Origin of the sequence: Rhizobium johnstonii 3841, assembly GCF_000009265.1 — a bacterium.
In the GTDB taxonomy this organism is placed as follows: Bacteria; Pseudomonadota; Alphaproteobacteria; order Rhizobiales; family Rhizobiaceae; genus Rhizobium; species Rhizobium acaciae.
The window spans coordinates 4,092,501-4,149,816 of sequence record NC_008380.1 but is presented as its reverse complement, the minus strand read 5'-3'; the positions used below and the strand labels follow the sequence as shown (position 1 = coordinate 4,149,816).

Sequence of the window (57,316 nt, the reverse complement as noted above, 5' to 3'; positions counted from 1 at the left end):
TCTTCATCGTCCTTGAGCCGATCTACACCTTCGTGGCCGCCACCTGGGTAGCGAAGAACATCTACATCCAGCTCGGCATGTCGATCGTCACAGGACTTCTCGCCGTCGCGGCAATCATCGCCCGCATCTTCGTCCAGCAAAAAGTTTCAGGAGATCTGAATGGCAAACCGCCTGCAGAAGGGTAGCGCCGCGGCTGCAATGGCTGTTGCGCTCGTCGGATCGTTCGAAGGGCTGAGGCAGAACGCCTATCCCGATCCGGCCACGCAAGGCCAGCCGTGGACCATCTGCTACGGCAGCACCAATGGCGTGAAGCCCGGCGACCGAAAGACGGTCGAGCAGTGCAAGGCGCTTCTCTCGCTCGAGCTGCAAACCTATGCGGCCGGCATTGAGCGCTGCGTGCGCGTTACCCTGCCGGATGCGCGGTTCGTCGCTCTGACCTCATTTGCCTACAATGTGGGCATCAAGGCGGCCTGCGGTTCGAGCGCGGTCAGACTCATCAACCAGGGCAGGACGGCTGAGGGTTGCGAGGCCCTGTTGAAGTGGAACCGGGCCGCGGGGATTGTCTTCCCCGGCCTAACCCGCCGGCGGCAGAAGGAACGCCAGTTCTGCTTGGAGGGCGTGTGATGCTCTCCCTAATCCCCGACATCATAAAGCTGCCCGCCGCTATCGCCCTTGGCGCAGTCCTCGCCTTCTACCCGGCCCGCTGGCTTGGGCAGTCTGAAGGCAAGCAGATGGCCGCAACGGCCGCCCTCACGAAATCCGTCCAGGTCCTGCGGGAAAGAAACACCATCGATGACGAAGTTTCCACTTCTGATGCTGCCGCTTTGTGCGCTGATCTCGGGCTGCCAGACGACCAGCAAGCAGAATGTGTGCGACGGGTTCTCTCGCCTGACGCCGAGCCTGCAAACGTCGGTAACGATCCTGAAAACGGATCGGCCGTTCGCGAACCAGATTGCCAGCCACAATAAGTTCGGCGCCGCTCAAGGCTGCTGGGAGTAGACGCCGATGATGAACGCAATTTCGCTCGCCTTGACGAACCCGATGTTGAATGCCGGGGGCGGAAGCGGCGGAGATCCCGACCGCTTCATGTTCTTTGCCACGCGTAACCGCATGCCCTCGGGCAACATCGTCACTGCCGCGGCCGGCACCGAATATGTCTGCGCCAAGATGGTCATCCACACGCCGTCCTACAAAACGCGGACGTTCAGGTTTCATCTGTCCGGCTTCGCCTCGACGGAAGGTGGAAACTCGCCCCAGGAAACCATCGTCACCGGCACGATTGGCGCGCCCGGCAATTCCGTTGTTGTCGATGCGATGTTCGCCCGGGTCGCAGGCGTCTTCTACCAGTTGCAGGTCGCGGCCTCGAATACGGTGACCATCGCTGACCAGACAAATGGCGCATGGACGGATGAGCTCACGACGCCGGACGTCGCGGCGGAAAGTGAAATAGAGCTATGGCTGTTCTATCACACGGCCGTCGCAGAGAAGATCTGGCCCGTCTTCCGCATCCAGAAGCATCGCGGGGAACGCGTCTGGGGCGCGGTCGATCACGCGACCCTGCAAGCGTTCATGTCTACGCCGGATGCCGACAGCACTGTCGCGCTCGATACCGGCTATGGCACGCAGGCGCAGCCGCAATATTACGGGTTCGACTTCATGGTCGCCAAGGGCGACTGGGATGGTCGCCCGATCGCCCTTGGCTTCGTCGACAGCCTGGGTGAAAGCCGGCAGGAATTCAGCGCCGCGGCCGATGCGCGCGGCAATCTCGGCTGGTTTCGCCGCTGGCTGGACAAGAATGGTGGTATCGGCCGCATACCGCATCTGCTGATCGGCATGCCGGGGGCGGGGTCCGTGCGAGAATACACCGGGACTGGCTCTGCCATTGCGACCAGGCGTCGGGATATCATCCGCGAAATCTATGCTTTCAACGGCAGCCGCTGGCCTTTCACCGTCATCGCAAACCAGATGGGGCAGAACGATACTTCCACGTCGTACAACACGTGGTTCAACACCAACTATCGCTCACTGATTACCCGCATCCGTGCTGAATACCCTGGCGTTCGCATTGTCGCATTCCCGCCGCTGGGACGCACTGATATTCAGAAAACCGTTACTCTCACTTCGGTGGGGACTGTTGCCACGGCGACTATCGCGGCTGGAACTACCGGCCTTGTCAGCGGGCAAACTGTCAGCATTACCGGAGCCACGCCGACCGCTTACAACGGCAACTACGTGATTACCGTCACCGGCGCGAATGAGTTCACCTACAACTTTGCAGGCGGGACTTCGCCGGCAACCGGAACCATCCGAATAGGCGATCTGGGTCTTCGTACGGACTTTCAAGTCTATTCTGCAAACAATGTCTGGCCATCTGACGGAACAGATGCTTCCGGCAAATGGCGGCTGCGCGACGACATTCTTGCCAAGACGTCGTCTTGCTGTGACGCGGCGATCGATACCTATGCAGGTTGGGTGTCGCCGTCCAAAGGCGGTGCCTGGCCGAGCATGCTGGAGCTTCCCAGCACCACGCTCACGGTCCAGGCAGGCACGGATGGTATTGCGACCTACAACTCTATCACCGTGGCGGACGCGAACTTCCTTCGACCAGAGCAGACGATAAACCTCTATTCCGGTCCTGACGGCGTTGCGCGCCTAAGCACCCAGATCATTGCCAGCATTGTTGGAAACGTGATCACTTACCAGGGCACAAGCGCGGTTGTTATGCCGATCGGGACGGTCGTGCGTCCGGCTGCGGCGATAGGCGAGAGCACTCCGGCCTCAATGGTGCACCCGCAGCCGGTCATGATCGACCGCATCGCCAACGGCGTACCTCAATCCGAAAAGCTGAAGTTCAATCCATAGACAGGCAGGCGTCGATATAATGGCATCGAATGACGACATTCTTCGCGCGCTCGGCCGTGTCGAAGGCAGATTGACCGGCATCGAGGACAGCGTTTCCCACCTTCGCGAGGAGGTGAGCGATGAGAAGGATAATGCTCACGAAAGCCGTTCGGTGATTCACAGGCGGCTGGACGAGCAGGCAAAGCAAATCGCTCATCTCGACACCACGATGGCGATAAGTGGCGGCGTTGACGCGACCCTTCGTGAGGAGATCAAGAGCCTGACGAAGACAGTCGAGAAGAACCACGAGGCGGTCGCACCCACTCTCGAGGAGTGGAAAAAAATGAAGACCCTCGGCTACGGGATCTCAGGGCTGATCGCTTTCGCCGGTCTGACGATCGGCGGCATGATTGCCTACGCCAGCGACGGCGCAGTTGCCGCCCTTCGGCACTGGCTGAAGATAAATTAAGCGGTCAGGCCACGCAGTGCGCGAGTAGGCGTGGAAAGTGGACCAAGGATCTTGCCTGTTTAATGCGGCTGTTATTGGCTTTTTCTGGCAATAGCTTCTTCTAATTGCTGCGCGACAATCAAAGCTGACCTTGCGTCCAAATGGCCACCGTCCGGTTCCCATCGGATTTCGTCATTCCAATCAATGCTGAGCAGTCGGCTCCTAAATTTTGGATCCGCCGCGGTCATTGCGCGCCTGCTTCGCTCTTCATAGTCGGTCGCGGCGAGCAGGGGGTGCATCGGCATATACAGATAATAGGCTCTACCGCCTTTGGCTTCCACCTGATCTGCAATCGCACGCAGTTCTTGTGCGGATTGACTGATGGCGCCGGTAACTGGCCGAGCATCGAACGCTTTAGCGGCCGAGGAGACCGTTTCCGTGTACCTCAAGGGTTCCGGTGATTGACCGAGAAGGTTTCGTGCCGCATTGGCTGAGGCCACGGCTCGTTTAGCCGCTTTTGCGTCGAGACGGTATAGGCTGGATACAGTTGCACGAGCAGGGGTATTAGCGAAACTCAACGCCTCAAGACCAAGCGGCGGGGAAATTGCTCGTTGGGCAAATTGCTCAATCGCAAGGTCGCGCGACCGATCGAGGATATTGACTTCAATGACCAATGTCCTGGGCTGTTTTTGCAAGGCGATGTTGGCACTGGACACAGGCGATTGCCCAGGAAGAGCTATATTGGCTATTTCCTCATTGAATAGGGAAGGCGCCAATCTGTAAATGAGGGAGGTGCCGGCGAGCGTCAACGAAGACGTTTTGTCTCGTGCGAAGTCTAAAATGATATGCCGGTTGTCTTCGGACTGATTGAGAGTTGGAAGGTGTCTCGGGAGATGGGGTATCGCCACGTTCCACAGCCCGAAGAGAGCCAAGGCGGTTGCGCCGATTGCAGTGAGGAATTTCCAATCACGTGGGCTGCGCTCCATCGAGATTAGACGCTCATCGTATTGCCGGCGGCGCGCGGCGGCCGCCTCAGAACTGGAAGTAGATGAAGGCATCCGTTGGGCCTTTGTCGAAGATCGATAACGTCAGCATGGCGGCGTAGCAAGTTGCCATGAGCATGCTGTTCTTCTCGCTTATCCGCTTTGGTATGAGATGGGCGAACATGACGGGCGCGGCATAAATCGCAATTAGAGCATATTGATCCCCGTCGAACGTGAGGTCTCTTGACGCATTGATTATTGTGTCGATGTAGAGCCAGGCATGATCGAAGTTCTGCAGCTTAAAAAAAAGCCACAGCCAAGAGACCAATGCGAAAATCAGCCCCGAGTACCCTATCTGCAACGCAACGGCCGCGACACCCTTCGACGGAAGATTCCGAGCGAGCGGGGCAAAGGCCCGCTCGACGCACAACGCCAAACCATGAGCTACGCCCCAGAGAAGGAATGAGATTGCTGCGCCATGCCAGAGGCCGCCAAGTGCCATCGTGACAAACAGGTTGACGTATGTTCGGATCGGGCCGTGTCTATTTCCGCCAAGCGGAATATAGAGGTATTCGCGCAAGAAACTCGACAGGCTGATGTGCCACCTTCGCCAGAAGTCGGAAAAAGAACGCGCTGTGTACGGCCGATTGAAGTTTATCGGCAGCCTATAGCCTAACAATGCCGCAGATCCGATCGCGATAGCGGAATAGCCGGCGAAGTCCGCGAAGATTTGATAACTGTAGCAGAAGAGCAGCGCAAGAAGGTCGTACCGGCCAAGCCCTTGGAACGTTGCTGGTTGATCCATCCAAACGGTGAATTGGGCAAGATTGTCGGCTACGAATGATTTGAAAAAGAGGCCCCAAATAATCCACTTTACCGCCTCTGCGAATGGCACATCCCGGATCGCCTTTTTGCCAATCTGAGGCATGAACTGATGCGCTTTCACGATAGGCCCCGCGACGATCTGCGGAAAAAAGATCAGATAAAGCAGGCCGTTGCGGAGGAAGCGCGAAAAGTTCAAACCTCCGGAGAGGTCGTCTTTTGTGAATTGCTGCCTGTAGGCATCCCCAATCAAGCTTATGCAATGGAACGTATAGAAGGAGATCCCGATCGGGAGCGGGACGTAAAGCAAGTTCTCCATCAAGCCGGCCGGAGCGCGGGTGGTTAGTGGTTCGATGAACAGGAACTTGTATTTGAAGAAGCCCAACACGAGAAGGTTTAGGGCAATGCCATAGGCCATCAGGCGTTGCGGCTCGAATCTATCTTTGAGAATGAGATATGTGACCGTGCTTGACGCCATTGAAACGAGCAGCAACAGAGGCAACTCAAACGGTTGTGACCAGCCGTAAAAGAAGAGGCTAGCGGAGAGAAGTATCGTGATCTGCAGCCGCGGGAATAGGTAGTAGAGCACGAATACGACGCAAAATAGCGTCGCGTATTCAAGCGAAATGAAATTCATCGCGGGTCCAGAGAGCTAGCTGTTCGCGACGTGCGTACACGATTGCCGGACAACCCACAATCCGCACAGCTCCACTATGAGATTCTATACAGCTGCCATCGGTTGGAAGGGCACATTGTTCGTGTAAATTCGCCGTGGAAACCGATGATTCACACTCAACGGCTTGTAGTGGACCATGCCTCTAGTTTGGCGGAGAAGTACGAGATGAATTGCAAAATCCTCGCACCCCTTCAGGAATAGTGCGGCTCAGGCACTTCCATCAACATCGCCGTCCTCATCCAGCGCGTGCACCGGCAGATAGGTGTTCTTCTCCATCCACTCCCGGACGATAAACCTGATCATGTCGTTGCGCGTCTTGCCGAGCTCGCCGGATAGGTCGCGCAAGGCGTCCTCGACATCATCCTCCATAGAGACGGCGCCGGCATTGCGCAGCCGCAGCGCCGCCCGCCGGAGCATGATCTGGAGATCCGCCCGCGAGATATCGGCGATCCGATCGGCGGCATCTTCGAGGAGGGTGGCGGTGTCGGAAGAGGCCATGGCTTTCCTTCCAGGCGGTCCAGTTCATTGTGCCTTCAGCGCTTGCCGCATCCATCGCGCTTCATCTTGCAAGCGCGACAGAGCGTCTTGAAATTCCCCGAGCACATGATCCGACATGGCAGGGTCAGCTGTTCCGATGGGTTGCCCGTCCATGCGTCGAACACCGGTTTTCTCAGCGTGAGTGATATCTTCTTCTGACACGCCAATCATCTTCAGCACCATGTTGTAGACGTGGCACACTTGATATTCGATTGCCATCAGACGTGCTTCAGCTTCGATTTCTTCGCGCTTCATGTTCGCTTCCTCCAAGCCAGCAATGCCAGCGTCTGGACCAGACAGCCCGCGAGAAGAATTGTTGTCAATCCCATGGGGTGGTGAACTGATCCAATTTAGAGCGAGCGCCTGTGGATGTTAGCCCTTCTGAAAGGTTCTCCAGACGAAGCGTTGGCAAGCTGCTCGGGTCTCTCCGTAGTAAACAGCGGCCGGCTGCCGCTGGCGAACCGCCAGAGGAAGCACAATGCAAGACAATGTCAGGCCTATTGCCCCGGTCAGCATCGCAGGGCTTATTCCGCAGGTGCCGCCCAGTGGCATACCTATCTTTGAACTCGTCAAACCAGTCGATCTTTTCGTTGACCCCGCCTATCAACGGAACATCAGCGAGAAGGGCGCGCGCCAGATCAGGCGCATCATCGAAGGTTTCGATTGGGTCAAATTCAAACCTCCAATTTGCGCATACTCGCAATGCGACGGGCAAACGATCCTCAAGGTTCTGGACGGGCAACACACAGCAATCGCCGCGGCATCGAACCCGCACATCGACAAGATCCCGGTCATGATCGTCGAGGCAGAGAGCACCATCGCTCAGGCGAAGGCTTTTATAGGCCAGAACACAGACCGGCTCGGTGTGACGACACTGCAGCTACACCAGGCAGCGCTGGCGGCTGCAGACGAGGACGCCCAGACGTTGGAACTCGTCTGCACCAGAGCTGGCGTGAAGGTTTTGAAGACCACCAACGCGTATACTGGGACTGGTAGCCGTCAGACGATCGCGATCAAGCAGATTGAGGCGCTGGTCAGCCGGCGCGGCCCGAAGCTCGCGCGTGAAATCTTGGAGGTCTTGGCGAACGCAGAACGTGGTCCGTTAACTGCTCCGCAGATCAAGGCTGTGGAGATGCTCCTTACGGATGAGGAATATTGCGACAAGATCACGCCCGAGGATCTGACGGACGCTATCGTCGACTTGCTATTCACGGCCGAAGATGAGGCGAAGCTTTTTGCCGCTACGCACAAGGTGCCATTTTGGAGGGCTCTCGGGATCACGTGGTTCAGAAAGTGCAAAAAGCGAAGGGCGATCGTCAAGCAGGCTGCCTAACTACCGCTTCGTTCACCCTTGCTTGCCGCGGCGGCGTGGTTGTCTGCCGCGGCAGCTTTCCTAGTTTTTTCAAGATATTGCTTGATGGCCCGTTTCAATTCGATCTGCCACGTTCCCAGGCTGATCTCTCTCCGTTCATGCTGTCGGCTGTTGTGACCAGAACGGACCTCCGCTACCATCTCCTGATTACAGAATTAGCGATTTTTGCGGCTCGATTTTGAGCCGGTTCCGGCGGCCTTGGCAGCACCTTGGTCGCATCGCCAACGTGGCGGCGAGGGGACAAAACCAGTCCGGCCCTGATCTGCAGGATTCGCGCTAACGCTGAGGACAGGCCTAGCTGTAGAGCGTCAAAAGCAATGCAGGCATCTTCGTCGCCCAAAAATGGGATGCGGCAGCGATAATAATAGCCCATACGGCGAGCGAGAACATGACCGCCGCTAACCTGATCCCGACTGGCTGCATCATTTCCTCCATCCCAGCATAACCGTGCCTCCTCGCACGATCCAATGCTAGCAAGACGCAGGCCCGTCAGCTATCGCAAGATATTGGTATCAGATAGCTGCAGCAGAGCGCGCCCTTTCCCCCTTCGTCAAACGATGAAATGAAAGTTGTCGTATTGCGCGCCGTAATAATCCGGGCCGCTCGTTTCGTTGATGACGGGTTCGGTGTCGAGCACGAGTTGGTCGATTTCGCCGTAGGCGCTGAGATCGATCACTTGCGGGTCATGAATGCTGTCGGCGGTGACGTTGACCGTGACCAAGAATACGGTATCGCCGTCCAGTTTACCTTCGATCGTCAGAACGTTGTCATATTCCGACGTGCCGTTTGCGACACTGAATTGCTCGATCTGAAAGTTGCCGCCATCGGCGGCTTGGATGGGTGTCCAGAACACGCCTCCTCCCAGATAGTGGTTGCCATCCGCTTCCTCCCGCACAGTCGCGTCGTCACCATCGTGCCAGGCGCCCCAATCGAAGCCTTTGTAGCCCGTCGGGAAGTCGTGGTTGCCGACATCCTCGAAATTGACGAAGACGTCGCCACGTTCCGGCAGGTCGACCGCGATGTTGAGCAAGCCGAAGTCGGTGGCGCCTTTGCCATCCGAGATCTTGAAATTGAACTGGTCGACGAGTTGGTCTCCCGGGCCGAGCGCTGATACCACCGGGTTGGTGTGATCGAGCTCATAGGTGTAGTTACCGTTGGAATAGACGGTCAGAGTGCCGTATTTTCCCTCGACTGTGGTGGTCGTGGCAGGCCCGTTCGGATCGGCCGGTTGCGGAATTCGCTGTCCGTTGACGAAGTTGAGACGCACCTGATCTCCGTCGGCATCCACCGAACTGGTATTGTCCAGGATGTTGCCGTCGATCGGGTTGTCGATGTTGAAAATAGGCTGGTATACATCACCTGCGACCGGCTTGTGGTTTGCCATTTCTACCTCCCGTGTGATTTTCTGTTCGACTATGCAACCCTATCGGGTATCTGGCAACCGAAATTGAGGGAGCGTCAGAGCGATTCCGCCCGTCAACGCGACACATTCCGGTCGATTACAGCTCAACTGTTCAAGTAAAGGGAGCGGCATAAACGTCGATCCTGGATATGAACCAGGATTTACGTCTGGTCTTACGTTGCTGCCGCTTCATCGATCATGGTGTTTCTCGCCTTTTCAGGCGATCCATCAATTCGGCCAGCGGAAAACTTTCAGGCATGATAATAATGACAGGTCAATCATGACGTCGTCATGACGATATACTGCATGAATTGCTCGGCGCGCCAAGAGCAATCTTGAAGGCGAAAGGGAGCAATCAGCAGAGCCTGAGCTTCTGCCGATCATCAATCAATGCAGGCCGCCGACCCCGAGCAGGCTCTCGACAGCCTCGTGATCCCTGGTGAGATTTTCCGGCGTTCCGGTCCAGGCCAGTCTGCCGCGTTCGAGAATGACCACCTGATCGGCGAAATCGAGCGCGCTCTGGATGCGCTGCTCGACCAGCAGGATGGTCATGTCTCCCGTCTTGGCGAGGTCGGTGAAGGCGGCCATCAGTTCCTCGCAGATAACGGGCGCGAGGCCCTCCAGCGGTTCGTCGAGCAGCAGGACGGAGGGGCGGCCGAGAATGGTGCGGGCCGTGGAGAGCATCTGCTGCTCGCCGCCGGAAAGCTGGCTGCCGAGGTTGCGGCGGCGCTCCTTCAGGCGCGGGAACATCGCATAGGCTTCCTCCAGCGCCGTTTTCGGGCGCGCCTTCAAGCCGACGAAGAGATTTTCTTCGACCGTCAGCGTCGGGAAGACGCAGCGTGCCTGCGGCACATATCCGAGGCCCTTGTGCGCGCGTGCAGCGCTCGGTGCCGTCGTGACATCCGAATCGCCGAGGCGGATGCTGCCCTCGTATCGCCTGGTCTGCCCGGCAAGCGTTGCCAGCAGCGTGGTCTTGCCCATGCCGTTGCGGCCGAGCACGGCAAGCCGGGCACCTGCCGGCACGGAGAAGGAAATGCCTTCGAGCACTCTCGTCGGCCCATATCCGGCCGACAGGTTCTCGACCTCAAGCGATATGGCTGGCATTGGCATAGCTCCCAAGATAGGCCTCGCGCACGCGCGCATCCTTGGTGACGTCATCAGGCAGGCCATCGAAGATGATCGCGCCGGCGGCAAGCACGATGACGCGTCTGGCGAAACGGAAGACGAGGTCCATGTCGTGTTCGATCATCAGCACGGCGAGATCGGCGGGCAGATCGGCCAGCGCCTGTTCGATGCGGCCGGTATCGCTCTGCGGCACGCCGGCTGCCGGCTCGTCGAGCAACAGCACTTTCGGCTTCAACGCCAGCGCCACGGCGATCTCGAGAAGCCGCTGCTGGCCATAGGCGATCTCGCTGACCTTGCGATGCATCAGGAAAGTCAGTCCGAGCTTTCCAAGGAGATCGTCGACCTCTGCCATGACATCGGGCATACGCAAGAAATTGCCGAACATGCGCCCGGTCTTTCCGTCGCGTTGAAGGACGGCAAGTCCCACATGTTCGGCCGGCGTCATGTCCTGGAAGAGCCGCGTCACCTGAAAGGAGCGGACAAGGCCACGTCTGACCCTGCCGATCGCGTCGACCTTCGTCACCACCTCGCCGCCGAGGCGAACCTCGCCGGAATCAGGAGAGAGATTGCCGGTCACGAGGTTGACGAAGGTGGTCTTGCCGGCGCCGTTCGGGCCGATCAGCGCGATGCGATCGCCTGGCGACATCGTGAGCGAGACATTATTGGTGACGGCAAGGCCGCCGAAGGCTTTCTTGAGATTGGCGACTTCGAAGACCGGGCTCATGAGCGCTGTTCCCTGCGGCGGCCAACGAAGGCTGCGGCCGTGCCATAGAGACCTTTCGGCGCAAAGAGCACGACGGCGATCAGCAGCGCACCGACCATGGTCAGCCAATGGAAGGGATTGGCTGCGGAGACATAGTCCTCGAAGAGCATGAAGATGACAGTGCCGGAGAGCGCACCGAAGAGAGAACCGGTGCCGCCGAGCACTAGCATCACAAGCGCTTCTGCCGACTGCGTGAAAGACAGGCTGTCGAGGCCGACGACCTGTGTCGAAATCGCGTTCAAGGCGCCACCGACACCGGCAACGGCGCCGGAGATCGCGTACATCCTGATCAGAGCTGCCTTCGGCGAGGCGCCCATGGCGCGGATGCGCAGCGGGTCCTGCTTGATGGCGCGGCAGAGCATGCCGAAGGGCGAGCGAACCAGAACCCTCAGCAGCACGAAGACGATCAGCAGCAGCGCCATTCCGAAGAAGAAGGCGGTGTGACCATAGAGATCGAATTCGAAGAGGCCGAAGACCGGGTCCGGCGCAATGCCGGAAAGTCCGTCGCTGCCGCCTGTCCAAGACGAGGCCTTGTTGGCGAATTCATGGAAGAGGTGGATCAGCGCAATCGACAGCACCAGCTGCGGCAGTCCATGCGCACGCAGGATGATGGCGCCACAGAGCAGCCCGGCAACCGCGCCGCCGACAATGCCGGCCAGCATCATCAGCAGCGGATCATTGATGCCGTAATGCGCCGACAGGATCCCGGCGGCATAGGCGCCGGAGCCGAAAAGCGCTGCATGGCCGAGCGTTGCGACGCCGCAATAACCGGTCACGAGATCGAGCGACAGGACGAGCAGCGCGATGGTGATCATTCGGGTCAGAAGGGCGAGATTATCGGGGAAGGCGAAATAGCCGATCGTGGCAATGGCTATGATGACCGCTATTCCGATAAGATCGCGGCCGATAAAGCCGCGACGATGCTGTAGACCTTCATTTTCGTTGTTCATGACAAGCGCCATCTTATTTCGCCCTTCCGGCAAGGCCGCGCGGGAAGACGCAGATGATTGCGATCACGGCGAGATAGAAGAAGAATTCGCCGAATTCCGGCATCAGATACCGTCCTGTGGTATCGATCGCGCCCAGCAGCAGACAGGCGATCAGTGCACCTGGAATGGAGCCCGCGCCGCCGACGGAGACGACGACCAGGAAGGTCACCATGTAGCGCAGCGCGTAATAGGGTTCGACGGGCAGGAGTTCGGCCCCGACCACGCCGCCGAAGGCGGCAAGCCCGACGGCAACGGCAAAGCTCACTGCATAGATGATCTCGGTGCGCACGCCGAGTGCCGCAGCCATTGCTGCATCATCGACGGAGGCGCGCAGCTTGACGCCGAAGCTCGTCCTGTCGATCGCAAACCAGAGAGCGAGCGCCACGGCCAAGCCGCAGAGGATGACGAAAAGCCGGTGAACGGGAATGGTGCGGAAGCCGAGATCGGCTGACCCCTGCAGCGCACCGGCAAGAGGTATGGTCTTCAGCGTTGGCCCCATGACATAATTGGCGATGCCGATGACGCAGAAGGTGATGCCGATGGTCATCAGCACCTGGGTCAGTTCCGGCGCGCCATAGATCCGGCGGTAGAGAAAACGCTCGATCGGAATGGCGACGATGATGGTGATGACAACGGCGGCGATGACCGCCGCGGCATAACCGAGGCCAAGATCGCGGGCGACATAGGAGGCGATATAGCCGCCGATCATTGCGAAGGCGCCATGGGCTAGGTTGACGACACGCATCAGCCCCATGGTCACCGAAAGGCCGATCGAGATCACGAAGAGCACCATGCCATAGGCAAGGGCGTCGACGGCTATGCTGAAGACTGTCTGCATGGAAATACCTTGCTTCCAAGCGACGGGCTCGGCCTGCTCGCAGGCCAAGCCCGTCGCCTGTCTTGACGCTCGATGTTACTTGACGGCGGCCAGACCCGGATCGCCCTGCTTCTCGAAAGTCTGGACCTCCTTGTTGATGTAGGTCCCGTCATCGGCCTTGACGACTTCGCGCAGATAGATGTTCTGCGTGATGTGACGGCTTTCCGGATCGATCGAAACCGGGCCGCGCGGGCTCGTCCAGGCAAGGCCCTTGACCGCATCGACGGCCTTCTCAGCATCCTGCTTGCCGCCCGTCGCCTCGATCATCTTGTAGATGACATGCATGCCGTCATAGGCGCTGACTGAGGGGAAGGAGAGTTCGGCCCTGTTGCCGATCGCTTTGGTTGCCGCCTCGACAAAAGCCTTGTTCTCGGGAGAATCGTGCGACACGGCGTAGTGGAAGGTCGTCTGAATGCCGAGTGCTGCATCGCCGAGCGCCGGCAGATCGGATTCCTGCGTCAGGTCACCCGGCGCGAAGAACTTGATGCCGGCAGCCTTCAGGCCATTGTCGTTGTAAGCCTTGACGAAGCCGAGCGTCGTCGGACCGGACGGCAGGAAGGCGAACACGCCCTCAGCGCCGGAATCCTTGATGCGCTGCATGATCGGGCTGAAATCGTTGGTCGCAAGCGGCATGCGGATCGCCTCTACCACCTGGCCGCCGGCCTTTTCGAAGCCGGCCTTGAAAGCGTTCTCGGCATCGATGCCGGGGCCGTAATCGCTGACAACGGAAATCACCTTCTTGACGCCGGCGTCGAAGGCGACCTTGGCGATCGGCGTCGAGGTCTGCCAGGTGGTAAACGAGGTGCGGACGACGAGCGGGCTCTTGGTGACGATCGCCGAGGTGGCGGCGTTCATGATGACCATCGGCACATTGCCCTGCTTCAGGATCGGCGTCACCGCCATGGCATCGGGCGTAAAGTAGAAGCCGGCCAGATACTGGACCTTCTCCTTGACGATCAGTTCCTGCGCCAGCGCCTTGGATTGGGCGGGATCGGCCTGCGGCACGTCGCGATAGACGATTTCAACCGTATCGCTGCCGACCGTGTTGCCGTTGACCGCCATATAGGCGTCGATGCCGGCCTTGAAGTTCTTGCCCTGCAGCGCGAACGGACCGGAGAACGGACCGATGACCCCGACTTTGATGGTGTCGGCATAGGCGCTCGTGCCCATGGCGACTGCCGCAATGGCGGCCAGAAATAGTTTCTTCATTCTCTCTCTCCCTTTTTGGCGCACTCCGGCGCCGTATTCGCTAGCCGCTAGAAATTTAGCGCTAACCTGTCATGCGAAATGGTGATGTAAAATGAAATAAGTACCGTAATCCATAACTGTACAATTATGATTGTGTGTCGAAGAGCGGAACTACCGGCGACCGGTTCTACGGTCGAATTCTGGTCCATGGCCCACCTCAGACAACCCTATCAGAATGGCAGTCCCACATAATTCTCCGCAAGCGCCGTCGAGGCGGCGCGGGAATGGGTGAGATAGTCGAGTTCTGCTTCCTGGATCTTCTGGTCGAAATCCCCGGTATCCGGAAAACGATGCATCATCGTCGTCATCCACCAGGAAAACCGCACGGCTTTCCACACGCGGGCGAGCGCCTTCTGCGAATAGGCGTCGATGCCGCCATCCGATCCCTCGCGGTAATGCTCGATCAGCCCGGAGAAAAGATAATGAACGTCGCTGGCGGCAAGGTTCAGTCCCTTGGCGCCGGTCGGCGGGACGATATGGGCGGCGTCGCCGACCAGGAAAAGCCGGCCGAAACGCATCGGTTCGGCGACGAAGGAGCGCAGCGGCGCGATCGATTTCTCGAAGGACGGCGCGGTCGGCAAGGCCTCGGCGTGATGCACCGGCAGACGCCGTCTCAACTCGTCCCAGAAGCGATCGTCGCTCCAGTTCTCGATCTTCTCGTCGAGCGCGCATTGGATGTAGTAGCGGCTGCGGGTCGCCGAGCGCATCGAACAGAGCGCAAAGCCCCTTGGATGGTTGGCGTAGATCAGTTCATGACTGACAGGCGCCACGTCGGCAAGGACCCCCAGCCAGCCGAAGGGATAGACCTTCTCGAAACTCCTGATCGCCCGTTCCGGGACGGCCTTGCGGCTGACGCCGTGAAACCCGTCGCAGCCGGCGATGAAGTCGCAATCGATGCGCTTGGCAACACCATCTTTCACATAGGTGACGAAGGGAGAGTGGCCGTCGAAATCATGCGGCGCGACATCGACGGCATCGTAGATCGACAGGGAGCCGCTCGCTTCACGCCGCTCCATGAGATCGCGCGTCACTTCGGTCTGTCCATAAACCGTCACGCGTCTGCCGCCGGTCAATTCGTGGAGGTCAATGCGATGGTCGCGTCCGTCGAAGGCCAATGAGAAACCGTCATGCGGCAGGCCCTCGGCATGTAGCCGCGTCCCGGCTTTTGCCTGATCCAGCAGCCCAACGGTGCCTTCCTCCAGAACGCCGGCACGAACCCGGCCGAGGATGTAATCCTTGTTCACACGATCGATAATGACATTGTCGATGCCGGCTTCGGTCAGAAGCTGGCCGAGCAGCAGGCCGGAGGGTCCCGAACCGATGATGGCGATCTGAGTTCGCAAATGCTTCCTCCCTGCATTTTTGCGTTTTGCCAGATTCTGCCGTGTCGCGCTTGCCGCAGCAATGGACATCCCAGCCTAAAAATTGCACTAATCGAACATTGATGCCGAAGAAACCCCACGGAACCCCATGAGCAGACAGGTCCCTACCTATGAACTCTACGGCGAAAAGACCGGGCGAGAACCGGATTTTTGGGTGCATTGCGAAACAATTCGCTCTCGCAGCAGCTTGCATCAATGGGAGATTCGTCCGCACCGTCACGAGAGTTTCTTTCAGATATTGTACATTGAAGGCGGTTCGGGTGATGCGATCTTCGGCGAAAAAAGTCACGCCATCCGTCCGCCGGCCATCATCACTGTGCCGCCCGGTCTCAATCACGGCTTTCGTTTTTCACGCGATATCGACGGCCTGGTGATCACCCTGTTGAGATCCCATCTCAGCCATCCGCCCGGCGAGCGAAGCCATCTCGGCGAATGGTTTGCTACGCCGCATCTGACGCCGCTCGATCGCGATAATGCCGAGGCAGCCTATGTCATGCAGACGTTGAAGCGGCTGGGCGACGAATTCGAAAGCCGCCGCAGCGGCCGCAACGAGGCCTTGGCCGCCTATGTCGCCTTGGCGCTGCGGCTGACGGCGAGGATTTCCCATGAGGGGAATGCGCACGAGCTTGCGGCAAACGAGAACGAGCGGCGGATGGAAATGCTGAGCGAGCTTATCCAGCAACATTTCCGATCACACAAACCCGCGTCCTTCTACGCCAGGGAGCTTGGGCTTTCCCCGACACATCTCACCCGTATCGTCCGGTCGATGACCGGCAACACGCCGCATGAATTGATCGCCGGCAAACTCGTCGAAGAGGCGAAACGCCAACTGGTTTTTACGCTGGGCAGCGCTCAGGAGATCGGATTTCGGCTCGGCTTTGCCGATCCCGCCTATTTCTCGCGCTTCTTCGTTAAATACACCGGAGAAACGCCGCGGGTCTGGCGCATGAACGAGAAGGTTCGACTTGAAGGTGTATAGGTCATCCGCAAGGTTGCCCGGTTTACCAGGCTTCGACGCCCTCTTCCGTGTTGCGGGCGCGTTCGCCGGCGCGGGTCTCGTATGCATCTCGTTGCTCAGCTGACTTGACGGCATCGTCTGAGCTATCGCGCTGGGCTTCGGGCGTCATGTAGAAGGCGAGCGCCTTTTCCAGCCGGGGGGCGGTAAGCGTGGCAGCGAAACTTTTCATGTCGTTTCCTCGGTCGACGGCCTTGAAGCTTGCTTGAGACACATAGCCTACGATGCGGTCTTCCAGGAACAGTGCGCCGATGGTTTTCACCAACTTTAGACTTTGCTTGACGATTGTTTCCACCGGATGATCTCCGCCGACCAGTTCCGTGCGATTCCGTTTGGTTTTCGCTTCACGCCGTCGGCCATTTCCAGTTTCGCACCTCCGGCATGTCCTCACCATATTCGCGGACATAGTCGTGATGCTCCGCAAGCTTGCCGCGGAAGGCGGCGAGCGCTTCGCCAGCTTTTTCCTTCAGGCCCGGCACACGCTCGATGGCTTCGATGGCGAGGTGGTAGCGGTCGAGTTCGTTGAGGACGGCCATGTCGAAGGGCGTCGTCGTCGTGCCTTCCTCGATGAAGCCGCGGACATGGATGTTGCGGTGGTTGGTGCGCCTATAGGTCAGACGGTGGATGAGGTAGGGATAGCCGTGATAGGCGAAAATGACAGGTTTGTCGGCGGTGAAGATCGCGTCGAAAGCCTCGTCGGTCAGTCCATGCGGATGCTGATCGCTGGATTGCAGCGCCAGGAGATCGACGACGTTGACGGTGCGGATCTTCAGCTCCGGAATGGCCTTGCGCAGCAGGTCGACGGCGGCGAGCGTCTCCATCGTCGGCACATCGCCGGCGCAGGCCATGACGAGATCGGGCAGGATGGTGTCGTCCTCATTGCTCGCCCAGTGCCAGATGCCGATGCCGGCCTCGCAATGTTTCACCGCCTCGTCCATCGAAAGCCATTGCGGCTCCGGCTGCTTGCCGGCGACGATGACATTGATGCGGTCGTAGGTGCGCAGGCAATGATCGCCGACCCAGAGCAGGGTATTGGCATCCGGCGGCAGATAGATGCGGACGATATCGGCCTTCTTGTTGGCGACGAGATCGACGAAGCCGGGATCCTGATGGCTGAAGCCGTTGTGGTCCTGGCGCCAGACATGCGAGGTCAGCAGGTAATTCAGCGACGAGATCGGCTTTCTCCACTCGAGTTCCCGCGTCACCTTCAGCCATTTGGCGTGCTGGTTGAACATGGAATCGATGATGTGGATGAAGGCCTCGTAGCAGGAGAACAGGCCGTGCCGGCCGGTCAGCAAATAGCCTTCCAGCCAGCCCTGGCAGAGATGTTCGCTCAGCACCTCCATGACACGTCCATCCCGGGACAAGTGGACGTCGTAGGGTTCGATACGCTCCATCCAGACACGGTCGGTGACTTCGAAGACGCTGCCGAGGCGGTTCGATTCCGTCTCGTCGGGGCCGAAGATACGGAAATTGGCGGCCTCCGAGTTGCGCTTCATCGTGTCGCGCAAGTAGTGGCCGAGGATCTCCGTCGACTGCACCATGGCGTTGCCGCGCTTGCCGATATCGACCGCATAGTCGCGAATATCGGGAACATTGAGCTCCTTGCGCAGCAAGCCGCCATTGGCATGCGGATTGGCGCCCATGCGGCGCTTGCCGACGGGGGCGAGCGCCCGCAGTTCGGGTTTCAGCCGGCCGTCGGTACCGAACAGGTCTTCCGGATCATAGCCGCGCATCCAGTCCTCGAGGATCTTGCGGTGGCTGTCATCCTCGCGGCAATTGGAGACCGGCACCTGATGGGCGCGCCAGAAGCCCTCCACCCTCTTGCCGTCGACCTCCTTGGGTCCGGTCCAGCCTTTCGGGCTGCGCAGCACGATCATCGGCCAGCGCGGGCAGAGATCAGGCGCCTTGCCGTTGCGGGCCTCGTTCTGGATCTCACGGATGCGGTCGAAGACCTGGTCGAAGGTCGCGGCCATCTGCTGGTGCATGTCGCGCGGTTCATGACCGTCGACGAAGAAGGGTTCGTAACCATAGCCTTCGAAGAGGTGATACAGGTCCTCGTCACTGGTGCGCCCGAGAATGGTCGGGTTGGCGATTTTGTAGCCGTTCAGATGCAGGATCGGCAGCACGGCGCCGTCGCGTGCGGGGTTCAGGAACTTGTTGGAATGCCAGCTTGCGGCGAGCGGCCCGGTTTCGGCCTCGCCATCGCCGATGACGCAGGCAACGATCAGATCGGGATTATCGAAGGCGGCGCCATAGGCATGGACGAGGGCGTAACCGAGTTCGCCGCCCTCGTGGATCGAGCCCGGCGTTTCCGGTGCCGCGTGGCTCGGAATGCCACCGGGAAAGGAGAATTGCCGGAAGAGCTTGCGCAAGCCCTCGGCGTCTTCGGAAATATCGGGATAGATTTCGCTGTAGATGCCTTCGAGATAGGTATTGGCGACCATGCCCGGCCCGCCGTGGCCGGGGCCGCACATGTAGATAATGTCGAGGTCGCGGGCGCGGATGAGCCGGTTCAGATGCGCATAGATGAAGTTGAGGCCGGGCGTCGTGCCCCAGTGGCCGAGCAGACGGGGCTTGATGTGCTCCGGTTGCAGCGGTTCGCGCAGCAGCGGATTGGCAAGAAGGTAGATCTGGCCGACGGAGAGATAGTTGGCGGCGCGCCAGTAGCGGTCAATCAGGATGAGTTCGGCGTCAGTCAAGGCGGCGGGCGAGACATGCTTTTCCATGGGTTTCTCTCGTTCGAGACTTGTTCAACGTCAATTCTACCGGCTGGCGCCGGCGTGTTGTTGATCTGGATCAGCCACCGCGAAGAATAGACAGCGCCTCGTCGGCGATGACCTGCTCCTCGTCGGTGGCAATGACGTGAGCGGCGATGCGACTTTTCCTTGTGCTGATCGTGAAATCATTGGCGGCATTGGCTTTCTCGTCGATGGCAAGGCCGAGCCAGGACGATCGCTTGGCTACGCCGGCACGGATCTCCGACTGATGCTCGCCGATGCCGGCGGTGAAGACGAGCGTGTCGAGACCGTTCAGCGTCGCTGCCATGCGACCGATCTCGCCGGCAATGCGCAGCGTGAAGAGGTCGATCGCCTGGCGGGCCTGCGGCCGATCGTCCTTCAAGAGGTCGCGCGTATCGGCGCTGATGCCTGAGACGCCGAGCAGGCCGGAGCGATGATAGAGCAGGTCCTCGATCTCCTCGAAGGACTGTTTCCTTTGATCGGCCAGATGAAGGATGACGCCGGGATCGAGCCAGCCGGTGCGCGTCGCCATCGGGATGCCGTCGAGCGTCGAAAAACCCATGCTGCAATCGCGGCTGACGCCTTCATCCAGCGCGCAGAGGCTGGCGCCGCTGCCGAGATGGGCGACGACCACCTTTGCCGCGTGCGGCGCCTTGCGGCGAAGCTCGCCGGCGATGAACTTGTAGGAAAGTCCGTGGAAGCCATAGCGCTTGATGCCTTCGTCATGCAGCGCGCGGGGAATTGCGAAGCGGCGAATGAGATCGTCCTGCGTGGCATGGAAGGCGGTGTCGAAGGAGGCCGTCTGGACAAGATGCGGCTTCAGATGTTTGAGCGCGCGGATGAAACGCAACGCCTGCGGCTGGTGCAGGGGTGCAAGCGGGGTCAGCGCATCGACGGCATCGGTAGCGGCGGCGTCGAGGGCGATCGCTCTCGTGAAGCGGTCGCCGCCATGGACGACACGGTGGCCGGCAGCGCGCGTGGCGGTCATGTCGAAATGATCGGCAAGAAGCGCTAAGGTCTCATCGATGACGCCGTGCAGATCTTCCGTCACCTCGGCCTTCAACGGCATCTCAATTATCTGCGGTCCTTTCGTCAGGCTGAGCGACAGTGGTTCGGCGCGGAAATCGATGACGCCCTTGCCGATGCGCGTCGCCTCGGTTCCCTCAGTCGCGAAGATGCCGATCTTGACCGTGGAGGAGCCGGCATTGAAGGTCAGCAGCAGATCGGTCGATGCCATGTTTTCTAAGACTCCGCGCGCGCGTGACGATAGCCGAACTTAGTGTCGCGGCTCCTGACGGAAAGGTATTTATTCACCCGCCCGTGCGTTTTGTCGCTGCCCAGCCTATCATCTTGTGCGGCCGGGATTGTGACACAGCGTCCTTCATCAGGCGTTGCCGGCACCATGGCGGCGAGCGGCTCCGGCCTGCAATGGTCGGCCGTGCGTAACATGCTGATGGCCTGAGTGCTGACGCTGCCGGCCTGGATTGCGATCGCCTTCATGCTGTTCGTGATCATGCGCCAGGTTTTTTAGAGAAATTCCCGGCAAAGCGCGAAGCGGTTGTGCCGGGAATTGCGTCAAACCAAAAAGGTCAGAGCATACCGTCAGGCCGTGGAGGCCAGACTGGCATTGCGATCGCTGATGAAGATGCCCGCCTCGGCGGCGGGCATCGCCTTGCCGAAGAGATAGCCCTGGCCGATGTCGCAGCCAAGCTGCAGCAGGGAGGCGAGCTGGCCGTGCTCCTCGATGCCTTCGGCCGTCGTCTTGATGTGGAGGCTCCTGCCGAGGCCGAGCATGGCGCGGACGATCTTTTCCTGGCGCTCGTCGTCGCGATAGGTGGCGATGAAGCTTTTGTCGATCTTGATCTTGTCGAAACGATAGCGGGCGAGCTGGGCGAGGCTCGAATAGCCCGTGCCGAAATCATCGAGCGCGATCTGGATGCCGGCGGCGTGCAACTCGTCGAGAATGGCTGCTGCGACGGCAGGATCCTGGATCAGCGCGTTTTCGGTGATCTCCACTTCCAGGCGCTGCGGCGGCAACCGGCTTGCCGAAAGGACCTTGAGAATGCGCGACGTCAACAATTTGTCTTCCATTTGCACCGGCGAAACGTTGAAGGACAACATCACATGCTCCGGCCAGGTGAGGGCGTCGCTGCAGGCCTGGGTGAGAAGGTCCTCGAACAATGCGGTGATCATGCCGGTTTCCTCGGCAATATCGATGAAGACTGGCGGCGGAATGTTGACGCCGTCGTCGCCGATCCAACGCGCTAGGGCCTCGAAGCCGCAGAGCTGGCCGGTCTTCAGGTCGATCAGCGGCTGATAGAAGGGCTTGATCGCCTTGTTGGAGATCGCGGCGCGCAGCCTGGTTTCCAGCGCGGCGCGTTCCGTTACCTTGTCCTGCATCGAAGGTTCGAAGACGAAATAGTGGTTGGGTCCGCGTGATTTCGCCTCGTACATGGCGAGATCGGCACGGTGGGCGGCATCTTCCAGCGGCTCGGCTCCCTCCGCCCAGCGGTCATAGCCGACGCTGGCACCGACTTCGACGGCAAAGCCATCGATATGGATCGGTCGGGTGACGGCCTGGATCAGCAGCTTGGCAAAACGCTCCTCGCGCTGCGCCGTCAGGGCGAAGGCGACGATGATGAATTCGTCGCCGCCGAAGCGATAGACGCAATCGGCATTGCCGAGCGCGCAGATGCGTCTGGCAACCTCGATCAACAGGACATCGCCGCCCTTGTGGCCGACGAGATCGTTGACCTTCTTGAAGCCGTCGAGGTCGACGGAGAAGATGGTGACGTTGCGGTCCCATTCCTCGATCTCGGCCTCGTCGTCCTCGATCGGCCGTGAGAGGATCTTGCGTTCGAAGGCGTATCGGTTCGGCAGCTTGGTCAGATGGTCGTGGGTTGCGGTCCAATCGGCCTTTGCCTGGGCGGCGGCGCGCAGTTCCATTTCCTTGCGCAGGTCGGCGATGCGCAGCACCGAATAGACGAAGCTCATGGCGCCGGCGATGCCGAGCCCCAGAACGAGCTTGTCGGCGCCGTACTCGCCGAAACCGGTCATGAAGGCGACCAGGCTGTCGTCGAGCTGTAGAAGCGTGCCGAGAAGCCAGAGGGTCACTCCAGACACCACGATCGACACGCATTGCCTTCCGGCCCTGCTTTGGAAAAACACCGGCATTATGCCTTCTCCATCTCCACCTTCGCGGAAATATCACGAAAGTCTGAAATGTTTGTTGAAACCAGAAGGCGAATTATCGGAGGCGGCAGCCTGTTGCTGTGCCGCAGAGAGACCCGACAGGGCTTGTGGGGAACCAGGCGTCGTCGTCAGCGCGATCCCTTCGTGGTTCGGGAGGCCGGCTGATGCGGGAAAAGACGAAGGCGAGCGTGCTAGTGCATCGCTCGCCCTTTCTCGTGCTTCAGGCGGTGACGATCAGCAGCGGAACGCTGACGATGAGACCGACCAGAACCGTGACTGTGGCGACACGCATGAAACGCAGGCGTCGCGTGCGCTCGCCACTCCAATCATATGTCATTCTTCCATCTCCTTGGGACAAGGAAGTAGTCCCCGCAAAGGCGGGTTCAACAGAGATGACGCGATTTGCTTGTGCAAAGCTGGATAAGATCAGCAGTCTCTAATGCTGGAAGCGCAGAGACCAGCGCTGTCCGTTGCTGGTCATGCGGATGACGGAAAGCGGCTCGACGTCGCTCAGCCAGAAGGAGGAGGGCGGCGCCTGCAGCACATGCACAATCGACGCCCGGATGACGGCCGGATGGCTGATTGCAATGACGTGGCCGCCGAGGACGGCCTGGCCATCCATCCAGCCGGCGACGCGCGTGCGCAGATCACGAAGGCTCTCGCCGCCATGCGGGGCCGCTTCCGGATCGCTCATCCAGCCCATGAGGTTCTCCGGCTCTTCGGTCCCGATCGCCGCGATCGACCTGCCGGCCCAGCGGCCATGGTCGCAGTCGCAAAGCGCCTGATCTATTTGGGCTTCGAGGCGGAGCGCGTCAGCAGTCTGACGGGCGCGCAAGGCGGGGCTCGTGGCAATACGGTCGGCGCGGGGCGGGGCGATCATCCTGCCGGCTTCCTCCACTGCCTTGTCCTCCAGCGGTTCGTCGAGCGGGAACAGGGCCTTGCGGCTTGCTGCCGTCGCGCCATGGCAGATCCAGGTGAGGCGCGTGTTCACGGTCGTTCTTGTCTCCCGGAATGCAGCGACAGCGTCCTTCGCCGGCTTGTGAAGTTTCGTTGACAGTCTCTTCGGCGTGCAGATATAACCGTGCTGTTGCGGGTTTGGAAGCCGGTGTAAGTCCGGCGCGGTCGCGCCACTGTGACCAGCGTGTCGAAAACTCTTCGCGCTGGAAGTCAGACCCTACTGCACAAGCACTCTTTCGACTGAACGCGTCATTCCCGGAGGAATACATGTCTGACACCACTTTCGCGCCCGTTGCTGTACCGGCGCCGATCCCTGTGGGCGAGATCCTGCCCTGGGCGATCTTCGGCGGCCTGCTGATGCTCATCGTCCTCTATTTCGTCGGCACCGAGGAAGGCGCGATGGCGCTGTTCAACGGCATGTATGTGCATGAATTCGTGCATGACGGCCGCCATCTCCTCGGCTTTCCCTGCCACTAAAGCGCTTCGCGATCGGAGTTCCTGACATGGTTGGAAACCTTCTGCTTCGCGGCATGCTCGCGGGCCTGATTGCTGGCATCCTCGTTTTCGCTTTCGCCCATACCTTCGGCGAGCCGCTGGTCGATGCGGCGATCGCCTTCGAGGAGGCAAGCGCCCAGGCGGCCGGCGAAGCTGCCGAACCTGAAATCGTCAGCCGCGCCACGCAAGCCGGTCTCGGCCTTTTCACCGGCGTCATGGCCTACAGCGTCGCCGTCGGCGGGCTCTTCGCGCTCGCTTTCGCTTTCGTGCATGGTCGTTTCAGCCGCCTTTCAGCGCGCGGCACCTCGGCCGTCATCGCCATTGCCGCCTTCGTGGCGGTCGTGCTTGTTCCCAGCATCAAATATCCCGCCACTCCGCCGGCGGTCGGCAATCCCGACACAATCGGCGTCAGGACCGAACTGTTCTTCCTGATGATCGTCGTTTCGCTTGCCGCACTCATTGCCGCGGTGGCGCTGTCACGTCGTCTCTCCGAGCGCTTCGGTCCCTGGAACGGCGCGACCATCGCCGGCATCGCCTATCTCGTCTTCATCGGCCTCGTGCTCTATCTGCTGCCGCCGATCAACGAGGTGCCGGAAAACTTTTCCGCGATGGTGCTCTGGGGCTTCCGCACGACCTCGCTCGGCATGCATGCGATCCTCTGGGCAACGCTCGGCCTCGCCTTCGGGGCGCTGGCGGAAAAGCGGCTTGCCGTTAAGGGCGGGCAACGCGGCCGACCGGCAACGGCATTTCACTGAACGCACCTGAACTTTTCGGGCGATTATGAAAAACGACAGAGCCAGACCACTGCTGCTGACGGCGCTTTCTGCCGCCGCGTTTTTTTGTGTGGTCGCCGGAAGCGCTTTTGCCCATAGCCGCGGCGACGGCGGCAGCCATGCCGGGCTGAATATCCCGCAAATCTCCCATGGCGAGATGGCTGTCATATCTGACTATCGCGGTCGGATCATCGATCTTGCATCCCGCGCCGTCGATACGAACGAGCCGTTCCGGCGCGTGCTGAACTATGCCGAGATCCAGTATTCCTACTGTCTGTGGGGTCGGATGCCGGGCAGCGTGACGGATGAGGAAAGCCCGTTCAACGAATGCGCCCATGCCTATCTCGCCGCGACCAAGGCGGTTTTGCTTTCGATGCGCGAGATGCCGCAGGAGGCCGCTGCGGCGGGTGAAATCATTTCCGCGGTCGACGCCGACATGGTGCGGCGCGGGCTTGCGCTGATCAGCTGCCGGTTCAGCGGCGAAGCCTTCAACACGGCCGATATCGTCAAGCCGCGCTGGAGTGGGATCCCGTTTCATGCCGCAAGCATGGCATCGCTGACGGGGCTTGCCTCTTTGTTCGGCCTTGGCGTGTTTGCGCTTCGCCGTTTCTCGCGGCCGAAAGCTCAATCGTCGGAATAGCGCTGCTCGCGCCACGGATCGACATAGATGTGGTAGCCGTTCTTTTCCCAGAAGCCGGCCTGATCGGCAGGCATCAGCTCGATGCGGCGCAGCCATTTGGCGCTTTTCCAGAAATAGAGATGCGGCACGACGAGGCGCATCGGGCCGCCATGCTCCGGCGTCAGCGGCAGGCCTTCCCAGGCGGTGGCGAGGATCGCATCCTCGGCGGCGAAATCGGCGAGCGGCAGGTTCGTGGTATAGCCGTCATAACTCGTCAGCATCACGTAAGCTGCTTCCGGCTTCGGCATGGCAAGGTCGAGCAGATCGCGCGTCGAAACGCCCTTCCATTTGTTGTCGTAGCGCGACCATGTGGTGACACAGTGGATATCGCTCACCCCCGTGCTCTGTTCGATCGCCTGGAAGTCGGCCCAGGTGAGGGTGCGCGTCGTTTCGACGAGGCCGCGCACCTCGAGCCGCCAGGTCTCGGTCGAGATGACGGGCTGCTGGCCGAGGTCGAGTACAGGCCAGTTCTTGACAAGGTGCTGGCCGGGCGGCAGGCGCTCGGCTTCGGGACGGCTGATACGGCCGGTCAGGAACTTGCCCTCTGCCGCCCAGCGGCGCTTGGATGTGGTGAGTTTGCTGTCGGCGGGCGTCTGGTCGTCGCTCATGGGCGGGGCCTCCTTGCGATGCCGCAATAGGACATCCGCCCCTGCCGGGTGTCAAGTTTCGGCGGCCCCTTGGAAATCCCTACCCATCCCTCTAAACTCGGTGCGTTGGGTATGCCTCGCTGGGGAGTGAAGGCAGAAAAGGGGAGGAGCCGGTTCTGTCTTCGAAATATCGTGCGATAGCGGCGTTGCTGGTAGTGCCGCTGATCATCTTCGCCTTCTTCACCTATGGGAGCGCGATTGCGACGCGCGCCTATATGGAGGAAGCCTCGGCGCAGGCTGGAACGGCTCTGCGCCTTGCCGTTTCGGCACTCAGCGGTCATCTCAACCGCTACGAGGCGCTGCCGGCGCTGATCGCCGATCATGACGACATCAAGGAGCTGGTGAGCGCGCCTGAAGATGCGGCGCTACGCGATGCGGCCAATCTCTATCTCAAGGAGATCAACGGGCTGCTGAAATCCTCCGATATTTATGTGGTCAAGCCAGACGGAGAGACGATCGCGGCCAGCAATTACGATGGGCCTGCAAGCTTCGTCGGACAGAATTTCAGCTACAGGCCCTATTTTCAGGATGCGATCGAAGGCCGGCAGGCACGGTTTTACGCGCTCGGCACCACCTCGCTGAAGCGCGGCTATTATTTTGCCGCACCGATCCGGACCGGTGCGGATATTCGTGGCGTCATCGTCTTCAAGGTCGATATCGACATGATCGAATCCTCCTGGGGCGGCGGCGAATACAAGATTTTCGTCTCCGATCCGGAGGGCATCATCTTCATGTCCGGCAGCCCGGAATGGCTCTATGGCGCGATCCTGCCGCTGACGGCCGACCGTGTCGCCCGCACCGAGGCTTCGCGGCGTTATGCCAATGCCAGGCTGGCGGCGCTGCCGGTGACGCGTCACCACTTCGAGCAGCATGAGCTGATGACGCTGGCCGACGAGCGCGGTTCGAGCGAATATCTGGTGCTCTCGCATTACATGCCGGCCGAGGACTGGACGGTGAACGTGCTGATGGAGACGAGTTCCATCCGTGCCCAGGCACGCACAGCGCTTGCGGCAGTCTTTCTCTTCCTCTGCATCGCCGGGCTCACAGTCGCGGTTCTGCGCCAGAGGCGGGCGCGGCTTGCCGAGCGCATGCAGATGCAAGCCGAAGCCCGCAACGAGCTGGAGCGGCGCGTCGAGGAGCGCACAGCCGATCTTGCCCGTGTCAACAGCCGCATCGAAGAAGAAATCGCCGAACGGCGGCTGACCGAGCAGCAGCTCCGACAGACGCAAGCCGATCTGATCCAGGCGGGCAAGCTTGCCGGGCTGGGGCAGATGTCGGCTGCCCTTTCGCACGAGTTTAACCAGCCGCTCGCCGCCGCCAAGACCTATACGGAAAGCGCCTCCGTTCTCATCGACCGTGGGCGGACGGCGGAGGCGCGGGACAATATCCGGCGTATCGGCGGGCTGATCGACCGTATGGCTGCGATCAGCCGGCACCTGCGCAACTTCGCCCGGAAGCCGAACGAGAAGCTCGGTCCCGTTTCCCTCGACGAGGCGATGCGCGATACGCTCGAGATCATCGCTTGGCGGCTGAAGGCGGCGGATGCCGAACTGCTTCTCGCTCTCGGGCCGCGTCCGCCGGTGGTGCGCGCCGGTTCGGTGCGTCTGCAGCAGGTGCTGGTGAACGTGATCTCGAATGCGGCCGATGCGGTGGAAGGGCTGAATGATCGGCGCATCGAGGTTTCGGCCTTCGAGGAGGCCGGCAAGGTGGTGCTGGCTGTGCGGGACCATGGACCGGGCGTGCCGGCGGCGATCGCCGAGCGTATCTTCGATCCCTTCTTCACGACGAAGGGCGTCGGCAAGGGGCTCGGCCTCGGGCTTTCGATCTCCTATAACATCATCAAGGATTTCGGCGGCAGCCTTACTGCTGCCAATCATCCCGAAGGGGGCGCGGTGTTCCGCATCGAGCTGCAATCGGCGGCAGGGCTGATGCCGGAGGCAGCGGAATGAACGATGCGAAGATCCTGCTGGTTGACGACGAGGAGGAACTGCGCCGTTCGACGGCACAGGCGCTGGAGCTCTCCGGCTTCAGTGTCGAGACCTATTCGAACGGCGACCACGTGCTGGAGTTGATCGGCTACAGCTTTCCCGGCGTCGTCGTCAGCGATATCCGCATGCCCGGCATCGACGGCATGACGCTGATGCAGAAGATCCGCGAACTCGACCCGGAGGTGCCGGTCATTCTCGTCACCGGCCACGGCGACGTTCAGCTTGCGGTGAAGGCGATGCGCGAAGGGGCCTATGATTTCATCGAAAAGCCGTTCACGCCGGAGATGCTCGCCGGCGTCATCCGCCGGGCGATGGAGCGGCGCGGTCTCGTGCTCGAAAACCGGCTGCTGAAAGCGGTCGCCGGCAAGCGCGACGATATCGAGGCGCGGCTGCCGGGGCGCACGCAGGTGATGGTGGATCTGCGCTACCGCATCCGGGCGATCGGGGCGAGCGATGCCGATACGCTGATCGTCGGCGAGACCGGGGCCGGCAAAGAGGTGGTGGCGCGGGCGCTCCACGACATCAGCGCTCGGGCGAGCCGGCCGTTCATCGCGATCAATTGTGCCGCACTGCCGGCAAACCTGATCGAGAGCGAGCTTTTCGGCCACGAGGTGGGGGCCTTTCCGGGCGCGGTGAGGCCGCGTTACGGAAAATTCGAACATGGACGCGGCGGCACGATCCTGCTCGACGAGATCGGCTCCATGCCCTTTGACCTGCAGGCGAAGTTCCTGCGGGTGTTGCAGGAGCGGGTGATCTCCAGGCTCGGTTCGAACGAGGTGGTGGCGCTCGACGTGCGCTTCATCGCGACAAGCAAGGTCGATCTGGAGGCGGAGGTGGCGGCGGGGCGCTTCCGCGCCGATCTGTTCTATCGGCTGAATGTCGCGACCTTGCACGTGCCGTCGCTGTCGCAGCGGCGGGCGGATGTTCCGCTGCTTTTCCTGCAGCTGGTGCGGGAAGCGGCGGCCCGCTACGGCCGCGACGAGATGGCCGTGCCGCCAGACGTGATTTCCGACATTGCTCAGCGCGACTGGCCCGGCAATGTGCGTGAGCTGAGGAATGCCGCCGACCGTCTGGTCCTCGGTCTCGACAATGGCGGGCGGCAGGCCGAGGAGGCGACCGGGCTTGCGGAGCGCGTCGCCGAATTCGAGCGCGGGGTCATTGCCAGCGCGCTGGTGGCGCATGGCGGCAGCCTCAGGCCGGTCTATGAGTCGCTCGGCATTTCCCGGAAGACCCTCTACGAAAAGATGCAGAAATATGGTCTCGACAAGCGGATGCTGACCACCGAAAGCTAGCCCGGAGCTGGGCGGCGCTGCAATCTCGCGGTGCGATGGGTGGATTTCCACCCATCGCACCGGCCGTTTGTGTCCGAATCGACCCATGCTGCATCGCACTGTCGCAAAATCGTCTTTCGAAAGCGGCGGCAATGATTGCGGGTCGATTTTTCCAGGCGGCAAATAGGTGATCCGAACCGGCGCGGAGGATGTGTCGGCCGGCTTGCTTATTTCATCAGGGAGGAAACGATGAAAATTCTGAAGGCCATGCTCGGCCTGACCGCGGCTGCCGCGGTCTCTCTTCTCGCCGGCGCCGCTTCGGCGCAGACCTATCCCGAGCGCACCATCACCATGGTTGTGCCGTTTGCGGCCGGCGGCCCCACCGATACCGTCGCGCGCCTCGTCGCCGAATCCATGTCGAAGGATCTCGGCCAGCAGATCGTCGTCGAAAATGTCGGCGGCGCCGGCGGCACGCTCGGCGCCGGCCGCGTGGCGAGTGCCGATCCCGACGGTTACACCATCCTGCTGCATCATATCGGCATGGCGACCAGCGCCACGCTCTATCGCAAGCTCGCCTACGACACGCTCGGCGCCTTCGACTATGTCGGCCTCGTCACCGACGTGCCGATGACGATCGTCGCCCGCAAGGACATGGAGCCGGCCGACCTCAAGGGGCTGATCGATTATATCAAGGCCAACAAGGATAAGGTGACGGTCGCCAACGCCGGCATCGGTGCGGCCTCGCATCTCTGCGGCATGATGTTCATGAGCGCTATCCAGACGCCGCTGACGACCGTTCCCTATAAGGGCACCGGGCCTGCCATGACCGATCTGCTCGGCGGTCAGGTCGACGTCATGTGCGACCAGACGACCAACACGACGAAGCAGATCCAGGGCGGCACGATCAAGGCCTATGCCGTGACCTCGCCCAAGCGGCTCGACGTGATGAAGGACATTCCGACGGCCGTCGAAGCCGGCCTGCCGGGTTTTGAAGTCGGCATCTGGCACGGCATCTACACGCCGAAGGGCACGCCGGCTGAGATCAACGAACGGCTGTCGAAGGCGCTGCAGGTGGCGCTGAAGGATCCGAATGTCGGCGCCCGCTTCGCCGAGCTCGGCACGGCGCCATCCTCCGACGCCGATGCGACGCCGGCTGCGCTGAAGGCCAAGCTCGAAAGCGAGATTGCCCGCTGGAAAACGGTGATCGAGGCCGCGGGCGAATATGCCGACTGAGGGTTATCCTCGTCCAGGCATGCCGAAAGAGCCCCTCACCCTAACCCTCTCCCCGCTTGCGGGGAGAGGGGACTTGCGTCACTCAACGGCGGCAAGGGGCGAAGGGCTTGCAGCATTTTCCCTTCTCCCCGTTTGCGGTGAGAAGGGGCCGGCAGGCGGATGAGGGCAATCGCAGCAGCAGAGCGTCACGAACCATCTCCCCAGGAGACACCATGAAATCCATCAGTTTCGATACCACCAATGCGATTTGCGGCGCACTTTTCGTCGCGACCGGCGCTTTCTTCGCCATTCAGTCGCTGGGGCTCGACCTCGGCACGGCAGTGCGCATGGGGCCTGGTTATTTCCCGCTGGTGCTTGCCGCCGTGCTCGTGCTTCTCGGCGCGATCATCTTCATTCAGGCGCTGCGGGTCGAGGGCGAGCCGATCGACCCGTTTGCCTGGCGCGGCATGCTCTTCATCCTACCGGCACCGGTGTTCTTCGGGCTGACGGTGCGCGGGCTCGGCTTTGCGCCGTCACTGTTCCTCACCGCCTTCATCGCCTGCTTCGCATCGCAAAAGATGAACGTGTTCTTCGCGATCATCCTGTCGCTGCTGCTGACGATCTTTTCGGTTGGGGTCTTCAGCTACGGGCTCGGCCTGCCGTTCGAGCGCTTCGGCCCCTGGGTCCGGTTCTAGGAGACGATGATGGATCTTTTCAGCAATCTCGCGCTCGGCTTTGCAACAGCCGGCACTCCGGAAAACCTGCTCTTCTGCCTGATCGGCGTGCTGCTCGGCACGCTGATCGGCGTGCTGCCCGGGATCGGCGCCACGGCGACGATCGCCATGCTCTTGCCGATCACCTTCCAGCTTGAACCGGTTTCCTCGCTGATCATGCTCGCCGGCATCTATTACGGCGCGCAGTACGGCGGCTCGACGACGGCGATCCTGATCAACATGCCGGGCGAATCCTCCTCGGCCGTGACCGCGATCGACGGCTACCAGATGGCCCGCAAGGGCCGGGCGGGGGCAGCGCTTGCGATCGCGGCACTGGGTTCGTTCTTTGCCGGCACGGTCTCGACCTTCCTCGTCGCGATCTTCGCACCGCCGCTGACCGCAATCGCGCTGCAATTCGGCGCGGCGGAATATTTCTCGCTGATGATCGTCGGCCTCGTCTCCTCGATCGCGCTCGCGCACGGCTCGGTCGTCAAGGCGCTGGCCATGGTGGCGCTCGGGCTGCTGCTCGGCCTCGTCGGCACCGACATCTACACCGGCACGCCACGCTTCACGCTCGGCATCCGTGAATATGCGGACGGGCTGAACTTCGTGGCGCTTGCCGTCGGCGTGTTCGGGGTGGCGGAAATCCTGCGCAATCTCGAGGGCGAGTCGACACGCACGGTGCTGATGGCCAAGGTCACCGGCCTTTTGCCGTCCCGCCAGGAATTCAAGGAGATGATTGCGCCGGTCATTCGCGGTACGGCAATCGGTTCGGCGCTCGGCATCCTGCCGGGTGGTGGCGCCATTCTTGCTGCTTTTGCCTCCTACACGGTGGAAAAGCGGATGTCGAAAACGCCGGAGGAATTCGGCAAAGGCGCGATCGCCGGTGTTGCGGGACCGGAATCGGCAAACAATGCCGGCGCGCAGACCTCGTTCATTCCGCTTCTGACGCTCGGCATTCCGGCCAATCCCGTCATGGCGCTGATGGTCGGGGCGATGATCATCCAGGGCATCGTACCCGGTCCGAACGTCGCCACCGAGCAGCCGGCGCTGTTCTGGGGCATCATCGCCTCGATGTGGATCGGCAACCTGATGCTGGTCATCCTCAACCTGCCGCTGATCGGGCTCTGGGTGAAGCTCTTGACCGTGCCTTACTACGTGCTCTTCCCCATCATCATGGCTTTCTGCTCGATCGGGGTCTACAGCGTCAACGCCAACGTCTACGATCTCTACGCCGTCGCCTTCTTCGGGCTCATCGGCTATGTGCTGGCGAAACTTCGCTGTGAGCCGGCGCCGCTTCTGCTCGGCTTCGTGCTCGGGCCGCTGCTCGAGGAGAACCTCCGGCGCGCCATGATCCTGTCGCGCGGCGATCCGACGACCTTCGTCACGCGGCCGATCAGTGCCATTCTTCTGGCCATTGCGGTCGCCGTCCTCATTGTCGTCTTCCTGCCGAGCGTCAAGAAGAAGCGTGAGGAGGTGTTCGTCGAGGAGGGCTAGAGCATGATGCCGAAAAGTGTAAGCGGTTTTCGGACGACATCACGCTCTAACTATATAATGTAGAACAGAATTCAGATTTTAGGCCGGCCTAAAATCATCCTGTTCTGGGGGTTGAACTTACTGCCTGGTTGATGAACAAGAGATAATCTGAGGTGGGCGCCGGTTGGGCGCCCGTTTCGCTTGACAGGATATCCAGGCCCCCAGGAGCATTGCGCGATGAGCATTCCCGCCCGGATCAAGGACGATCTGCCGTTTCTGACCTCCCTGCGCCGCGACCTGCACGCCCATCCCGAACTCGGTTTCGAGGAGGAGCGTACCGCCGGCATCGTCGCGAGGCTTCTTGAAGAAGCTGGCATTACGGTGCATCGCGGCCTCGGCGGCACCGGCGTGGTCGGCACGCTACAGCTCGGCAACGGCACGCGCAGGATCGGGCTGCGGGCTGACATGGATGCGCTCGCCATGCCCGAAATGGCGGAGCGGCCCTATAAATCGACCGTGCCCGGAAAAATGCATGCCTGCGGCCATGACGGCCATACGGCGATGCTGCTTGGCGCCGCGCGGCATCTTGCGGCAACGCGGGACTTTTCCGGCACGGTGCATTTCATCTTCCAGCCGGCCGAAGAAGGGCGAGGCGGAGCAAGGCGCATGGTCGAGGAGGGGCTGTTCACGCTTTTCCCCTGCGATGCCGTTTATGGGCTGCATAACATGCCTGGGCTTGCGGTCGATGAGATCGCCGTGGTCGAGGGGCCGCAGCTTGCCTCCTCCGACAGCTGGCGCATTACCTTCCGTGGGACCGGCACGCACGGCGCCAAGCCGCATCTCGGCCGCGATCCGATCACGGCGGCCGGGACCTTCCTGTCATCGCTGCAGACGATCGTCGGACGGGTGATCGATCCGCTGCAACCGGCCGTCGTCAGCGCCTGTTTCCTGCAGGCGGGCGACCCGAAGGCTCTGAACGTCATTCCTGATATCGTTGAGATCGGTGGGACGGCGCGAGCCTATTTGCCCGATGTGCGCGACCAGCTGGAGACCGAGATCGGACGATTGGCGCATGGCACTGCGGCCATGTACGGCATTGCTGTGGACTATGCATTCGAGCGGCGGATTCCGCCCGTCATCAATGACGCGGATGCGACCGCACGGGCGCTGGCCGTGGCCGGCTCGGTCTTCGGCGGGAAGGTGCAGACAAGCTTTCCGCCGTCGACGGCAGGCGACGATTTCGCCTTTTTCGCCCAGAATGCGCCGGGTTGCTATGTCTGGCTCGGCAACGGTCCGGCGGTGGACGGGGCTCTGCATCACAACACGGCCTATGATTTCAACGATGAAGCGCTGGGATATGGGGCGGCCTATTGGGTGGCGCTGGTCGAGCGGGAGTTGAAGGTTTGATTATCTGCTGCCCAATTGCCCAAACCGGAATCGATTGCAGGAATTAGGCAGCAGCTCAAATTGTTACATTCGTCAATGTCCATCAGTCCATCGGCGATTCCTCAACCCGGGCCGTCCCGCGCGTGGCATGGATGAAGGCGAGCACGAAGCCGATCGCCAGCACAAGCACGATGGTCGGCGCCGGCGCGCTGTCGATGAAGAAGGACAGGTAGACGCCGACAAAGGAACCGATCACGGCAATGGCAACGGAGAGGAGCAGCATCGTGCTGAACCTGCGGGTGAGCAGGAAGGCGATGGCTCCCGGCGCAATCAGCATGGCGATCGAAAGGATGATGCCTACCGCCTGCAAGGCACCGACGATCGTCAGCGAGATGAGGGCGAGAAGGCCGTAATGCAGCAGGTTGATCCTGAGGCCCACCGCTCTCGCCTGGGCGGGGTCGAAGGCGTGCAGCAGGAAGTCCTTCCACTTCACACCAAGAACGACAGCCGTGATCGCAGCGATGACGGCCGACTGCCCGATGTCGCGCCAGGAGACACCGAGCATGTCGCCGAACAGGATGTGATCGAGATGCACGTCGGACTGGATCTTGACATAAAGGACCAGGCCGAGCCCGAACATGCCGGAGAAGACGATGCCCATCACCGTATCCTGTTTGATACGGCTGTTATCTTTCAGGAAACCGGTGGCGATAGCGCAAAACATGCCGGCCACGAAGGCGCCAACCGCAAACGGTATGCCGACGATATAGGCGATGACCACGCCGGGAAAGACGGCGTGGCTGATGGCATCTCCCATCAGAGACCAGCCTTTCAGAACCAGGAAGCAGGACAACAGCGCCATCGGGATTGCGACCAGCACCGAGATCACCAGCGCATTGACCATGAAGCCGAACTGGAAAGGCGAAAGAAGCGTCTCGACCATGTTCATGGCGCTGCCTCCAGCGCCTGCGCAGCACGTCTGCGTGCCGCCAGCATGCCGTGTTTGGGTGCGAAGAAGAACGCGACCAGGAAGATTGCCGTCTGCAGCACGACGATGATGCCGCCTGTCGCGCCATCAAGGAAGTAACTCGCATAAGCGCCAACGAAGCTGGTCATCGATCCGATGATGACCGCGATCACAAGCAGCCGCGGAAAGCGGTCGGTCAGCAGATAGGCGGTCGCGCCGGGCGTCACCACCATGCAGATGACGAGGAACGCACCGACGGTCTGCAGCGCCGCGACGGTGGAGGCGGACAGCAGCGTGAAGAAAATGACCTTGAGAGCGGTCGGATTGAGACCGATCGATCGGGCATGGCTCTCGTCGAAGAAAGTGACCATCAGGTCTTTCCATTTGACGAGCAGGACGGCGAGCGACACGAAGCCGATGATGGCGAGTTGCAGCGTATCCTCGGGCGTGATGGCGAGAATGTTGCCGAGCACGATCGTCTGGATGTTGACCGCCATAGGTTGGAGCGAAACCATGAACAGGCCCAGCCCGAAGAAAGAGGAGAAGATCAGGCCGATGATGGCATCTTCCTTCAGCTTGGTGCGCTGGTTGAGGAAAAGCATCGCTGCGGCAGCGAGTCCTCCGGAAAAGAAGGCTCCGATCGAAAAGGGAAGTCCGAGCATATAGGCGCCGGCGACGCCGGGAACGATCGCGTGCGAGAGCGCGTCGCCGATCAGCGACCAGCCTTTCAGCATCAGATAACAGGAGAGGAAAGCGCAGACGCCGCCGACAAGGGCGGACACCCACATGGCATTGAGCATGTATTCATAGGTGAAGGGCTGCAGGAGGTCGGCTATCATTCCCGGCCCCCATTGCCACTATCGGACCTCCGGGCGGTCGCTTTGCCACCCTGCATGATCAGGGGGCGCTCATCGTCGGTTATGACGCCGATCGACGTTGGCCTGCCGTTCTGCGCTTCGCTGAACACGAAATGACGCAGCACGCCGCCAAAGGTCTTTTCCAGATTTTCCTGCGTAAAAGTCTCGACGGTCGGGCCGTAGGCGAGCACCGTGCCCTTGATCAGAATGGTCCGGTCGCAGAACTCCGGCACGGAGCCGAGATTGTGGGTGGAGACCAGCATGACGCGGCCTTCATCCCGCAGTTCGCGCAGGAGCTTGATGATCTGGTCCTCGGTCTTTACGTCGACGCCGGTAAAGGGTTCATCGAGCAGAATGACCCGGCCGTCCTGCGCCAGGGCTCGCGCCAAAAAGACCCGCTTCCTCTGACCGCCGGAGAGTTCGCCGATCTGGCGCTTGCGGAATTCGCTCATGGCGACACGGGCGAGCGCGGAGGCCACTGCCTCGTGGTCCGCGGCCTTCGGGATGCGCATCATGCCCATGTGGCCGTAGCGGCCCATCATCACGACATCCTCGACCAGCACCGGGAAATTCCAGTCGACTTCTTCCGATTGCGGCACATAAGCGACGAGGTTCTTGCGCAGCGCCTCTTCGACCGGCATGCCAAGCACGCGAATGTGGCCCCTGGCGAGACGCACGAAACCCATGATCGACTTGAAGAGCGTCGACTTGCCGGAACCGTTGACACCGACCAGCGCGGCGATCGTGCCCGTCGGGATCTGGAAACTCGCGTCCCTCAGGGCCGTATGTCCGTTGCGGTAAGTGACGGTCGCATCCTTTACCGTGATCCCCGATCCCGCATCCGAGGATGCGGGACGGACAAGATTGCCAAGCAGCACGGTCATTGCGACAACCCATCGGCAAGACCCTTCGCGACCGTATCGGAGGTCACGCGCAGAAGATCGATATAGGTTGGCACCGGGCCGTCGGCTTCGCTCAGCGAGTCGACATAAAGCACGCCTCCATAGTGGGCGCCGGTTTCGCGCGCCACCTGCCGGGCCGGTTTATCGGAAACGGTGCTTTCGCTGAAGACGGTTGGGATCTGGTTTTCCTTCACCGCATCGATCACCTTGCGGACCTGCTGGGGCGTGCCCTGCTGGTCGGCGTTGATTGGCCAGAGATAGAGTTCCTTCAGCCCGAAATCGCGTGCGAGATAGGAAAAGGCGCCCTCGCTTGAAACCAGCCAGCGCTTGTCCTCGGGGATTTTTTCGAGGGTGGCGCGGATCGGAGTGATCGTCGCTTCGATCTTCTGCTTGTAGGCCTCGGCGTTAGCCTTGTAGGTCTCCGCATTCGCCGGATCATACTTTGCGAAAGCATCACGGATATTGTCGACGTAAATCAGGGCGTTCTTCGGTGACATCCAGGCGTGGGGATTGGGCTTGCCTTCGTAGGGGCCTTCCGAGATGCCCATTGGTTCGATGCCATCGGAGACAACGGCACCGGGGACGTCGTGCAGGTTCTGGAAGAACTTTTCGAACCAGCGCTCCAGATTGAGCCCGTTCCAGAGAATGAGCTGTGCACCTTGGGCCCGCTGGATGTCACCCGGCGTCGGCGCATAGTTGTGGATCTCCGCGCCCGGCTTGGTGATCGATTCCACGATCGCGGCATCACCGGCCACGTTTTTTGCCATGTCGGCAATTACCGTGAAGGTCGTCACCACCTTGAACTTCGAATTGGTTGTCTGTTGGGCAGCGGCGGGAAAGGCAACCAGCACGGCTGCGAATGCCACCCCTATCATTCCGGCCAAAACCGACCGTCTTTCCCCATAGAGCATATATTTCTCCTCTTGCTGCTTTTACGACCGAATTGCCAAAGCCGCGGAGAGTCGAACAAGTTGCGATTCAGAATGATTTGCAAAAAATGCTTGACGACCCTTGTTTCGACTATTGTGCAATTAAGAATGAATTGCAACAATGATCCGAACCGTAGGCCGAAAAAGATGACAGCAGGGCCCGACGGGCTGGCTGCGGTCAACCTCATCGAACAACGCACCGGGATTTGCCGCAACGGCGCATGGTTCGATCGGTTAGGCGTTTGAGGGGCACACGGCACGCCTTCTGTCGGAGCCGCGCTTTCCACGATCTACCAAACAGCCAGCACCGGGTTTTCCAGCACCTTGCCCGTTACAACATCGGCAATTCCCTGATCGGTCTGATGCGGGCCGACATTGCAGGCGAGCGTTGCGCCGAAGCAGGCCTTGAAGACCAGATAGGGCGGCTTCCATGTGACGATCTTTTCCATCGCCTTGCGGATGCCGGCAAAGGCCAGCGCCGTGTCCTTCAGCGACGCATCCGTCACCAGGCCGGAGAGCGGCAGCGGCAGCATCGCCTCGATCCTGCCGTCCTTGGCGACAGCCATGCCGCCGCCGGCTGATATGACTGCGTTGGCGGCGAGCGCCATGTCGCCGGCATTGCCGCCGAAGACGGTGAGGTTATGGCTGTCATGCGAAACGGTGGTACAGAAAGCGCCGCGCCATTCACCCCAGCCGGTGAGGAAGCCGATGCGCGGGATGCCGTCGGTCTTGCCGTGGCGATGGGCGACTGAAATCATGGCGCTGCCGGCCGGCGGCACGATGAAACCATCCCTGACCTCGGTTTCGGCCTCGCCCCATTGCGTGAAGCGCGGGCGGTCGATGGTGGCGACGCGGACGCGCTCGCCCTTCGCCGGAATGCGAAAATCATTCTCGGTCAGCGGCGGCAGCTTCACCGAATTGACAAGCGGCGCCGTATCGATCTGCTGGACGGCAACCTGCATGCTGCCGTTGCGGGCAACGATGCGGCCGCCTGATATGACGAGCCGCGCCCGGAATTCCGTGAGGTCTTCGAAGAGCACGATGTCGGCGCGGCGACCAGTGGCGACGAGGCCGAGATCGGAGCGCTTCAGACGTTGTGCGGCGTTGAAGGTCGCGGCGCGGATGGCCCATTCCGGCTTCATGCCGTAGCGCACCAGGCGCCTGACGACGTCGTCGAGGCCGCCGCCTTCCTGGAGTTCGTCAGGAAAGACGTCGTCGGTGCAGAGCGTGACGGTCGGGGGTAGGTGGCCGAGACCGCTCAGCACCTCGACGAACTCCTGCAGCAGATGGTCGTGAGAGCCACGCAGCTCAATCGTCAGGCCGGCGGAAAGCTTGGCGAGTAGATCGGCACCGGAGGTAAGTTCGTGGTCGGAGGTGATGCCCGATGCCATGAAGGCGTTGAGATCGGCGCCTTCGAGGCCGCGTGCATGGCCGCAGACGAGTTTCCCGGCGGCAAGGCCGGCATTGACGATATCAGTCATGCGCGGATCGCCGTCGATGACGCCGCGCATATTCATCACTTCGGCGACGCCGCCGACGGCGGAGGAGTGCAGCATCTCGGTGATCATGGAGGCATCGAAATCGGCGCCGGCAAGCTCCAGGCCCGGCGCGGAGGGCACGCAGGAGGGCGCAAGAAGGATCATACGCAGCGGCAGGCTGCGCGCCGCCTCGATCGCCCAGCGCACGCCGTCGAGCCCATGGACGTTGCCGAATTCATGCGGATCCCAGACGATGGTGGTGACGCCGCGTGGCAAGACAGCGCTCGCATATTCGGCCGGTGTCACCATCGAACTTTCGATATGCATGTGCGTGTCGATCAGGCCGGGCGTCAGGATACTGCCCGCCGCATCGATGATCTCGACGGCATCCGTGCGGCTTGCCGGGGCATGAACGCTTGATATCAGCGCGCCGACGAGGCCGATATCGGCTTGCCGGATCAGGCCCGTCACCGTATCGAGCAGCCGGCCACCGGTGATCAGCATGTCGAAAGGGGCGTCGCCGCGCGCAGCGGTGACGGCGCGGGCGCGCAAAGCGGGATCGTTGAGATCGGCGGGTTCTTGGCGAGCGGTGGCGTTCATTTGCGGGCCTCGTTGACCAGGGCAGCGAGAATGATGACACGCGCCATGTCGGCATCGATGTCGGCAGCGAATTGAGCATTGAAGGTCGCATGCGTGGCGCGGGTCTCGACGACGGTACGGCCGCGGGTCAAGGCGCCCTGCAGCTCGACGTCGATACGGGCAGGGCGGAAGCTGACGATATCCGGAGCGACGAAGGCGACGGCGGCGGAAGGATCGTAAATCGCCATGGCCGGGCGGCCGCGGCTGGTGCCGATACGGATATAACCCGAAAACATATCGGCGATCAGCTCGGCGTTGGCGCCGCCGGCATTGCGCACCGGCTCGGCGTCTTCGGGCCTCGCCAGCACCTTGCGGCAGAGGTCGAGATCGACCATGCGCAGCGGCAGGCCATGGGCGATGACGATCGAGAGGGCTTCGGGATCGGCGAGCGCGTTGAACTCGGCGGAGGCCGTATGGTTGCCTGACGTGACGCCGCCGCCCATCCAGACGAGCTCGGTGATGCGGGCAGCAAGATCGGGCCGGGCGAGCGCCACGGCAGCGATGTTGGTCAGCGGGCCAAGCGCCAGGATGCGGTGCTGGCCTTTGCGCTCCAGCCAGCGGCAGAGTGCTGTGAAGGCATCGCTTTCGGCAAGGTCAGCCGCCGGCGGCAGGCTTCTGCCTGATGTCGGGATGCCGGTTTCGCCAAGGATCGCCTGAGCGGTTTCCAGCTTGCCGAGCACGGGCATGGCGCGGCCGGTGTGGATCGGGAACGTCCAGCCGAAGGCGCTGGCGGCGCCGGCGGCGTTTATCCTCACCTGCGGCAGCGGCGTATTGCCGAAGACCAGTGATATTCCGTCGATCTCGAATTCCGACTGTCCCACCATCAGAATGGCGGCGATGTCGTCGAAGCCCATGTCCGTGTCGATCCAGACGCCCATGATTTCACCCGAACCGTTTGAGGCTTGCCGCGCCGGCAACCGGCAGATCGAAGCTAAGCGGGCTGCCGATCTCGTGCGGCGGCAGGCCTGCATCGATCTCGGCCTTGATCGGGCCGAGCGGAGTGTCGAGCAGGTATTCGCGGGTGTTGCCGGCGAAAGACGTGCCGCGCACGGTGCCCTGGAAAGCACCGGAGCCAAGTTTCACCATGCGCGGACGCCAGGCGAGGCCCGCTGCGGCTTCCGGAGCCGGGCCGGAAAGGCCGACCGGCCCATTCGGCGTCGCAAGCTTTCCATCCTTCAGCGCGAAGACATTCTCGAAGCCGACGAAATCGGCGACGAAGGCTGAGGCCGGATTGTTGTAGATCTCCTCCGGCGTGCCGATCTGTTCGATGCCGCCGTTCAGCATCACGACGATGCGGTCGGCGAGCGCCAGGGCTTCCACCTGGTCGTGGGTGACGAAGATCATGGTGACGCCGGTCTCTTTCTGCACGCGTTGCAATTCGGCGCGCATTTCAAGGCGAAGGCGGGCATCGAGATTGGACAGCGGCTCGTCGAGCAACAGCACCTTCGGCTCCATCACCATCGAACGGGCGAGCGCCACGCGCTGCTGCTGGCCACCGGAGAGTTCGGCAGGCTTGCGGCTGGCGAAAGCCGAGAGCCCGACGGATTTCAGGCCGGCGCCGACGCGAGCATCGAGATCCTGGGAGGAAATGCCCTTGAGACGCAGGCCGAAGGCGACGTTCTCATAAACTGTCAGATGCGGGAAGAGAGCATAGGACTGGAAGACGAGGCCAACGGCGCGTTTGTTGGCGGAGACGCGGGTGATATCGGCGCCGTCGAGGCGGATGCGGCCACCGGCGGGCGTCAGCAGGCCGGCAATGGCGCGCATCGTCGTCGTCTTGCCGCAGCCGGAGGGGCCGAGAAGCGCCACCAGCTCACCTTTGCCGATCGCAAGGTCGAGGTCCCGCACCGCGACCGTGTCGCCATAGGCAAGGGTCAGCTTGTCGAGTTGAAGATAGGCATCAGACATAGCGCGAGAATCCCAGGAAGCGTTCGGCGAGAAAGACGATGCCGATCGAGAGAAAGGCGAGAAGGGCGGAGAGCGCCGCGATGGAAGGATCGTAGGTGGTTTCCATGTAACCCAGCATGTCGATCGGCAGCGTGCGGACGCCGGGACCGGACAGGAAGAGCGAGACCGGCACCTGATTGAAACTGGTGACGAAACCGAGGATGAAGGCGGCAAGGATGCCGCCGCGGATATTCGGCATCACCACGCGGAAGAAGGCGCCGAGCCGCGAGGAACCGAGCAGGACGGCGGCCTCCTCGATGTCCGAGCGCAGATTGTCGAGGCTCGCCGAGACGACGCGCACGGCATAGGGCAGCACCAGGGCTGTATGGGCGAAGAAGAGCGCGAGCGTGATGTTGAAGCCGAAGGGCACGACGAGATAACGCAGCAGCGCCAGGCCGACGATGATGCCGGGAACGATGATCGGCAGCGAGACGATGGTGCGGACGGTCTCGGCCGCGGGCAGCTTGTAGCGGGAGAGGGCGTAGGCGGCCGGGATGCCAAGGAGAAGGGCTGCGATTGTTCCGAAGACGGCGAGGAACATCGACATGGCGAAGCTGTCGCGAAAGCTCTCGATGGTGAACACCTTCATCACCCAACGCAGCGACAGGCCCTGCGGCGGGAAGGCCAGTGTATCGCCCGCCGATAGCGAAGCGGCGATGATGATCAGGAACGGGCCGATCAGGAAGACCAGCAGCAGGAAAAGCACGAGAGGCGAAAACAGGCGCAGTGTCATCGGCGGTTCCTCGCCGTCGCAAGGCGTTTCAGCAGAATGTTGGCGGCAAAGCTCATGACGATCAGGATGAAGGCGATGACGCTTGCCGAAACGAAATCATTGGCGACGGAAACCTGCTGATACATCAGCGTTTCCAGCATCAGCACCTTGGAGCCGCCAAGCACGGCGGGGGTGATATAGGCGGTCAGCGATCCGGTGAAGACCAGCGTGCCGCCGACGACGAGGCCTTCCCTGGTGAGCGGCAGGATGACTTTCCAGAAGACCTGGAACCAGTTGGCGCCGAGCACGCGAGCAGCCGGGATCGCATCCTTCGGCATGTTTTCGAGTGCGCTGATCAGCGATAGGATCATCAGCGGCAGGAAGAGCTGCAGGAGGCCGATGAAGACGGCGGTCTCGGTAAACAGCAGCCGCAGCGGCTCGGCGCTGAGACCCAGGCCTGTTATCGCCTGGTTGACGATGCCGGTGCGGCCGAGAATGACGATCCAGGCATAGGTGCGCGCCACCGGAGAGATCATCAGCGGCAGGGTGATGAGCCCGATCATCCGGCCCTTGCCCTTCGCCGGCAGGTTGACGATGGCAAAGGCTGCGGCATAACCGATGACCGCCGACACGGCGGTGACTTCGAGGCCGAGCCGGAACGTGCGCAAGAAGACGGTACGGTTCAACGTCTGGGAAAAGAAATCGGCATAGGCCGACAGGCTCCAGCTGCTGCCGGCGCGGAAGCCCTCCGACAAGAGGATCGCAACGGGCAACAGAAAGACCACGGTCGCAAAGATGGCCGCCGGCAAGGCAAGCGCCAGGGCTTCTGCGCGGTTCTGGAACATGAGGCGCCTTTCGAGTGGAGAAGAGGGAGGCCCCGGCAGGGGCGCCGGGGCCAGTTTTCACGCGGGCCTTACTGGCCGACCTTCTCGTTCCACGTCTTCAGCCAGCCGGCGCGATTGTCGAGGGCGACGGCCGATGGGATCAGCTTGAGGCTCTTGGCCGTTTCCTCGCCATAGGTCAGGTTGTTGGCGGCGGCTTCGGAAAGCTTGACCTCGCTGTTTGCCGGGCTGTCGATCAGCTTTTCGGCGAGTTTGGTCTGGATCTCGGTCGAGAGCCAGAAGTCCATGAATTGCAGAGCGAGATCCTGGTTCTTCGAGCCCTTGGTCAGGACCAGCACGTTCATACCGCCGGTCTGGCCCTCCTTCGGCGTTGCCCAGGCGACCGGGACGTCGAGCTTGGTGAAGCCGGCCCAGGAGAAACGGCCGATCGGCGCTGCCCAGATCTCTTCCTGCTGCATCAGCTGCACCAGCTGCGAGGACTTTTCGTAGAAGGTGACGATCTCGTCCTTCTTCTCGCCCAGCGCTTCGATCGGCCCCTTCAGATCCGGCGTGTCCTTGCCGAGCGCCAGGCCGAGCATATAGAGCGCCGGCGGGCCTTGATTGGTGGTCACGTTCGGAAAGGCGACGTGTCCGACATATTCCGGCTTCAATAGATCGGCCCAGGAGTCGATCTTCATCTTGTCGGAGCGATAGGCAATCGATGTGGCGTAGAAGGTGTAACCGACGCTCATGCCGTCGCCGTTCGGATCCTTGGCGACGTCATAGAGCTTGGCGAAATCGGCGAGCTTCGCGGTATCGATCTTGTCGATCAGGCCGGTGCGGGACGCGGCCAGCGCATCGGCCATGGAAACGGCGGCGAGATCGACGACGGGGTTGGCCTTGTTCGCCTCCATCTTGGCCAGACGCTCGACGCTGTTGCCGGTTTCGACCACCAGCTTGCAGCCGCATTTGGCTTCGAACGGATCGTAGACCAGCGTCTTGAAATCGTCCTGCGCAAAGGCATAGACGGAAATCGTCAGCGTCCGCTCTGCCGCGGCGGCGCCGAGCGGGCATAGGGCGGCGAGGGCTGCCGAGGCAATGAGAGCTTTTTTCATCTTACATGTTCTCCATCTCTGAGGTTCTTGGTGCCGGGTTCGCAGGCCCGGATGATTGGCGGACGATCAGCTGCATGGCGACGCGTTCGATCTCCGCCGTAACGAGCACGCCCTCCCGGATGCTGCTTGTTCTTATGGTATCCACCAACGCCGACACCGCGATCCCGGCAATCCTCTCCATGTCCATCCGGACCGTCGTCAGCGACGGCGTGACAACAGGCGACCAGATGAGGTCGTCGAAGCCGGTGACGCTGACGTCAGTGGGAATGTTGATGCCCGCCTGCTGCAACTCCGTCAGCGCCCGCAGCGCCTGCAGGTCGGAGAGGGCCGCGAAAGCGGTGAAACCCTGCCTGACTTTTTCGGCGAGGCCGAGCGGGCAGCCGCTGCCGTTCTCCTGTTCCAGCCTGTCGATCCACAGCGTTGCCGAATGCATGCCCGCGCGCATGCCGGAGCGGATGCCGCCGGCGCGGTCGTTCTGGACGTTGGATTCCCGATTGTTGCCGATGATGAGGATACGGCGATGGCCGAGGCCTGCGAGATGGCCGGCGATTTCGCGGCCGCCCTGCCAATGGTCGGCGGCAACGGTGTTGCCGGGCGTCGAGGGAGTGTCGATGACGGCGACCGGACATGCTGCGGACGAAATGCGGGTGGCGCGGCGGGGAATGACGACCATGCCGTCGACGCCGCGCTCGACCAGCCGGTTGATCGCCTCGGTCTGGGCGGCGACATCACCGCGAGAATCGGCGATCAGCACGCCGTAACCGGCGGCCGAGGCAGCGAATTCGATCGCCTGCGCGATCTTCGGGAACAGCGGATTGGCGATATCGGGCAGCACCAGGCCGAGAACGCCGCTGCGGCCGGTCCGTAGCGCCCGCCCGGCCTGGCTCGGGACGTAACCGAGCTCGGCTGCATGCTCGCGGATTCTTTCGACCAGTTGGCCGGACACCCGGCCCTTGCCGGAAAGCGCATTGGAGACCGTGGCGGCGGAGACGCCGAGCGACGTCGCTATCCTGCTGAGGTTCGGTCCCGGGCGCGATGCTGGCATGATTGACGATCACTTTGATTAATCGTTTAATCAGAGTAATAGCTCAGCTTTTCCCGCCTGTCGAATCCGAATTCATCTTATCCGCAATTATTCGGTTACGGACGCGGCGGATAAGAAAAAAGCCCCGCGAGACGATCGCGAGGCTTTGTACTTTCAGATCGATTGAAGCAGCTGTCAGCCCTTGACAGCCACAATCTTCGCCGCCGGTGCGGTGGTGTTGCCGCCGGGGGCGAAACCGCCGCCGATTGCGATATTCAGCGACACGTAGTCCTTGGCCATCTGCTGGACGGCTGCGGCAAGGCTTGCCTGGGCGAGCGAAACCTGGCGCTGGGCGTCGAGAACGTCAAGCAGCGAAGAAGCGCCGTCCTTGTAGGATGCGGTCGAAAGTTCGAGCGTTTCTTGCGTGGTCTTCACCTGGGCTTGAAGCGCCGAAACCGTGCGGGCGTCACGCCGGACAGCCGAAAGTGCATTCTCGACCTGTTCGATCGCGGTCAGCACGGTCGACTTCCAGTTGAGATAGGCCGCTGCAGCATTGGACTGCGCCGTCTTGACGCCGGCGCGCAGGGTCCCGCCATCGAAGATCGGCAGGTTGAGGGTCGGGCCGAAGGACCAGGGCGTCAGGCCGCCATGGATGCCGCGCTGGTTGATGTAAGCCGGCGAGATCGAGCCGCTGAGCGAGATGCTCGGATAGAGCTGCGCCTGGGCGACGCCGATCTGGGCGGTTGCGGCCGCAAGGTCGCGTTCCGCCACCCGGATGTCGGGACGGTTGCGGATCAGGTCGGCCGGGATACCGGAGGTAATGCCGCCGCGGAATACCGGCTGGCCATAGCCCTTCAGCAGATCATCGACAAGGGTTGCGGCCGGCAGGCCGAGCAGCGTGGCGATGTGATGGGCCGAAATGCGGATGTTGGTTTCGAGGCCGGGAATTTCGGCGAGCGTCGACTGCACCAGGCCTTCGGCCTGAACGACGTCGAGACGCGAGGCGGCGCCGGCTTCCAGCTGGAACTTGGTCAGTTCGTAGGTTTCCTGACGGGACTTCAGGTTGGCCTTCGAAAGTGCCAGGCGCTGCTGATAATAACGAACGTCGATATAGCTCGAAACGAGGTCCTGCACGAGGGTCAGCTTGGCAACGTCTGCCGATGCGTAAGCAGAATCGAGCGAAGCGAGAGCACTCTCGGTGTTGCGCTTGTAGAGGCCGAAAATATCGAGCAGCCAGGTCAGCTGTGCTTCGCCGCCGCTGGTGTTGCGCGTGTCGAACTGCGTGCGCAGTTCGCCCTTCTGGCCGCTAACCGTGTGCGAGGCACCGACCGTCAGGTTCGGCAGGGCACCGGCTCCTGCGACGGTGACGTTAGCGGAAGCCGAATTGATGCGTTCGATCGCCTGCTGGACTGACAGGTTCTGGTCGAGGCCGGACTGGACGAGGCCGTCCAGCTTGCGGTCTTTGAAGGCGCTCCACCAAGCAACGGTGGTAACATCGCCATCGCTCTTGGTTCCACCCTCTCCGAATTTGGCGGGCAGCGGCATCTCAGGAGGAACATGATCCGGGCCCACAACGCAGCCCGACAATAATAACAATAATGCCGGTGTGGCAAAACGAAGAGATACCATTCATTTCATCCTGTACTCGAGCAAGTCAATTCTTGTCTGAAGCTTCATACTTCACTATCGGCCGCCGCGCCTCGTTCTACCAAAAACACCATTCCGAAGCAGTCGGGCGCAATGTAGCAACGGCAACAGCATTATCACAGTGCATTTATATCACGGTCCTGCCGCATTTTTGCCGCGTGTGGCAAAGATGCGTCGAATGACGACGAAAAACGACGGCACGAAGAAAATCCCGAGCATCGTGGCCGCCAGCATGCCGCCGAGAACGCCGATGCCGATGGCATTCTGTGCTGCCGAGCCCGCGCCTGTCGCGATCGCCAGCGGCACGACGCCGAGAATGAAGGCAAGCGAGGTCATGATGATCGGCCGCAGGCGCAATCTCGCCGCTTCCAATGTCGCCTCGTAGAGCCCCATGCCGCTTTCCATGCGGTCCTTGGCGAATTCGACAATCAGAATGGCGTTCTTCGCCGCCAGCCCGATGGTGGTCAGCAAGCCGACTTTGAAATAGACGTCGTTCGCCTGGCCGAAGACCGTTGCCGCCGTCAGCGCCCCGAGGATGCCGACGGGCACCGCCATGATCACCGAGAAGGGGATCGACCAGCTTTCGTAAAGCGCTGCCAGGCAGAGGAAGACGACCAGCACCGAGATCGCGTAGAGCATCGGCGCCTGCGAACCGGACAGCCGCTCCTGATAGGAGATGCCCTGCCAGGCGACCGTGTAACCGCCACCGAGTTCATTGGTCAGTGCTGCCATTTCGTTCATCGCATCGCCGGAGGAAACCCCGGGTGCGGAAGCGCCATCGAGCGGAATGGCGCTGACGGCGTTGAAGCGGGCAAGCGAGGGCGCGCCCTTCACCCACTCCGTGCGGGTAAAGGCGGAGAAGGGCACCATTTCGCCGTCATTGTTGCGGGCGTACCAGTGGTTGAGATCGCTCGGCTGCATGCGGAAGGGCGCATCGCCCTCGACGTAGACTGGCTTGATCTCGCCGTTCAGCGTGAAGTCGTTGACATCACGGCCGGTGAAGATGATCGACAGCATGGAATTGACCGAGGCGATGTCGACGCCCATGGCGCCGATCTTTTCCTGATCGAGCACGATGCGCATCTGCGGCTCGACTTCCTTGTTGCTGCTGCGCAGCGCCACGATCTTGCCCGAGCTATTGCCCATCTGGATCAGCCGCTTGGAGGCGGCCGTCAAGGCGTCGTTGCCGTGGCCGCCGGTGTCGACGAGATACATGGAGAAGCCGCTCGACACGCCGAGACCCTGGATCGCCGGCGGCAGCAGCGCGAAGACCTGCGCCTCGCGGATCGCAAAGAAATTGCCAAGCGCCCGGTTGACGACCGATTGAGCGCTCAGCGTCGGATCGGTGCGCAGCGAGAAATCCTTGAGCTTGGTGAAGACGATGGCGCTGTTCTGGCCGGAACCGCTGAAGCCGAAGCCGAGTGCGCCGAACACGGAATCGACGGCGTCCTTCTCGTTTTCACGATAGTATTTCTCGACCTTCTCGACGACTGCCTGGGTCTGCTGCGTGGTCGAGCCCGGCGGTGTGGTGACGATGGTCAGCAGCACGCCCTGGTCTTCCTGCGGCAGGAAGGAGCTCGGCAGGCGGGTGAAGAGATAGGCGCAGCCGGCGCCGACCAAAAGGAAGACCAGCATGACGCGGATCGGCCGCTTCAGCAGATAGCCGATGGTGCTGATATAGCCGTTGGTCGAGCGCGTGAAGTTGCGGTTGAACCAGTCGCCGACGCGGTGTTTCCTGTGTTCGCCGACCGGCTTCAGCATCGTGGCGCAAAGTGCGGGCGTCAGCACGAGGGCGACGAGCGCCGACAGCAACATGGCCGAGACGATGGTGATCGAGAACTGGCGATAGATGATGCCGGTCGAACCGCCGAAGAAGGCCATCGGAATGAAGACGGCTGTGAGGACGAGCGCGATGCCGACGATGGCGCCGGTGATCTCGCCCATCGATTTTTCCGTCGCTTCGAGCGGCGAAAGCTTTTCTTCGGACATGATGCGTTCGACGTTTTCGACGACGACGATGGCGTCGTCAACGAGAAGACCGATCGCCAGCACCATGGCGAACATCGTCAAGGTATTGATCGAATAGCCGGTGACCGCCAGCACCCCGAAGGTGCCGAGCAGCACCACGGGAACGGCAATCGTCGGGATCAGCGTCGCCCGGAGATTCTGCAGGAAGACGAGCAGCACCACGAAGACGAGCACGATCGCCTCGATCAGCGTGTGTACGACCTTCTCGATCGACAGTTCCACGAAGGGCGTGGTGTCGTAGGGATAGGTGATCTCGACACCTGCCGGCAGGCCGCGGCCGATAACCTCAAGCGCCGAGCGCACGCGGGCGGCGGTATCGATGGCGTTGGCGCCGATTGCAAGGTTGACGGCGAAACCGGTCGACGGCTGGCCGTTGTACCGCGAACTGCCGCCGTAGCTTTCCTGACCGATCTCGATGCGCGAGACGTCGCTCAGGCGCACCGTCGCGCCGTCCTTTTCGACCTTCAGGATGATGTGCTCGAAATCGGCGACGGTGGTCAGCTGGCTTTGGGCGGTGATGGTGACGTTGATCTGCTGGCCGGGGATCGTCGGCTGAGCACCGAGCGAACCGACGGAAACCTGGGTGTTCTGCGCCTGGATGGCTGACGTCACGTCGCTCGGCGTCAACTGGTATTTCAGCAGCTTGAACGGATCGAGCCAGACGCGCATGGCGTATCCCGAACCGAAGACATTGATGCTGCCGACGCCTTCCAGGCGCTGGATCTGATCCTCGATCGAGGTCGACATGATATTGCCAAGGTCGACGGAGTTGCGCTTGCCGTCGGTCGAAACGAGCGAGCCGACGAGAAGGATGCTCGAGGTCGAGCGGGTGACGCTGATGCCGGCATCGATGACGTCGCTTGGAAGCTGCGACTGAACCAGCTGCAGCTTGTTCTGCACCTGCACCTGGGCGATATCGGGATCGGCGCTCGTCCCGAAGGTGAGCTGGATGCTGGCCGAACCCGTCGATGAGGTCGAAGTCATGTAGGTGAGGTCGTCGAGGCCGGTCATACCGTCCTCGATGATCGTCGTCACCGATTTCTCGACAGTCTCGGCGCTGGCGCCGCGATAGGTGGCGTTGATGCGAACCGTCGTCGGAGCGATGTCGGGATATTGCGAGATCGACAGCGTGAAGATCGCCAGCAGGCCGGCGAGCATGATAGTGATCGCAATGACCCAGGCGAAAATCGGACGTCGGATGAAAAACTTGGCCATCGGTTATTCCTGTGCGGCTGAGACGGTGACGATGCGGGCCTGCGGCGATTACTTCGCTGCGGGCTTCTGCGCGTCACCGGCCGCGGGCTGCTCGGCAGGCACGACCACGCCGGTGTCGTTGATCTTCATCGGGACCGGCTTCACCGGCATGCCTGAGGTGATCGATTGCAGGCCGCTGACGATCAGCTGATCGCCGTCCTTGATGCCTTCGGTCACGAGCCAGGAATTGTTGGAGGGCGAGCTGTTCTCGAAGGCGCGGGTTTCGACCTTGCCGTCGGCGGAAATGAACTGTGCCGTCAGTCGGCCGTTGGCGTCACGGCTCGTCGCCAGTTGCGGCAGCGAATAACCGGCCTCGGCGCCGAGCTCGACGGTTGCACGGACATACATGCCGGGCAGCACGATACGGTCGGGATTGGGAAAGAGCACACGGATGATGAATGTGCCTGTGGTCTCACTGACCACTTGCTTCGACATGTCGAGCTTGCCCTGCTGGTTATATTCCTTGCCGTTTTCCAGGATCAGATGGAAGACGACATTGGCTTCGCCCTTGATGTCGCCGGCGGCCATTGCATCACGCAGCTTCAAGAGGTTGGTGCTCGATTCCGTCAGCGAGATGTAGATCGGATCGAGCTGGCGGATCGTCGTCAGCGCCGTCGTCTGGTTGGCAGAGACGACGTTGCCGACATTAACGGCCGTCTGGTCGATGATGCCATCGAAAGGCGCGACGATCCTGGTGTGGTCGAGGTCGATCTGTGCAGCGGAAAGCGAGGCCTTTGCCGACTCGACTTCGGCCTTGGCCTGGAGCAGCGTCGTCTTGGCCGTTTCGAATTCGATCTGCGTGGCGCCGCTGCCGACAAGGCGCTGGTAGCGGTCGAGATTGCTTTCAGCGCTGGGCACGCTCGCCTGCGCCTTGGAGATCGCCGCCTTGGCCTGCTCGACGGCAGCGATATAGGGTGCATCCTCGATCTGGTAGAGAAGGTCGCCTTTCTTGATCTCGCCGCCGTCCTTAAAGGCGACCTCGCGGATCAGGCCGCTAACCTGCGGCCGGATATCGGCGGTCTGAAATGTCTCGGCGCGGCCTGGCAGGATCGTGGTGATCGGGAAGCTGCCCTTCGTCAGCGTGATGACGCCGACGGGGGCAGCCTGCTGCGCCGCGCCTGCACCCGCATTGCCGGCGGGCTTGGAGCCACTGTCGCTGCAAGCGGCGAGAAGGGCTGCTAATGCCAGGGCCGAGGAGATGAGGAGGGCACGCCGTATCATGGTGAATTCCTGTGCGGTGGCAATCGCCGTTCAATCCACGAGCTCGGGCCTGCGGGCTCGGCTTGAGCGAGCGCAGGCTTATATAGGCGTCAGGATTGGGTTGGCTTCAAATGCCGTTATCCGAATTTAAGAAAAGCTTTACGAAGTGACGTAATTCAGCAATCATCACTTAGCAAGCGCTATTTTGCAGTGCGGCATCGACGAAACACACGATTTTTTCGGCGCGGTGCACAAGGGTCTCCTTGTCGTCGCGAGCGATCAGGACAGGGTGCAGCACGCAGGCCAGGACGTCTGCAACGGTACGCGCCGCGCTCTCGGGATCGCGGCAATGATAACTTCCCTCCGCCATGCCTTCACGGATGATCTCGCCGAGCTTCGCCTCGATGCGGGCGCGATAGCGATTGCCGGCCTCGAGTTTGGCCTCGATCGTCGAAAGCACCATTTCGAAGATATAAGGGTTCTTCTGGATGTCCTGCAGGTGGCTTTCCAGCAGGCGCAGGATGAAGCGCAGCAGTTGTTCCTTTGGCGGCAGCTTTTCATCGAAGGCGGCGAAGCGCTCGGCGGCATCATCGAGATGGCGTCCGGCGATCGCATCGACGAGCGCCACCTTGGAACGGAAATGCTTGAAGACATTAGCGGGCGACATGTGGAGCGCGCCGGCGATATCGGCGATCGACACCGCGACGAAGCCGCGCTCGCGAAACAGCATCTCCGCCATGGAAAGAATGTCTTCCCGCGTTTCCTCGGCCTTGCGTCTTGGCCTTCTTACCATCTGTTCCCCGCCGGGCTGAGCCCGATACCGCTTTTTTTCGATGCTAGCGCATAACCCCGAAAATCGGAATCGATTTTCGGAAAGGATTATGCGCCAATTCAAAGTGATAGAGCGTCCTTAACGTGTCCTGTTGGACGCGCGGCGCCCTAGCGCGATTGGGCGAAACGCCGCAAGCCGGTGATCGGCCCGGCGGCTTTCGTCTGTCGCCTTTTCAAGGAAAATAGCGAGCGAGGTTGTTGCGGACACGGGCAAGCGGCGTCTCGCCGCTATCGTCTGGAACGAAGCGCTCGCCGGTGATCGCCTCGTAGGCTTTGATATAGACGGCCGAGGTCTGCTCGATCAGTTCGGCGGGGATTTCCGGGATCTCGTCCTTATAGGGGTCGCAGCGCTCCGCCACCCAGGCGCGGACAAAATCCTTGTCGAAACTTTCCGGGCGTTTTCCGGCGGCAAAGCTTGCCGGATAGCTTTCGGCAAGCCAGTAGCGACTGCTGTCCGGCGTGTGGATCTCGTCGGCGAGGATAATGTTGCCGTCACCGTCGGTGCCGAACTCGTATTTGGTATCGACCAGGATCAGCCCGTTTTTCGCCGCCATCTCCTGGCCACGGGCAAAGAGGGCGAGCGCATATGTCGACAGCGTCTGCCATTGTTCATTGGTGAGAAGGCCACGCGTGACGATTTCGGTGGGTGTCAGCGGCTCATCGTGGCCGCCGTCGAATTCCTTGCTGGTCGGCGTGATGACGGGTTCCGGCAGGATCTGATTGTCGCGCATGCCGTCGGGCAGACGCATGCCGTACATCTCGCGTTCGCCCTTCTTATAAAGCGTCAGGATCGAGGTGCCGGTGGTGCCGGCGAGATAACCGCGCACGACGATCTCGACCGGCAGGATGTCGAGCCGCTTGCCGATGACGACATTCGGATCGGGATAGTCGAGAACGTGGTTCGGGCAGATGTCCTTCGTCGCCTCGAACCAGTAGCGCGCCGTCTGTGTCAGCACCTGGCCCTTATAGGGGATGCAGGTGAGGATGCGGTCGAAAGCGCTCAGCCGGTCGGTGCTGATAATGATGCGGCGTCCGTCCGGAAGATCGTAATTCTCGCGCACCTTGCCGCGATAATAGTTCGGCAATTCCGGGAAATGGGCTTCGGAGAGAATTCGCACGGCGTTCGACTGTCCTTAATTATTGGGTGAAGACTTCCTGCTCTAGTTTCATTGCTGGGGAAGTCAAGCCGATCGGGTATCGCATCACAGCCAGAACAGAGCGGTAAGAAGCAGGGCGAGGCCGTAACTTGTGACGGCAAGCGGCCAGCCGGTGCGCAGGAAATCGCCGAAGCGGTAGCCGCCGATCCCCATTGCCAGCGTGTTGTTGTGATGGCCGAAGGGTGTCAGGAAATCGAGCGACGCGCCGGCGGCGACCGCAATCAGATAGGCGTCAGGCGCATGCCGACCGGCTCTTGCGAATTCCAGTGCGATCGGGGTCAGGACGATTGCGACCGTCGCGTTGTTGACAAAAGGCGTCAATGTCATGGCGAGGAAGAGGATGAGGGCGATGCCTAAGAGTGGATGGGCGATCGGCACGACGAGGCTGAGCCAGCCGGCAATGGTTTCGGCCGCTCCGGTGGTCGCCACCGCCTGGCCGATCGGGATCATCGCCGCGAGCATGATGATGATCGGCCAATTGAGGTCGGCCATCGCCTGACGGATGTTGAGGTGATTGAGCAGAGCGAGCACGAGCACGACGCCGGCAAAAGCGACGTCGGGACGCAGGCCGGCCGCCGAGGCGGCGACGCCGCAGGCAAAGAGCGCGAAAGGCCGCCAGGATAGGAGCGCCGGTTCGCTCGGTGCTGTCGAGGCGAGCGGCAGGCACTCGCTTTCCTCCAACGCTTCGCCGATTGCAATGCGCGGCCCCTCCAGCGTCAATATATCGCCGATCGACAATTGCAGGTCGAGGAAGCGGCCTTCGATGCGTGGCGCGCGCATGGAAAGGGCGGTGACAGCAACGCCGCGAGAATGGAAGACTTCAAGCGAACGGACGCGCGAACCGACCAGCGTGCTTTCCGGCATGACCACGGCTTCGATACGGGTGAAATCCGGCTGCAGACCAAGCGGATGGGCATCGGCCATCAGCGCCCGTGTGGCGGCAAGATCGGCAAAGGTCGCATCGGCGCCCTCGGCAAGCAGTACGTCGCCGGGTTCGATCACCAACTGGTCGAGCGGACCGAACGCAAAGTTGTCGTCACGGATCAGCGCGTACGGCTTGATGACGAACCGTGCCGGGCAATCGGAAAGCCTTACGCCGATCAGCGGTGAGACGTCAGAAATGCGACGCTCGACGACGATGCGCCGCGCCGCCGCGGAGATCGTTGCGGGTGTTTCGTCGGCTTCCGGAAACAGGTGCTGCACGCGAAAGGCGATGAGCAGAATGCCGGCGATGGCCACCGGCAGGCCGACATAGGCGAAATCGAAGAAGTGAAAGCCGGTTCCGGTCGCCTTGGCGAGCGCATCGCTGACGAGCAGGTTGGCCGGCGTGCCGATCAGCGAAACGAGGCCGCCGAGCAGGGCCGCGAACGAGACCGGCATGACGAGCTGGCGGCGGGGGATCGTCAGGACCGTGCCGAGGCGTAGCGCGACCGGCAAGGTGATCGCAAAGGCGCCGATATTGTTCATGAAGATGGACATGAAGCCGGCGAGCGCGGAAGTGCCTGATATGACCTTGAAGCCCGAAGGTCTTGCGGCCGCGAAACGGACGGCGAGACTGTCGAAGATCCTGGCGCGCGCCAGCACCTGGACGATCAGCAGGATCTCGACGACAGTGATGACGACGGGACTGGCGAAGCCCGTGAAGATCTGATCGGCGGGATAAAGGCCGAGCGCATAGCCGCCAAGCAGGCCGGCGATCGAGACCACCTCGATGCGGATGCGATCGAGCGAGAAGAGAATGAGCATCGCCAGCAGAAGGATCAGCAGGGATGCTTGCTCGAACGACATGGGCGGGTCCGTTGTTTCATCGATCAGGCGGGACTGTAATCGTTCCTCATGCGCTGTACAGAGGTGCCTTCAGGCAAAGATTGAACAATCCTCATATCGCGCGTCTGGCTGATGGTGCTTGCCACCGGCCTCTGGCGTTCCGCTCCAGAATGGGGGTTGCGAAAACGCCGATGGTGCGAGCGCTCCATTGCGGCCCGGCGGCTGCGAGGCTTTCGCGCCAGCGCTCCGATTGCAGCATGGCTGCACCGATGACGACGGGTTCGATGCCGCAGCCTGTCAGCAGATGAAGACCGGCGACGATCGAGGCGCCGCTGGAAATGACGTCATCGATGAGTGCGACGCGTTGTCCCTGCAGCAGCGGCAGCATGCGCGGATCGATATAGAGGCGTTTCTGCTGTGTCGGGGTGGTGATCGAAGACAGGGCGACGGAGAGCTCGTCGCGATACCAGAATTTGCGCGAGGTGCCGAGCGGAACGTAGCGGCCATGGCCGAGCTTCTGCGCCACGGCGGCGGCCAGCGTCAGGCCGAGCGTCGGCAGGCCGGCAACGACGTCGATGCGCATGGGCCTGATCTTTTCGGCAAGGCTTTCGGCGAGCGCATCGAGCACGGCGAAGCTCGCCTGGTTGACGATCAGCGAGGCGAGGGCGCGGTCGCCATCCGCCAGCTCACGGATCGGCAGGCGAAGCTGGCGGCCGTCTTCGAGCGTGGCGACATAGAAGGAGGTAAATTCCCCATCGCCGGCAAAGGTGCCTTGCGGGTGAATCTCCTGCCAGAAATCCTGCGGCGCCATCTCCGTCACACCAGTCAATTGCGTCTCGTCCTTTCCATGCCGGTTTTCCGGCGCAGCGCCTGCAATTCCGGTTCGCTCAGCGCACGCACGGCGCCTTTCGGCAGTTCGCCGAGTTCGAGCCCGCCGATTGCGACGCGCACGAGGCGCAGGCATTCGGTTCCGAGCGCCTCCAGCATGCGGCGGATCTGGCGGTTGCGGCCCTCGTCGAGCTCGACCTCGATCCATGAATTCCTGTCACCGTGGCGCAGGCGCCGCGCGGCGGTCGCCGTCAGTAGCTCGCCGTCGTGGCGGATGCCCGATGTCATCGCGGCAATGTCCTCGTCGTCCATGATGCGGTCGATCTGGACATGATAGGTTTTCGTCACATGCGTGACCGGATCGAGCAGGATCTGGGCGAATTCGGTGTCGTTGGTGAAAAGCAGCAGGCCCTCGCTGGCCTTGTCGAGCCGGCCGACCGGAGAGAGATGCGGGATGTCGAAATCCCTGAGGCAATCGTAGACCGTCGGCCTGCCTTCTGGGTCGTGGCGGGTGGTGACGAGACCGCGGGGCTTGTTGAGCATCAGATAGATTTTCGCTTCGGCCGCGATGACAAGGCCGTCGATGCTGATCCTTGCCGTGGCAAGATCGACCCATGCTGAGGTATCGTTGACGATACGACCATCAACCGCAACACGATTTTCGGCGATCAGGCGTTCGGCCTGCGTGCGGGAGCAATAACCGAGCTTGGAAAGGGCACGGGGAAGGGTAACCCGTTTGGCCGCGGCGTTATCGGTAGGCTTTGTCCGTTCACGCGTCTTGTGCGGTGGGCGCCGCTCCCTCATCTGCCATCCTTATCCTGCTTTTGATGCCGTTTTCTTGGCATGAACGACAGAAGGATGCCAGCAGCGTGAATAAAAAACGAGGGGAATAACAGGCGCTGCAAAAGTGGCTCAGCGCTTTGGATAAAGCGCCGTCGCGGCTTTGCTAGGGTGGCGCTGCCTCAGCGGCAGGCCATGAAGCCGGCCAGTTCCTTGCGGCTGACGACTATGCCGGCGGCGGCCTTGACCGGATCCGGATGTGTGTAGGACAGACTAGGCATTTCCGGCAGATCGAGTGCCTGGCGCATATTCATGATGCCGACCGCATAGCGGCCATCGGCGCTGTCGACACTGACTTCGATAATGCAGTTGGCCCTCTTGTTTTCCATGGTAGTCCTCCCTTCGTTTTTTATGTTCCCATAG

54 protein-coding genes and 1 riboswitch (1 of these 55 running past the window's edge) are annotated in these 57,316 nt (G+C 61.4%); of the genes, 16 read left to right on the top strand and 38 right to left on the bottom strand.

All coding sequences use genetic code 11. From position 1 onward, the window contains the following. The 5 genes in view from RL_RS20235 to RL_RS20215 are tightly spaced (at most 37 nt apart) and all read left to right on the top strand, a layout consistent with a single transcriptional unit that may run on beyond the window. Positions 1-185: the 3' portion of a hypothetical protein gene (locus RL_RS20235; protein ID WP_011653354.1), read on the top strand. 70 nt of this gene lie to the left of the window's left edge; 185 of the gene's 255 nt are visible here — the last part of the coding sequence; its start codon lies beyond the left edge, outside the window; it ends in the stop codon at positions 183-185. Beyond that, complete coding sequence (locus tag RL_RS20230; RefSeq protein ID WP_011653353.1) at positions 160-624, top strand: lysozyme; 465 nt, start codon at positions 160-162, stop codon at positions 622-624. The genes RL_RS20235 and RL_RS20230 overlap by 26 nt, the downstream gene beginning before the upstream one ends. Next, positions 624-968, top strand: coding sequence for a hypothetical protein (locus RL_RS39880; protein ID WP_011653352.1), 345 nt, complete (start codon positions 624-626; stop codon positions 966-968). The genes RL_RS20230 and RL_RS39880 overlap by 1 nt, the downstream gene beginning before the upstream one ends. A gap of 37 nt (positions 969-1,005) precedes the next feature. Then, complete coding sequence (locus tag RL_RS20220; protein WP_011653351.1) at positions 1,006-2,862, top strand: SGNH/GDSL hydrolase family protein; 1,857 nt, start codon at positions 1,006-1,008, stop codon at positions 2,860-2,862. A 19-nt stretch (positions 2,863-2,881) separates the two neighbouring features. Further along, positions 2,882-3,310: a hypothetical protein gene (locus RL_RS20215; RefSeq protein WP_041936448.1), complete on the top strand. Its 429-nt coding sequence runs from the start codon at positions 2,882-2,884 to the stop codon at positions 3,308-3,310. A 71-nt stretch (positions 3,311-3,381) separates the two neighbouring features. Here RL_RS20215 and RL_RS20210 read toward each other — a convergent pair whose 3' ends face one another. From RL_RS20210 to RL_RS20195, 4 genes are all read right to left on the bottom strand, one after another. Further along, positions 3,382-4,275 carry a hypothetical protein gene (locus RL_RS20210; RefSeq protein ID WP_041936447.1) on the bottom strand — a complete coding sequence of 298 codons (894 nt, stop codon included), beginning with the start codon at positions 4,273-4,275 and terminating at the stop codon, positions 3,382-3,384. 46 nt (positions 4,276-4,321) lie between these two features. Continuing rightward, positions 4,322-5,731, bottom strand: coding sequence for an MBOAT family O-acyltransferase (locus RL_RS20205; protein ID WP_011653349.1), 1,410 nt, complete (start codon positions 5,729-5,731; stop codon positions 4,322-4,324). Positions 5,732-5,977: 246 nt separating this feature from the next. After that, entirely contained in the window at positions 5,978-6,268 is a 291-nt protein-coding gene (locus RL_RS20200; RefSeq protein ID WP_011653347.1) for a CopG family transcriptional regulator, read from the bottom strand. 24 nt (positions 6,269-6,292) lie between these two features. After that, the gene (locus RL_RS20195; RefSeq protein ID WP_041936446.1) at positions 6,293-6,562 is read right to left on the bottom strand and encodes a hypothetical protein; all 270 of its coding nucleotides are present in this window, start codon (positions 6,560-6,562) and stop codon (positions 6,293-6,295) included. Between the two features lie 223 nt (positions 6,563-6,785). On the opposite strand from RL_RS20195, the gene RL_RS20190 reads away from it, so the two are divergent. Then, on the top strand, positions 6,786-7,640 hold the full coding sequence (locus RL_RS20190) for a hypothetical protein (RefSeq protein ID WP_011653345.1): 855 nt from the start codon (positions 6,786-6,788) through the stop codon (positions 7,638-7,640). A 589-nt stretch (positions 7,641-8,229) separates the two neighbouring features. Here the strand turns inward: RL_RS20190 and RL_RS20185 are convergent. The 7 genes from RL_RS20185 to pobA form a co-directional block, all read right to left on the bottom strand. Next, entirely contained in the window at positions 8,230-9,063 is an 834-nt protein-coding gene (locus RL_RS20185) for a VCBS domain-containing protein (protein WP_028742185.1), read from the bottom strand. A 405-nt stretch (positions 9,064-9,468) separates the two neighbouring features. Continuing rightward, on the bottom strand, positions 9,469-10,185 hold the full coding sequence (locus tag RL_RS20180; RefSeq protein WP_011653344.1) for an ABC transporter ATP-binding protein: 717 nt from the start codon (positions 10,183-10,185) through the stop codon (positions 9,469-9,471). Continuing rightward, positions 10,166-10,930 (bottom strand): ABC transporter ATP-binding protein, encoded by a 765-nt coding sequence (locus tag RL_RS20175; RefSeq protein ID WP_011653343.1) that lies wholly within the window; start codon positions 10,928-10,930, stop codon positions 10,166-10,168. The genes RL_RS20180 and RL_RS20175 overlap by 20 nt, the downstream gene beginning before the upstream one ends. Continuing rightward, positions 10,927-11,931 (bottom strand): branched-chain amino acid ABC transporter permease, encoded by a 1,005-nt coding sequence (locus RL_RS20170; RefSeq protein WP_011653342.1) that lies wholly within the window; start codon positions 11,929-11,931, stop codon positions 10,927-10,929. The genes RL_RS20175 and RL_RS20170 overlap by 4 nt, the downstream gene beginning before the upstream one ends. 1 nt (position 11,932) lies before the next feature. Continuing rightward, complete coding sequence (locus RL_RS20165) at positions 11,933-12,796, bottom strand: branched-chain amino acid ABC transporter permease (RefSeq protein WP_028742184.1); 864 nt, start codon at positions 12,794-12,796, stop codon at positions 11,933-11,935. Between the two features lie 75 nt (positions 12,797-12,871). Further along, on the bottom strand, positions 12,872-14,044 hold the full coding sequence (locus RL_RS20160; protein WP_011653340.1) for an ABC transporter substrate-binding protein: 1,173 nt from the start codon (positions 14,042-14,044) through the stop codon (positions 12,872-12,874). Positions 14,045-14,253: 209 nt separating this feature from the next. Next, positions 14,254-15,426, bottom strand: a complete 1,173-nt coding sequence (pobA, locus tag RL_RS20155; RefSeq protein WP_011653339.1) for a 4-hydroxybenzoate 3-monooxygenase — start codon at positions 15,424-15,426, stop codon at positions 14,254-14,256. Between the two features lie 127 nt (positions 15,427-15,553). Here pobA and RL_RS20150 point away from each other — a divergent pair, with 127 nt between their 5' ends. After that, complete coding sequence (locus RL_RS20150) at positions 15,554-16,444, top strand: helix-turn-helix domain-containing protein (RefSeq protein WP_011653338.1); 891 nt, start codon at positions 15,554-15,556, stop codon at positions 16,442-16,444. Between the two features lie 22 nt (positions 16,445-16,466). Here the strand turns inward: RL_RS20150 and RL_RS20145 are convergent, their stop codons facing one another. The 6 genes from RL_RS20145 to RL_RS20120 form a co-directional block, all read right to left on the bottom strand. Next, complete coding sequence (locus RL_RS20145) at positions 16,467-16,775, bottom strand: hypothetical protein (protein ID WP_011653337.1); 309 nt, start codon at positions 16,773-16,775, stop codon at positions 16,467-16,469. 49 nt (positions 16,776-16,824) lie between these two features. Beyond that, entirely contained in the window at positions 16,825-19,209 is a 2,385-nt protein-coding gene (locus RL_RS20140; RefSeq protein ID WP_011653336.1) for a phosphoketolase family protein, read from the bottom strand. Positions 19,210-19,279: 70 nt separating this feature from the next. Then, positions 19,280-20,458, bottom strand: coding sequence for an acetate/propionate family kinase (locus tag RL_RS20135; RefSeq protein ID WP_011653335.1), 1,179 nt, complete (start codon positions 20,456-20,458; stop codon positions 19,280-19,282). 5 nt (positions 20,459-20,463) lie between these two features. Then, positions 20,464-20,736, bottom strand: a complete 273-nt coding sequence (locus RL_RS39995) for a hypothetical protein (RefSeq protein ID WP_011653334.1) — start codon at positions 20,734-20,736, stop codon at positions 20,464-20,466. Between the two features lie 87 nt (positions 20,737-20,823). Further along, positions 20,824-22,395: a putative bifunctional diguanylate cyclase/phosphodiesterase gene (locus tag RL_RS20125; RefSeq protein ID WP_041936445.1), complete on the bottom strand. Its 1,572-nt coding sequence runs from the start codon at positions 22,393-22,395 to the stop codon at positions 20,824-20,826. Positions 22,396-22,849: 454 nt separating this feature from the next. Continuing rightward, the gene (locus RL_RS20120) at positions 22,850-23,404 is read right to left on the bottom strand and encodes a histidine phosphatase family protein (protein WP_011653332.1); all 555 of its coding nucleotides are present in this window, start codon (positions 23,402-23,404) and stop codon (positions 22,850-22,852) included. 106 nt (positions 23,405-23,510) lie between these two features. Further along, positions 23,511-23,586, top strand: a riboswitch (cobalamin riboswitch). 51 nt (positions 23,587-23,637) lie between these two features. On the opposite strand from RL_RS20120, the gene RL_RS20115 reads away from it, so the two are divergent. Genes RL_RS20115 through RL_RS20105 form a run of 3 tightly spaced genes read left to right on the top strand, consistent with a single transcriptional unit; the run spans position 23,638 to position 25,278 of the window. Further along, on the top strand, positions 23,638-23,847 hold the full coding sequence (locus tag RL_RS20115) for a CbtB domain-containing protein (RefSeq protein WP_003542661.1): 210 nt from the start codon (positions 23,638-23,640) through the stop codon (positions 23,845-23,847). Between the two features lie 26 nt (positions 23,848-23,873). Further along, positions 23,874-24,620 carry a CbtA family protein gene (locus RL_RS20110; RefSeq protein WP_011653331.1) on the top strand — a complete coding sequence of 249 codons (747 nt, stop codon included), beginning with the start codon at positions 23,874-23,876 and terminating at the stop codon, positions 24,618-24,620. A gap of 25 nt (positions 24,621-24,645) precedes the next feature. Further along, positions 24,646-25,278, top strand: coding sequence for a hypothetical protein (locus RL_RS20105; protein WP_011653330.1), 633 nt, complete (start codon positions 24,646-24,648; stop codon positions 25,276-25,278). Here the strand turns inward: RL_RS20105 and RL_RS20100 are convergent. Next, entirely contained in the window at positions 25,263-25,925 is a 663-nt protein-coding gene (locus RL_RS20100; protein WP_011653329.1) for a sulfite oxidase-like oxidoreductase, read from the bottom strand. The genes RL_RS20105 and RL_RS20100 overlap by 16 nt on opposite strands. Positions 25,926-26,110: 185 nt before the next feature. On the opposite strand from RL_RS20100, the gene RL_RS20095 reads away from it, so the two are divergent. The 6 genes from RL_RS20095 (at position 26,111) to RL_RS20070 (ending at position 34,031) form a co-directional block, all read left to right on the top strand. Then, on the top strand, positions 26,111-27,913 hold the full coding sequence (locus RL_RS20095; RefSeq protein WP_011653328.1) for a sensor histidine kinase: 1,803 nt from the start codon (positions 26,111-26,113) through the stop codon (positions 27,911-27,913). After that, positions 27,910-29,244: a sigma-54-dependent transcriptional regulator gene (locus RL_RS20090; RefSeq protein WP_011653327.1), complete on the top strand. Its 1,335-nt coding sequence runs from the start codon at positions 27,910-27,912 to the stop codon at positions 29,242-29,244. Before RL_RS20095 ends, RL_RS20090 begins: the two co-directional genes overlap by 4 nt. A 228-nt stretch (positions 29,245-29,472) precedes the next feature. After that, positions 29,473-30,456 carry a tripartite tricarboxylate transporter substrate-binding protein gene (locus RL_RS20085; RefSeq protein WP_011653326.1) on the top strand — a complete coding sequence of 328 codons (984 nt, stop codon included), beginning with the start codon at positions 29,473-29,475 and terminating at the stop codon, positions 30,454-30,456. 212 nt (positions 30,457-30,668) lie between these two features. Continuing rightward, positions 30,669-31,130, top strand: a complete 462-nt coding sequence (locus RL_RS20080) for a tripartite tricarboxylate transporter TctB family protein (RefSeq protein ID WP_011653325.1) — start codon at positions 30,669-30,671, stop codon at positions 31,128-31,130. 9 nt (positions 31,131-31,139) lie between these two features. Then, positions 31,140-32,645, top strand: coding sequence for a tripartite tricarboxylate transporter permease (locus tag RL_RS20075; RefSeq protein WP_041936444.1), 1,506 nt, complete (start codon positions 31,140-31,142; stop codon positions 32,643-32,645). Between the two features lie 216 nt (positions 32,646-32,861). After that, positions 32,862-34,031 (top strand): M20 aminoacylase family protein, encoded by a 1,170-nt coding sequence (locus RL_RS20070; protein ID WP_011653323.1) that lies wholly within the window; start codon positions 32,862-32,864, stop codon positions 34,029-34,031. 82 nt (positions 34,032-34,113) lie between these two features. Here the strand turns inward: RL_RS20070 and RL_RS20065 are convergent, their stop codons facing one another. The 20 genes from RL_RS20065 to RL_RS19970 form a co-directional block, all read right to left on the bottom strand. Continuing rightward, positions 34,114-34,959 carry a metal ABC transporter permease gene (locus RL_RS20065; RefSeq protein WP_011653322.1) on the bottom strand — a complete coding sequence of 282 codons (846 nt, stop codon included), beginning with the start codon at positions 34,957-34,959 and terminating at the stop codon, positions 34,114-34,116. Continuing rightward, on the bottom strand, positions 34,956-35,816 hold the full coding sequence (gene sitC, locus RL_RS20060; protein ID WP_011653321.1) for an iron/manganese ABC transporter permease subunit SitC: 861 nt from the start codon (positions 35,814-35,816) through the stop codon (positions 34,956-34,958). Before sitC ends, RL_RS20065 begins: the two co-directional genes overlap by 4 nt. Continuing rightward, positions 35,813-36,718, bottom strand: coding sequence for a manganese/iron ABC transporter ATP-binding protein (locus RL_RS20055; RefSeq protein WP_011653320.1), 906 nt, complete (start codon positions 36,716-36,718; stop codon positions 35,813-35,815). Before RL_RS20055 ends, sitC begins: the two co-directional genes overlap by 4 nt. Then, positions 36,715-37,647 (bottom strand): metal ABC transporter substrate-binding protein, encoded by a 933-nt coding sequence (locus RL_RS20050; protein WP_011653319.1) that lies wholly within the window; start codon positions 37,645-37,647, stop codon positions 36,715-36,717. Before RL_RS20050 ends, RL_RS20055 begins: the two co-directional genes overlap by 4 nt. Before the next feature lie 308 nt (positions 37,648-37,955). Continuing rightward, positions 37,956-39,743 (bottom strand): adenine deaminase, encoded by a 1,788-nt coding sequence (locus RL_RS20045; protein WP_011653318.1) that lies wholly within the window; start codon positions 39,741-39,743, stop codon positions 37,956-37,958. Next, positions 39,740-40,660, bottom strand: coding sequence for a nucleoside hydrolase (locus tag RL_RS20040; protein WP_028742171.1), 921 nt, complete (start codon positions 40,658-40,660; stop codon positions 39,740-39,742). Before RL_RS20040 ends, RL_RS20045 begins: the two co-directional genes overlap by 4 nt. 4 nt (positions 40,661-40,664) lie before the next feature. Next, positions 40,665-41,690 (bottom strand): ABC transporter ATP-binding protein, encoded by a 1,026-nt coding sequence (locus tag RL_RS20035; RefSeq protein ID WP_011653316.1) that lies wholly within the window; start codon positions 41,688-41,690, stop codon positions 40,665-40,667. After that, complete coding sequence (locus RL_RS20030; protein ID WP_011653315.1) at positions 41,683-42,462, bottom strand: ABC transporter permease; 780 nt, start codon at positions 42,460-42,462, stop codon at positions 41,683-41,685. Before RL_RS20030 ends, RL_RS20035 begins: the two co-directional genes overlap by 8 nt. Continuing rightward, positions 42,459-43,286 carry an ABC transporter permease gene (locus RL_RS20025; protein WP_011653314.1) on the bottom strand — a complete coding sequence of 276 codons (828 nt, stop codon included), beginning with the start codon at positions 43,284-43,286 and terminating at the stop codon, positions 42,459-42,461. Before RL_RS20025 ends, RL_RS20030 begins: the two co-directional genes overlap by 4 nt. A 68-nt stretch (positions 43,287-43,354) precedes the next feature. Beyond that, positions 43,355-44,377 carry an ABC transporter substrate-binding protein gene (locus RL_RS20020; RefSeq protein ID WP_011653313.1) on the bottom strand — a complete coding sequence of 341 codons (1,023 nt, stop codon included), beginning with the start codon at positions 44,375-44,377 and terminating at the stop codon, positions 43,355-43,357. Position 44,378: 1 nt separating this feature from the next. Next, positions 44,379-45,422 carry a LacI family DNA-binding transcriptional regulator gene (locus RL_RS20015; RefSeq protein ID WP_011653312.1) on the bottom strand — a complete coding sequence of 348 codons (1,044 nt, stop codon included), beginning with the start codon at positions 45,420-45,422 and terminating at the stop codon, positions 44,379-44,381. 174 nt (positions 45,423-45,596) lie between these two features. Next, positions 45,597-47,030 (bottom strand): efflux transporter outer membrane subunit, encoded by a 1,434-nt coding sequence (locus RL_RS20010; protein ID WP_011653311.1) that lies wholly within the window; start codon positions 47,028-47,030, stop codon positions 45,597-45,599. A gap of 150 nt (positions 47,031-47,180) precedes the next feature. Continuing rightward, positions 47,181-50,291: an efflux RND transporter permease subunit gene (locus RL_RS20005; RefSeq protein ID WP_011653310.1), complete on the bottom strand. Its 3,111-nt coding sequence runs from the start codon at positions 50,289-50,291 to the stop codon at positions 47,181-47,183. 48 nt (positions 50,292-50,339) lie between these two features. Then, positions 50,340-51,551: an efflux RND transporter periplasmic adaptor subunit gene (locus RL_RS20000; RefSeq protein WP_011653309.1), complete on the bottom strand. Its 1,212-nt coding sequence runs from the start codon at positions 51,549-51,551 to the stop codon at positions 50,340-50,342. Positions 51,552-51,720: 169 nt separating this feature from the next. Continuing rightward, complete coding sequence (locus tag RL_RS19995) at positions 51,721-52,323, bottom strand: TetR family transcriptional regulator (RefSeq protein ID WP_011653308.1); 603 nt, start codon at positions 52,321-52,323, stop codon at positions 51,721-51,723. A gap of 211 nt (positions 52,324-52,534) precedes the next feature. After that, positions 52,535-53,479, bottom strand: a complete 945-nt coding sequence (locus RL_RS19990; RefSeq protein WP_011653307.1) for a phosphoribosylaminoimidazolesuccinocarboxamide synthase — start codon at positions 53,477-53,479, stop codon at positions 52,535-52,537. Positions 53,480-53,563: 84 nt separating this feature from the next. Further along, positions 53,564-55,306: an SLC13 family permease gene (locus RL_RS19985; RefSeq protein ID WP_011653306.1), complete on the bottom strand. Its 1,743-nt coding sequence runs from the start codon at positions 55,304-55,306 to the stop codon at positions 53,564-53,566. A 91-nt stretch (positions 55,307-55,397) separates the two neighbouring features. Continuing rightward, complete coding sequence (locus RL_RS19980) at positions 55,398-56,096, bottom strand: phosphoribosyltransferase (protein ID WP_011653305.1); 699 nt, start codon at positions 56,094-56,096, stop codon at positions 55,398-55,400. A 14-nt stretch (positions 56,097-56,110) separates the two neighbouring features. Further along, the gene (locus RL_RS19975) at positions 56,111-56,917 is read right to left on the bottom strand and encodes a pseudouridine synthase (RefSeq protein ID WP_011653304.1); all 807 of its coding nucleotides are present in this window, start codon (positions 56,915-56,917) and stop codon (positions 56,111-56,113) included. Positions 56,918-57,075: 158 nt separating this feature from the next. Next, complete coding sequence (locus tag RL_RS19970; RefSeq protein WP_011653303.1) at positions 57,076-57,282, bottom strand: hypothetical protein; 207 nt, start codon at positions 57,280-57,282, stop codon at positions 57,076-57,078. Positions 57,283-57,316 lie beyond the last annotated feature (34 nt).

Coding starts and splice junctions, on each gene's coding strand:
- RL_RS20215 (WP_041936448.1), top strand. CDS start 2,882: ATGGCATCGAATGACGACATTCTTCGCGCGCTCGGCCGTGTCGAAGGC.
- RL_RS20150 (WP_011653338.1), top strand. CDS start 15,554: ATGAGCAGACAGGTCCCTACCTATGAACTCTACGGCGAAAAGACCGGG.
- RL_RS20015 (WP_011653312.1), bottom strand. CDS start 45,422: ATGCCAGCATCGCGCCCGGGACCGAACCTCAGCAGGATAGCGACGTCG.
- RL_RS20055 (WP_011653320.1), bottom strand. CDS start 36,718: ATGACCGTGCTGCTTGGCAATCTTGTCCGTCCCGCATCCTCGGATGCG.
- RL_RS20070 (WP_011653323.1), top strand. CDS start 32,862: ATGAGCATTCCCGCCCGGATCAAGGACGATCTGCCGTTTCTGACCTCC.
- RL_RS20065 (WP_011653322.1), bottom strand. CDS start 34,959: ATGAACATGGTCGAGACGCTTCTTTCGCCTTTCCAGTTCGGCTTCATG.
- RL_RS20210 (WP_041936447.1), bottom strand. CDS start 4,275: ATGGAGCGCAGCCCACGTGATTGGAAATTCCTCACTGCAATCGGCGCA.
- RL_RS20135 (WP_011653335.1), bottom strand. CDS start 20,458: ATGGCATCGACCGATCTGCTGCTGACCTTCAATGCCGGCTCCTCCACG.
- RL_RS20200 (WP_011653347.1), bottom strand. CDS start 6,268: ATGGCCTCTTCCGACACCGCCACCCTCCTCGAAGATGCCGCCGATCGG.
- RL_RS20140 (WP_011653336.1), bottom strand. CDS start 19,209: ATGGAAAAGCATGTCTCGCCCGCCGCCTTGACTGACGCCGAACTCATC.
- RL_RS19975 (WP_011653304.1), bottom strand. CDS start 56,917: ATGAGGGAGCGGCGCCCACCGCACAAGACGCGTGAACGGACAAAGCCT.
- RL_RS20050 (WP_011653319.1), bottom strand. CDS start 37,647: ATGCTCTATGGGGAAAGACGGTCGGTTTTGGCCGGAATGATAGGGGTG.
- RL_RS20125 (WP_041936445.1), bottom strand. CDS start 22,395: ATGCCGGTGTTTTTCCAAAGCAGGGCCGGAAGGCAATGCGTGTCGATC.
- RL_RS20175 (WP_011653343.1), bottom strand. CDS start 10,930: ATGAGCCCGGTCTTCGAAGTCGCCAATCTCAAGAAAGCCTTCGGCGGC.
- RL_RS20115 (WP_003542661.1), top strand. CDS start 23,638: ATGTCTGACACCACTTTCGCGCCCGTTGCTGTACCGGCGCCGATCCCT.
- RL_RS20205 (WP_011653349.1), bottom strand. CDS start 5,731: ATGAATTTCATTTCGCTTGAATACGCGACGCTATTTTGCGTCGTATTC.
- RL_RS20030 (WP_011653315.1), bottom strand. CDS start 42,462: ATGACACTGCGCCTGTTTTCGCCTCTCGTGCTTTTCCTGCTGCTGGTC.
- RL_RS20180 (WP_011653344.1), bottom strand. CDS start 10,185: ATGCCAGCCATATCGCTTGAGGTCGAGAACCTGTCGGCCGGATATGGG.
- RL_RS20100 (WP_011653329.1), bottom strand. CDS start 25,925: ATGAGCGACGACCAGACGCCCGCCGACAGCAAACTCACCACATCCAAG.
- RL_RS20020 (WP_011653313.1), bottom strand. CDS start 44,377: ATGAAAAAAGCTCTCATTGCCTCGGCAGCCCTCGCCGCCCTATGCCCG.
- RL_RS20000 (WP_011653309.1), bottom strand. CDS start 51,551: ATGATACGGCGTGCCCTCCTCATCTCCTCGGCCCTGGCATTAGCAGCC.
- RL_RS19985 (WP_011653306.1), bottom strand. CDS start 55,306: ATGTCGTTCGAGCAAGCATCCCTGCTGATCCTTCTGCTGGCGATGCTC.
- RL_RS20080 (WP_011653325.1), top strand. CDS start 30,669: ATGAAATCCATCAGTTTCGATACCACCAATGCGATTTGCGGCGCACTT.
- RL_RS20035 (WP_011653316.1), bottom strand. CDS start 41,690: ATGTCTGATGCCTATCTTCAACTCGACAAGCTGACCCTTGCCTATGGC.
- RL_RS39995 (WP_011653334.1), bottom strand. CDS start 20,736: ATGATCACGAACAGCATGAAGGCGATCGCAATCCAGGCCGGCAGCGTC.
- RL_RS20005 (WP_011653310.1), bottom strand. CDS start 50,291: ATGGCCAAGTTTTTCATCCGACGTCCGATTTTCGCCTGGGTCATTGCG.
- RL_RS39880 (WP_011653352.1), top strand. CDS start 624: ATGCTCTCCCTAATCCCCGACATCATAAAGCTGCCCGCCGCTATCGCC.
- RL_RS20105 (WP_011653330.1), top strand. CDS start 24,646: ATGAAAAACGACAGAGCCAGACCACTGCTGCTGACGGCGCTTTCTGCC.
- RL_RS19995 (WP_011653308.1), bottom strand. CDS start 52,323: ATGGTAAGAAGGCCAAGACGCAAGGCCGAGGAAACGCGGGAAGACATT.
- RL_RS20165 (WP_028742184.1), bottom strand. CDS start 12,796: ATGCAGACAGTCTTCAGCATAGCCGTCGACGCCCTTGCCTATGGCATG.
- RL_RS20185 (WP_028742185.1), bottom strand. CDS start 9,063: ATGGCAAACCACAAGCCGGTCGCAGGTGATGTATACCAGCCTATTTTC.
- RL_RS20110 (WP_011653331.1), top strand. CDS start 23,874: ATGGTTGGAAACCTTCTGCTTCGCGGCATGCTCGCGGGCCTGATTGCT.
- RL_RS20170 (WP_011653342.1), bottom strand. CDS start 11,931: ATGGCGCTTGTCATGAACAACGAAAATGAAGGTCTACAGCATCGTCGC.
- RL_RS20190 (WP_011653345.1), top strand. CDS start 6,786: ATGCAAGACAATGTCAGGCCTATTGCCCCGGTCAGCATCGCAGGGCTT.
- RL_RS20090 (WP_011653327.1), top strand. CDS start 27,910: ATGAACGATGCGAAGATCCTGCTGGTTGACGACGAGGAGGAACTGCGC.
- RL_RS20160 (WP_011653340.1), bottom strand. CDS start 14,044: ATGAAGAAACTATTTCTGGCCGCCATTGCGGCAGTCGCCATGGGCACG.
- RL_RS20010 (WP_011653311.1), bottom strand. CDS start 47,030: ATGGTATCTCTTCGTTTTGCCACACCGGCATTATTGTTATTATTGTCG.
- RL_RS20085 (WP_011653326.1), top strand. CDS start 29,473: ATGAAAATTCTGAAGGCCATGCTCGGCCTGACCGCGGCTGCCGCGGTC.
- RL_RS20040 (WP_028742171.1), bottom strand. CDS start 40,660: ATGGGCGTCTGGATCGACACGGACATGGGCTTCGACGACATCGCCGCC.
- RL_RS20045 (WP_011653318.1), bottom strand. CDS start 39,743: ATGAACGCCACCGCTCGCCAAGAACCCGCCGATCTCAACGATCCCGCT.
- RL_RS19980 (WP_011653305.1), bottom strand. CDS start 56,096: ATGGCGCCGCAGGATTTCTGGCAGGAGATTCACCCGCAAGGCACCTTT.
- RL_RS20230 (WP_011653353.1), top strand. CDS start 160: ATGGCAAACCGCCTGCAGAAGGGTAGCGCCGCGGCTGCAATGGCTGTT.
- sitC (WP_011653321.1), bottom strand. CDS start 35,816: ATGATAGCCGACCTCCTGCAGCCCTTCACCTATGAATACATGCTCAAT.
- RL_RS20220 (WP_011653351.1), top strand. CDS start 1,006: ATGATGAACGCAATTTCGCTCGCCTTGACGAACCCGATGTTGAATGCC.
- RL_RS20075 (WP_041936444.1), top strand. CDS start 31,140: ATGGATCTTTTCAGCAATCTCGCGCTCGGCTTTGCAACAGCCGGCACT.
- RL_RS19970 (WP_011653303.1), bottom strand. CDS start 57,282: ATGGAAAACAAGAGGGCCAACTGCATTATCGAAGTCAGTGTCGACAGC.
- RL_RS20025 (WP_011653314.1), bottom strand. CDS start 43,286: ATGTTCCAGAACCGCGCAGAAGCCCTGGCGCTTGCCTTGCCGGCGGCC.
- RL_RS20195 (WP_041936446.1), bottom strand. CDS start 6,562: ATGAAGCGCGAAGAAATCGAAGCTGAAGCACGTCTGATGGCAATCGAA.